General features: G+C 39.9%; 44 protein-coding genes, 3 rRNA genes and 2 pseudogenes (1 of these 49 running past the window's edge). 27 read left to right on the forward strand and 22 right to left on the reverse strand.

Features of this window, described 5'->3' with window-relative positions:
• Positions 1-145: 145 nt before the first annotated feature.
• From D172_RS17265 to D172_RS17280, 4 genes are all read left to right on the forward strand, one after another.
• Positions 146-1,681, forward strand: a 16S ribosomal RNA gene (locus D172_RS17265).
• Between the two features lie 299 nt (positions 1,682-1,980).
• Positions 1,981-4,871 (forward strand): 23S ribosomal RNA (locus D172_RS17270).
• A gap of 211 nt (positions 4,872-5,082) precedes the next feature.
• Positions 5,083-5,197, forward strand: a 5S ribosomal RNA gene (gene rrf, locus D172_RS17275).
• Together the 16S, 23S and 5S rRNA genes form the textbook arrangement of a ribosomal RNA operon.
• Positions 5,198-5,683: 486 nt before the next feature.
• Complete coding sequence (locus D172_RS17280) at positions 5,684-6,319, forward strand: methyltransferase family protein (RefSeq protein ID WP_007379046.1); 636 nt, start codon at positions 5,684-5,686, stop codon at positions 6,317-6,319.
• Positions 6,320-6,355: 36 nt separating this feature from the next.
• Here D172_RS17280 and D172_RS17285 read toward each other — a convergent pair whose 3' ends face one another.
• From D172_RS17285 to D172_RS17295, 3 genes are all read right to left on the reverse strand, one after another.
• On the reverse strand, positions 6,356-8,374 hold the full coding sequence (locus D172_RS17285; protein WP_007379047.1) for an EAL domain-containing protein: 2,019 nt from the start codon (positions 8,372-8,374) through the stop codon (positions 6,356-6,358).
• Positions 8,375-8,378: 4 nt separating this feature from the next.
• The gene (locus D172_RS17290) at positions 8,379-8,819 is read right to left on the reverse strand and encodes a YfiR family protein (protein WP_007379048.1); all 441 of its coding nucleotides are present in this window, start codon (positions 8,817-8,819) and stop codon (positions 8,379-8,381) included.
• Positions 8,820-8,918: 99 nt separating this feature from the next.
• A complete protein-coding gene (locus tag D172_RS17295; protein WP_007379049.1) occupies positions 8,919-10,979 on the reverse strand; it encodes a TonB-dependent receptor plug domain-containing protein in 2,061 nt (686 codons plus the stop codon).
• A gap of 175 nt (positions 10,980-11,154) precedes the next feature.
• Here D172_RS17295 and D172_RS17300 point away from each other — a divergent pair, with 175 nt between their 5' ends.
• Positions 11,155-12,123: an IS30 family transposase gene (locus D172_RS17300; RefSeq protein WP_007377509.1), complete on the forward strand. Its 969-nt coding sequence runs from the start codon at positions 11,155-11,157 to the stop codon at positions 12,121-12,123.
• Positions 12,124-12,551: 428 nt separating this feature from the next.
• A complete protein-coding gene (locus tag D172_RS17305) occupies positions 12,552-13,418 on the forward strand; it encodes a diguanylate cyclase domain-containing protein (RefSeq protein ID WP_007379045.1) in 867 nt (288 codons plus the stop codon).
• A 21-nt stretch (positions 13,419-13,439) separates the two neighbouring features.
• On the opposite strand, the gene D172_RS17310 is transcribed toward D172_RS17305, so the two are convergent.
• A complete protein-coding gene (locus D172_RS17310; protein ID WP_007379044.1) occupies positions 13,440-14,339 on the reverse strand; it encodes a LysR family transcriptional regulator in 900 nt (299 codons plus the stop codon).
• Positions 14,340-14,440: 101 nt separating this feature from the next.
• On the opposite strand from D172_RS17310, the gene D172_RS17315 reads away from it, so the two are divergent.
• The 4 genes from D172_RS17315 (at position 14,441) to D172_RS17330 (ending at position 17,861) form a co-directional block, all read left to right on the forward strand.
• Positions 14,441-15,073 (forward strand): NAD(P)-dependent oxidoreductase, encoded by a 633-nt coding sequence (locus D172_RS17315; RefSeq protein WP_007379043.1) that lies wholly within the window; start codon positions 14,441-14,443, stop codon positions 15,071-15,073.
• A 106-nt stretch (positions 15,074-15,179) separates the two neighbouring features.
• Positions 15,180-16,196, forward strand: coding sequence for a Kelch repeat-containing protein (locus D172_RS17320; protein ID WP_007379042.1), 1,017 nt, complete (start codon positions 15,180-15,182; stop codon positions 16,194-16,196).
• Positions 16,193-16,909, forward strand: a complete 717-nt coding sequence (locus D172_RS17325; RefSeq protein WP_007379041.1) for an SIR2 family NAD-dependent protein deacylase — start codon at positions 16,193-16,195, stop codon at positions 16,907-16,909. The genes D172_RS17320 and D172_RS17325 overlap by 4 nt, the downstream gene beginning before the upstream one ends.
• Before the next feature lie 154 nt (positions 16,910-17,063).
• Positions 17,064-17,861, forward strand: coding sequence for a response regulator (locus D172_RS17330; protein WP_007379040.1), 798 nt, complete (start codon positions 17,064-17,066; stop codon positions 17,859-17,861).
• An 87-nt stretch (positions 17,862-17,948) separates the two neighbouring features.
• On the opposite strand, the gene D172_RS17335 is transcribed toward D172_RS17330, so the two are convergent.
• The 3 genes from D172_RS17335 to D172_RS17350 all read right to left on the reverse strand — a co-directional run bounded on the left by D172_RS17335 (position 17,949) and on the right by D172_RS17350 (position 19,818).
• Positions 17,949-18,293: a LysE/ArgO family amino acid transporter gene (locus tag D172_RS17335; RefSeq protein ID WP_007379039.1), complete on the reverse strand. Its 345-nt coding sequence runs from the start codon at positions 18,291-18,293 to the stop codon at positions 17,949-17,951.
• 39 nt (positions 18,294-18,332) lie between these two features.
• A protein-coding gene (locus D172_RS17340) for an IS3 family transposase (protein WP_420713787.1) occupies positions 18,333-19,501 on the reverse strand; the annotation gives its coding sequence in 2 pieces (ribosomal slippage) (positions 18,333-19,255 and positions 19,255-19,501; 1,170 coding nt in all).
• A gap of 29 nt (positions 19,502-19,530) precedes the next feature.
• Positions 19,531-19,818 carry a LysE family transporter gene (locus D172_RS17350; RefSeq protein WP_237113706.1) on the reverse strand — a complete coding sequence of 96 codons (288 nt, stop codon included), beginning with the start codon at positions 19,816-19,818 and terminating at the stop codon, positions 19,531-19,533.
• A gap of 95 nt (positions 19,819-19,913) precedes the next feature.
• Between D172_RS17350 and D172_RS17355 the strand changes: the two genes are divergently transcribed.
• Complete coding sequence (locus tag D172_RS17355) at positions 19,914-20,807, forward strand: LysR family transcriptional regulator ArgP (RefSeq protein ID WP_007379089.1); 894 nt, start codon at positions 19,914-19,916, stop codon at positions 20,805-20,807.
• Between the two features lie 6 nt (positions 20,808-20,813).
• Here the strand turns inward: D172_RS17355 and D172_RS17360 are convergent, their stop codons facing one another.
• Positions 20,814-22,127, reverse strand: a complete 1,314-nt coding sequence (locus tag D172_RS17360; protein WP_007379088.1) for a M20/M25/M40 family metallo-hydrolase — start codon at positions 22,125-22,127, stop codon at positions 20,814-20,816.
• Positions 22,128-22,501: 374 nt separating this feature from the next.
• On the opposite strand from D172_RS17360, the gene D172_RS17365 reads away from it, so the two are divergent.
• Both D172_RS17365 and D172_RS17375 read left to right on the forward strand, forming a co-directional pair.
• Positions 22,502-23,347 (forward strand): hypothetical protein, encoded by an 846-nt coding sequence (locus D172_RS17365; protein WP_007379087.1) that lies wholly within the window; start codon positions 22,502-22,504, stop codon positions 23,345-23,347.
• 327 nt (positions 23,348-23,674) lie between these two features.
• Positions 23,675-24,855, forward strand: a protein-coding gene (locus D172_RS17375; protein ID WP_150115549.1) for an IS3 family transposase whose coding sequence is annotated in 2 segments (ribosomal slippage) — positions 23,675-23,933 and positions 23,933-24,855 — 1,182 coding nt in all. Because the reading frame shifts where the segments join, the coding sequence is not laid out codon by codon here.
• A gap of 258 nt (positions 24,856-25,113) precedes the next feature.
• Here the strand turns inward: D172_RS17375 and D172_RS17380 are convergent.
• Complete coding sequence (locus tag D172_RS17380; protein WP_033023924.1) at positions 25,114-26,157, reverse strand: IS110 family transposase; 1,044 nt, start codon at positions 26,155-26,157, stop codon at positions 25,114-25,116.
• A 194-nt stretch (positions 26,158-26,351) separates the two neighbouring features.
• Here D172_RS17380 and D172_RS17385 point away from each other — a divergent pair, with 194 nt between their 5' ends.
• Positions 26,352-27,539, forward strand: coding sequence for a hypothetical protein (locus D172_RS17385; RefSeq protein ID WP_007379091.1), 1,188 nt, complete (start codon positions 26,352-26,354; stop codon positions 27,537-27,539).
• A gap of 28 nt (positions 27,540-27,567) precedes the next feature.
• Here the strand turns inward: D172_RS17385 and D172_RS17390 are convergent, their stop codons facing one another.
• The 3 genes from D172_RS17390 to D172_RS17405 all read right to left on the reverse strand — a co-directional run bounded on the left by D172_RS17390 (position 27,568) and on the right by D172_RS17405 (position 30,040).
• Entirely contained in the window at positions 27,568-28,500 is a 933-nt protein-coding gene (locus tag D172_RS17390) for a transposase (RefSeq protein ID WP_324293018.1), read from the reverse strand.
• Between the two features lie 30 nt (positions 28,501-28,530).
• Positions 28,531-29,645 (reverse strand): IS3 family transposase gene (locus D172_RS17395; protein WP_150115561.1). Its coding sequence is split into 2 segments (ribosomal slippage): positions 28,531-29,393 and positions 29,393-29,645, totalling 1,116 coding nucleotides; the frame shifts between segments, so codons are not numbered across the junction.
• A 134-nt stretch (positions 29,646-29,779) separates the two neighbouring features.
• Positions 29,780-30,040 carry a hypothetical protein gene (locus D172_RS17405; RefSeq protein ID WP_007379119.1) on the reverse strand — a complete coding sequence of 87 codons (261 nt, stop codon included), beginning with the start codon at positions 30,038-30,040 and terminating at the stop codon, positions 29,780-29,782.
• 608 nt (positions 30,041-30,648) lie between these two features.
• Between D172_RS17405 and tnpA the strand changes: the two genes are divergently transcribed.
• Both tnpA and tnpB read left to right on the forward strand, forming a co-directional pair.
• Positions 30,649-30,948, forward strand: coding sequence for an IS66 family insertion sequence element accessory protein TnpA (tnpA, locus tag D172_RS17410; RefSeq protein WP_007379118.1), 300 nt, complete (start codon positions 30,649-30,651; stop codon positions 30,946-30,948).
• Positions 30,945-31,160 carry an IS66 family insertion sequence element accessory protein TnpB gene (gene tnpB, locus D172_RS17415; RefSeq protein ID WP_033041226.1) on the forward strand — a complete coding sequence of 72 codons (216 nt, stop codon included), beginning with the start codon at positions 30,945-30,947 and terminating at the stop codon, positions 31,158-31,160. Before tnpA ends, tnpB begins: the two co-directional genes overlap by 4 nt.
• Here the strand turns inward: tnpB and D172_RS17420 are convergent.
• Positions 31,153-32,064 (reverse strand): annotated as a pseudogene (locus tag D172_RS17420) (IS3 family transposase); the annotation flags it as partial. The gene tnpB and the pseudogene D172_RS17420 sit on opposite strands and share 8 nt — an antisense overlap.
• A 54-nt stretch (positions 32,065-32,118) precedes the next feature.
• Between D172_RS17420 and D172_RS17425 the strand changes: the two are divergent.
• Entirely contained in the window at positions 32,119-33,276 is a 1,158-nt protein-coding gene (locus D172_RS17425; RefSeq protein WP_007377124.1) for an IS30 family transposase, read from the forward strand.
• Positions 33,277-33,288: 12 nt separating this feature from the next.
• Here D172_RS17425 and D172_RS17430 read toward each other — a convergent pair.
• A pseudogene (locus D172_RS17430) lies at positions 33,289-33,555 on the reverse strand (transposase); the annotation flags it as partial.
• Between the two features lie 163 nt (positions 33,556-33,718).
• On the opposite strand from D172_RS17430, the gene D172_RS17435 reads away from it, so the two are divergent.
• Together D172_RS17435 and D172_RS17440 are read left to right on the forward strand one after the other, a co-directional pair.
• The gene (locus D172_RS17435; protein ID WP_007377122.1) at positions 33,719-34,099 is read left to right on the forward strand and encodes a VOC family protein; all 381 of its coding nucleotides are present in this window, start codon (positions 33,719-33,721) and stop codon (positions 34,097-34,099) included.
• 520 nt (positions 34,100-34,619) lie between these two features.
• Positions 34,620-34,958, forward strand: coding sequence for a hypothetical protein (locus tag D172_RS17440; protein WP_007377121.1), 339 nt, complete (start codon positions 34,620-34,622; stop codon positions 34,956-34,958).
• A 129-nt stretch (positions 34,959-35,087) separates the two neighbouring features.
• Here the strand turns inward: D172_RS17440 and D172_RS17445 are convergent, their stop codons facing one another.
• Positions 35,088-35,768 (reverse strand): SDR family oxidoreductase, encoded by a 681-nt coding sequence (locus D172_RS17445; RefSeq protein ID WP_007377120.1) that lies wholly within the window; start codon positions 35,766-35,768, stop codon positions 35,088-35,090.
• A gap of 276 nt (positions 35,769-36,044) precedes the next feature.
• Here D172_RS17445 and D172_RS17450 point away from each other — a divergent pair, with 276 nt between their 5' ends.
• Positions 36,045-36,902 (forward strand): mechanosensitive ion channel family protein, encoded by an 858-nt coding sequence (locus D172_RS17450; protein ID WP_007377119.1) that lies wholly within the window; start codon positions 36,045-36,047, stop codon positions 36,900-36,902.
• Between the two features lie 471 nt (positions 36,903-37,373).
• Here D172_RS17450 and D172_RS17455 read toward each other — a convergent pair whose 3' ends face one another.
• The 5 genes from D172_RS17455 to D172_RS17475 all read right to left on the reverse strand — a co-directional run bounded on the left by D172_RS17455 (position 37,374) and on the right by D172_RS17475 (position 49,907).
• On the reverse strand, positions 37,374-38,708 hold the full coding sequence (locus D172_RS17455) for a DUF1552 domain-containing protein (RefSeq protein WP_007377118.1): 1,335 nt from the start codon (positions 38,706-38,708) through the stop codon (positions 37,374-37,376).
• 16 nt (positions 38,709-38,724) lie between these two features.
• On the reverse strand, positions 38,725-45,198 hold the full coding sequence (locus tag D172_RS17460; protein ID WP_237113707.1) for a starch-binding protein: 6,474 nt from the start codon (positions 45,196-45,198) through the stop codon (positions 38,725-38,727).
• A gap of 1,138 nt (positions 45,199-46,336) precedes the next feature.
• Positions 46,337-47,683 carry an N-succinylarginine dihydrolase gene (gene astB, locus D172_RS17465; protein ID WP_004334492.1) on the reverse strand — a complete coding sequence of 449 codons (1,347 nt, stop codon included), beginning with the start codon at positions 47,681-47,683 and terminating at the stop codon, positions 46,337-46,339.
• Positions 47,684-48,320: 637 nt separating this feature from the next.
• A complete protein-coding gene (locus D172_RS17470) occupies positions 48,321-49,427 on the reverse strand; it encodes an L-dopachrome tautomerase-related protein (RefSeq protein ID WP_007377115.1) in 1,107 nt (368 codons plus the stop codon).
• A 45-nt stretch (positions 49,428-49,472) separates the two neighbouring features.
• Complete coding sequence (locus D172_RS17475; protein ID WP_007377114.1) at positions 49,473-49,907, reverse strand: MarR family winged helix-turn-helix transcriptional regulator; 435 nt, start codon at positions 49,905-49,907, stop codon at positions 49,473-49,475.
• A 123-nt stretch (positions 49,908-50,030) separates the two neighbouring features.
• On the opposite strand from D172_RS17475, the gene D172_RS17480 reads away from it, so the two are divergent.
• From D172_RS17480 to D172_RS17500, 5 genes are all read left to right on the forward strand, one after another.
• Positions 50,031-50,459, forward strand: coding sequence for an organic hydroperoxide resistance protein (locus tag D172_RS17480; RefSeq protein WP_007377113.1), 429 nt, complete (start codon positions 50,031-50,033; stop codon positions 50,457-50,459).
• 164 nt (positions 50,460-50,623) lie between these two features.
• Complete coding sequence (locus D172_RS17485; protein ID WP_007377112.1) at positions 50,624-50,980, forward strand: metalloregulator ArsR/SmtB family transcription factor; 357 nt, start codon at positions 50,624-50,626, stop codon at positions 50,978-50,980.
• Positions 50,981-51,012: 32 nt separating this feature from the next.
• A complete protein-coding gene (locus D172_RS17490) occupies positions 51,013-52,023 on the forward strand; it encodes an ArsJ-associated glyceraldehyde-3-phosphate dehydrogenase (RefSeq protein ID WP_007377111.1) in 1,011 nt (336 codons plus the stop codon).
• A 24-nt stretch (positions 52,024-52,047) separates the two neighbouring features.
• Positions 52,048-53,265 carry an organoarsenical effux MFS transporter ArsJ gene (gene arsJ, locus D172_RS17495; RefSeq protein WP_007377110.1) on the forward strand — a complete coding sequence of 406 codons (1,218 nt, stop codon included), beginning with the start codon at positions 52,048-52,050 and terminating at the stop codon, positions 53,263-53,265.
• Positions 53,266-53,370: 105 nt separating this feature from the next.
• Entirely contained in the window at positions 53,371-55,491 is a 2,121-nt protein-coding gene (locus D172_RS17500) for a methyl-accepting chemotaxis protein (protein ID WP_007377109.1), read from the forward strand.
• Positions 55,492-55,557: 66 nt separating this feature from the next.
• Here D172_RS17500 and D172_RS17505 read toward each other — a convergent pair whose 3' ends face one another.
• Positions 55,558-56,145 (reverse strand): TetR/AcrR family transcriptional regulator, encoded by a 588-nt coding sequence (locus D172_RS17505; protein ID WP_007377108.1) that lies wholly within the window; start codon positions 56,143-56,145, stop codon positions 55,558-55,560.
• Between the two features lie 111 nt (positions 56,146-56,256).
• Here D172_RS17505 and D172_RS17510 point away from each other — a divergent pair, with 111 nt between their 5' ends.
• Positions 56,257-56,799, forward strand: a complete 543-nt coding sequence (locus D172_RS17510) for a carboxymuconolactone decarboxylase family protein (protein ID WP_007377107.1) — start codon at positions 56,257-56,259, stop codon at positions 56,797-56,799.
• A 62-nt stretch (positions 56,800-56,861) separates the two neighbouring features.
• On the opposite strand, the gene D172_RS17515 is transcribed toward D172_RS17510, so the two are convergent.
• Positions 56,862-57,395: a hypothetical protein gene (locus D172_RS17515; protein WP_007377106.1), complete on the reverse strand. Its 534-nt coding sequence runs from the start codon at positions 57,393-57,395 to the stop codon at positions 56,862-56,864.
• A 51-nt stretch (positions 57,396-57,446) separates the two neighbouring features.
• Between D172_RS17515 and D172_RS17520 the strand changes: the two genes are divergently transcribed.
• Positions 57,447-57,671 carry the 5' portion of a DUF1294 domain-containing protein gene (locus D172_RS17520; RefSeq protein ID WP_007377105.1) on the forward strand. Its footprint extends 147 nt past the window's final position, so only the first 225 of its 372 coding nucleotides appear in the window; its start codon is at positions 57,447-57,449; its stop codon lies off the right edge, out of view.

Consider the following 57,671-nt stretch of genomic DNA (forward strand, 5'->3'; position numbering starts at 1 on the left):
CGAGGCAAACAAATTAGAGTCTCAATTGAAAACTGAGTGACCAACAGAATAGTTATTTCGGTAATTATTCGGCACAGTCAATTCAATATCGAAAGATATTAAAAAATTCAGAATTCATTGAGCTGTCGAAAGACATAAAACTTTTTAATTGAAGAGTTTGATCATGGCTCAGATTGAACGCTGGCGGCAGGCCTAACACATGCAAGTCGAGCGGTAACAGAGAGTAGCTTGCTACTTTGCTGACGAGCGGCGGACGGGTGAGTAATGCTTGGGAACATGCCTTGAGGTGGGGGACAACAGTTGGAAACGACTGCTAATACCGCATAATGTCTACGGACCAAAGGGGGCTTCGGCTCTCGCCTTTAGATTGGCCCAAGTGGGATTAGCTAGTTGGTGAGGTAATGGCTCACCAAGGCGACGATCCCTAGCTGGTTTGAGAGGATGATCAGCCACACTGGGACTGAGACACGGCCCAGACTCCTACGGGAGGCAGCAGTGGGGAATATTGCACAATGGGCGCAAGCCTGATGCAGCCATGCCGCGTGTGTGAAGAAGGCCTTCGGGTTGTAAAGCACTTTCAGTCAGGAGGAAAGGTTAGTAGTTAATACCTGCTAGCTGTGACGTTACTGACAGAAGAAGCACCGGCTAACTCCGTGCCAGCAGCCGCGGTAATACGGAGGGTGCGAGCGTTAATCGGAATTACTGGGCGTAAAGCGTACGCAGGCGGTTTGTTAAGCGAGATGTGAAAGCCCCGGGCTCAACCTGGGAACTGCATTTCGAACTGGCAAACTAGAGTGTGATAGAGGGTGGTAGAATTTCAGGTGTAGCGGTGAAATGCGTAGAGATCTGAAGGAATACCGATGGCGAAGGCAGCCACCTGGGTCAACACTGACGCTCATGTACGAAAGCGTGGGGAGCAAACGGGATTAGATACCCCGGTAGTCCACGCCGTAAACGATGTCTACTAGAAGCTCGGAGCCTCGGTTCTGTTTTTCAAAGCTAACGCATTAAGTAGACCGCCTGGGGAGTACGGCCGCAAGGTTAAAACTCAAATGAATTGACGGGGGCCCGCACAAGCGGTGGAGCATGTGGTTTAATTCGATGCAACGCGAAGAACCTTACCTACACTTGACATACAGAGAACTTACCAGAGATGGTTTGGTGCCTTCGGGAACTCTGATACAGGTGCTGCATGGCTGTCGTCAGCTCGTGTTGTGAGATGTTGGGTTAAGTCCCGCAACGAGCGCAACCCCTATCCTTAGTTGCTAGCAGGTAATGCTGAGAACTCTAAGGAGACTGCCGGTGATAAACCGGAGGAAGGTGGGGACGACGTCAAGTCATCATGGCCCTTACGTGTAGGGCTACACACGTGCTACAATGGCGCATACAGAGTGCTGCGAACCTGCGAAGGTAAGCGAATCACTTAAAGTGCGTCGTAGTCCGGATTGGAGTCTGCAACTCGACTCCATGAAGTCGGAATCGCTAGTAATCGCGTATCAGAATGACGCGGTGAATACGTTCCCGGGCCTTGTACACACCGCCCGTCACACCATGGGAGTGGGTTGCTCCAGAAGTAGATAGTCTAACCCTCGGGAGGACGTTTACCACGGAGTGATTCATGACTGGGGTGAAGTCGTAACAAGGTAGCCCTAGGGGAACCTGGGGCTGGATCACCTCCTTATACGATTTAGAACTTATTTGTTCGTAGTGTCCACACAGATGATTGTTAATTAGTGCTTGTCCCTTTGGGATAACTAATTAATATGCTCTTTAAAAATTTGGAAAAGCTGATAATAAAATTCTGATGAATACATTGTATTTATCAAGAGTTTTCAAAAGTAAAAAAACAATGGTAGCAGTACCATTGAGTGCCATTTAGTTAACTCTTATGAGTTAATTGATTGGTATCTACTTTAGTATTCAATATTGACTTCTGGCGAAGTTAAACTGTCACAAAACAAAGACCCGTTTGGGTTGTATGGTTAAGTGACTAAGCGTACACGGTGGATGCCTTGGCAGTTGGAGGCGATGAAGGACGTATTAACTTGCGATAAGCCTAGTCAAGCTAGTAAAAAGCGCTTGAGACTAGGATTTCCGAATGGGGAAACCCACCTGCTTGCAGGTATCGTTAACTGAATACATAGGTTAACGAGGCGAACGCGGAGAACTGAAACATCTAAGTACCCGTAGGAAAAGAAATCAACCGAGATTCCGAAAGTAGCGGCGAGCGAAATCGGAACAGCCCTTAAGCTTATTATGTGTTAATGGAAGGCTGCTGGAAAGCGCCACGATACAGGGTGATAGTCCCGTACATGAAAAGACATTTTAAGTGAAATCGAGTAGGTCGGAGCACGTGAAACTTTGACTGAATATAGGTGGACCATCATCTAAGGCTAAATACTCCCAACTGACCGATAGTGAACCAGTACCGTGAGGGAAAGGCGAAAAGAACCCCTGTGAGGGGAGTGAAATAGAACCTGAAACCGTGTACGTACAAGCAGTAGGAGCCCACTTGTTGGGTGACTGCGTACCTTTTGTATAATGGGTCAGCGACTTATATTTTGTAGCGAGGTTAACCGAATAGGGTAGCCGTAGGGAAACCGAGTCTTAACTGGGCGAATAGTTGCAAGGTATAGACCCGAAACCCGGTGATCTAGCCATGGGCAGGTTGAAGGTTGAGTAACATCAACTGGAGGACCGAACCCACTAACGTTGAAAAGTTAGGGGATGACCTGTGGCTAGGAGTGAAAGGCTAATCAAACCGGGAGATAGCTGGTTCTCCCCGAAATCTATTTAGGTAGAGCCTCGGACGAATACTTACGGGGGTAGAGCACTGTTAAGGCTAGGGGGTCATCCCGACTTACCAACCCTTTGCAAACTCCGAATACCGTAAAGTAATATCCGGGAGACACACGGCGGGTGCTAACGTCCGTCGTGAAGAGGGAAACAACCCAGACCGCCAGCTAAGGTCCCAAAGTCATAGTTAAGTGGGAAACGATGTGGAAAGGCCCAGACAGCCAGGAGGTTGGCTTAGAAGCAGCCATCCTTTAAAGAAAGCGTAATAGCTCACTGGTCGAGTCGGTCTGCGCGGAAGATGTAACGGGGCTAAACTATGCACCGAAGCTGCGGATTCAGAATTTATTCTGAGTGGTAGGGGAGCGTTCTGTAAGCGGTTGAAGGTGTACCGGGAGGTATGCTGGACGTATCAGAAGTGCGAATGCTGACATGAGTAACGATAATGGGAGTGAAAAACTCCCACGCCGGAAGACCAAGGGTTCCTATCCCATGTTAATCAGGGTAGGGTAAGTCGACCCCTAAGGCGAGGCCGAAAGGCGTAGTCGATGGGAAACAGATTAATATTTCTGTACTCGATATAATTGCGATGGGGGGACGGAGCAGGCTAAGCAAGCATAGCGTTGGTAGTCTATGTGAAAGTGAGTAGGGCGTTTGTTTAGGTAAATCCGGACGAACATTAAACCTGAGACACGAGACGAGTCACTACGGTGATGAAGTTGCTGATGCCATACTTCCAGGAAAAGCCTCTAAGCTTCAGATTATATGGAATCGTACCCCAAACCGACACAGGTGGTCAGGTAGAGAATACTAAGGCGCTTGAGAGAACTCGGGTGAAGGAACTAGGCAAAATCGTACCGTAACTTCGGGAGAAGGTACGCTCCTATCTGTGATGAGACTTGCTCTCTAAGCGGACGGGAGCCGCAGTGACCAGGTGGCTGGGACTGTTTATTAAAAACACAGCACTGTGCAAAATCGCAAGATGACGTATACGGTGTGACACCTGCCCGGTGCCGGAAGGTTAATTGATGGGGTTATCCTTAGGGAGAAGCTCTTGATCGAAGCCCCGGTAAACGGCGGCCGTAACTATAACGGTCCTAAGGTAGCGAAATTCCTTGTCGGGTAAGTTCCGACCTGCACGAATGGTGTAACCATGGCCACGCTGTCTCCACCCGAGACTCAGTGAAATTGAAATCGCAGTGAAGATGCTGTGTACCCGCGGCTAGACGGAAAGACCCCGTGAACCTTTACTACAGCTTGGCACTGAACATTGAACCTACATGTGTAGGATAGGTGGGAGACTTTGAAGATGAGACGCTAGTTTTGTTGGAGTCAACCTTGAAATACCACCCTTGTAGTTTTGATGTTCTAACGTTGGCCCCTGAATCGGGGTTACGGACAGTGCCTGGTGGGTAGTTTGACTGGGGCGGTCTCCTCCTAAAGAGTAACGGAGGAGCACGAAGGTTGGCTAAGTACGGTCGGACATCGTACGGTTAGTGTAATGGTAGAAGCCAGCTTAACTGCGAGACAGACACGTCGAGCAGGTACGAAAGTAGGTCATAGTGATCCGGTGGTTCTGAATGGAAGGGCCATCGCTCAACGGATAAAAGGTACTCCGGGGATAACAGGCTGATACCGCCCAAGAGTTCATATCGACGGCGGTGTTTGGCACCTCGATGTCGGCTCATCACATCCTGGGGCTGAAGTCGGTCCCAAGGGTATGGCTGTTCGCCATTTAAAGTGGTACGCGAGCTGGGTTTAGAACGTCGTGAGACAGTTCGGTCCCTATCTGCCGTGGGCGTTTGAGAATTGAGAGGGGTTGCTCCTAGTACGAGAGGACCGGAGTGAACGAACCGCTGGTGTTCGGGTTGTCATGCCAATGGCATTGCCCGGTAGCTACGTTCGGAACTGATAAGCGCTGAAAGCATCTAAGCGCGAAGCAGGCCTCGAGATGAGTTCTCACTAGACTTTTAAAGTCTCTGAAGGGCCGTTGAAGACTACAACGTTGATAGGCAAGATGTGGAAGTGGTGTGAGCCATTAAGCTAACTTGTACTAATTACCCGTGAGGCTTAACCATACAACGCCAAACGCGTTTTATGTGATAGTGAAACACGCGAAGAAGTTAATATGACTAAAGTAGATATTACTTAGAAAGACTTAAAAAATATTATCAGATATTTTCCAAATTCAAGAGGTGACTCTTAGCGCGTAGCGTTAAATTTGAGGCACCTTGCGCAAAGAAAATGGTAGCACTACGTGCTTGTCATTAATTCTTTGCACCATATTTGCTTGGTGACAATAGCGTTTTGGACCCACCTGATTCCATGCCGAACTCAGTAGTGAAACGAAACAGCGCCGATGATAGTGTAGCATTTGCTATGTGAAAGTAGGACATTACCAGGCTTCAAATTAAAGAAACCCGTTACAGCAATGTGACGGTTTTTTTGCTTTTTGGGATTTAACAAATAGCCAAGAGCTCATGCCGAACTCAGTAGTGAAACAAAACAGCTCGAAGGCGAGCCCCGGCCAACGATAGTGTAGCATTTGCTATCTGGGATTTAATAAATAGCCAGAGCCCATACCGAACTCAGTAGTGAAACCAAAGCTTCGACCGATAATAGTGTAGTATTTCACTGTGGCTCTCCACCGCTGTGGGCAGCACGACATTCTACTGCGTAGCGCACCGACTTAACATTGTAGAAAGCCCGAATTTAACGATTCGGGCTTTTTTACTTCTGCAGAAAAGTGGATGGATAATACATGGTATCATTGGTAAACTTATTCTAATCTTTTATGCCCATTTAGCTGACTTTGCTTGTTAATTAACAGTATGAACACTAAAATTAATTTATAGTATTAGCTAAAAAATAATGTGTGTGAGCTCCCTCAATGAACTATCAACCCTTTATAGATGACTCAGTATCCCTAATAGAGTTTACACGTATTTACCTCGCTATTTTCTATACATTTGTGGCGGGATTTTATACTTATAGAATTATTTATAAGAATCGAACCACACCCTCTGGCGTTATTTTTCCTGGTCAGCAGTATTGCTCTAGTTGGTGGAACCATATGGCGTTTAAATTTTTCAGGGCTGCTATTTGGTTTGTGTGTGTTGTGAGAGTTTTTATTCCTGAATTAGATAATTACTTAGTATTATTTGAACCTTTAAACGGTTGGCCTGGGGTCATGTTTGGCAATGTATTACTGAGTGCTGGGTTTATATTAAGTATGTTTGTACATTTTGATATGGCATCACTTTGGCGCTCAGGAATAGATCCTAATGGGCCAAAGGAGCTAAAAACCACTGGACTCTATGACTATTCTCGTAACCCTATGTATTTAGGTGTTGCAGCGGCTCAAATTGGTTTCTTTTTAGCATTGCCGTGTGTATTTAGTCTGATATGTTTGATTGTAGGGGTTACCGCTTTATATAGACAAACTTTAGTAGAAGAAGAGCATCTATCGCAATCTTTTTCAGAGCAGTATCAGTATTATAAACAACGCGTACCTCGCTGGTTGTAATAAAGACACTACCCACATACAAGCTGGTATTTAATTTTAAAGTAAGACTTTAGACTTAACGTACTTTTCAATAAAGCTTTGTTTAGTGATTGGTTTTGAAAATACATAACCTTGAATATAATCACATGCTAACTGCTTTAATAGTAAGTATTGATGTTGGGTTTCTACCCCTTCAGCGACAACTTTTACACCTAAATTATGTGCCATTGTTATTATTGCCTTTATAAGCGCTATGCTGTTTTCATTGGTTTCTATATCTCTAATAAAAGAGTGATCAATTTTTAGGATATCGATATCTAAGCGTTGAAGATAGGCAAGTGATGAATAACCGACACCAAAATCATCTATTGCTATATCAATATTTTTTGCGTTAAGTCGCTTTAATTGACTCTGTATTAAAGAATCAGGATCCATTAGCGTGTTCTCTGTAACTTCTATGAGAATAGTATGGGCGGGGAGTTTGTATTGCTCACTTGCTTCTAGCCATTCATTTACCCAATTACCAGCACGATCAATCTCAAGTGGTGACGTATTTACGCTAATTTGTATAGGTGTTTCGCAAAGTAGATTAAATTGAACAGTATCTTTAATTGCTTGTAGTTTTACCCACTGGCCAATATCGCTTATTAAGCCATTCTTTTCAGCGATTGGTATAAATTCATTTGGGCTAATTAGACCTCGCTCAGGGTGATTCCAGCGTATTAACGCTTCGGCTTTGGGTACTGATGTACCATTAATAGAAAAAATGGGTTGATAATAAAGCTCAAATTGATTTTTTTTAAGGGCAGTATGTATTTGTTCTATTAAACGGCGCTTTTCGATTGCTTGTTCTTCCATAGCATAAGTGAAAAATTCGTAGCGGTTTCTACCTTTATGTTTAGATAAATACATTGCTTGATCAGCTCGCTTTACTAAGTCTTCTACTGTTACCCCATCCGTTGGATAAAAAGTTAAACCTAAACTTGCAGTCACATACACCTTTTCTTTTTTTAGATGAATACACTGCATTAAGCTACTTTTTACTGCATTTGCAACCTTACTTGCGCTCGCTTGATTGTCTACTCCTTCTAGAATAAGAGTAAATTCATCACCGCCTAGTCTTGCTACAGTATCGTTAGCTGTTATGCAGTTTTGTAACCTAACTGCGACTTGATGTAACAGTAAATCGCCATAGTCATGTCCGAGACTGTCGTTTATTTCTTTGAAGCCATCTAAATCAATAAAAATAAGGGCAAAAGTTATATTTTTTTTGCTAATTAAACTTTGTAGTTTTTCGTAAAAGTAACGTCTGTTAGGTAGGTCTGTAAGGCCATCTTCATATGCATATTGGTGTAATTGTAAATTTGCATTTTCAAGTTCTTTAGTACGAAGCCGAACTTGATTTTCAAGTGAACTTTCTCGCTGTTCAATCGTGTGTAACATATCGTTGAAACAGGAAGTAAGTTCGCCTACCTCATCTTGCGAGAGCTGTTTTGCACGTAAGCTATAGTCATTCGATTTTGTTATTTGGTTAGCTGTTTGTGCCAAATATAATATAGGGTTTAAAAACCGACGTCTGAGTAATAAGGATAATAGTAAGCTCACAATAAATGTAAATATCACCAAAATAATAAGAAACTTACTATAAAATGCCACTCTATCATTAATGTAGCTATCATTAGCCCTAATTTTGAGCTCACCATAGCAATGAGAATCTAGCTCTAAAACGGTACTTATTTCTATACTATGTTGTGCTGTTTTAGAAAGAGAATTGGCGATAGCAAGTGGTTTACCATCTGAATTACTCACAATCACAGATACTATATCTGAGCGAATAAGCAGTGGGTTAATAAGTTCTTGTATTGCTTCTGCATCGTCAAACATAAGCGCTGTCGTTATATTAGGGGACAACATTTTAGAAAGAGATACTAAACTTTTTACTTGCTCTTCTTTCGCGCTACTTATTTCATAGGCACTAAATACGGTTGTGACAGTTGCGGTTGATACGAGGGCGACACACATTAAAATGACTAAAAGTTTTTTGCTCATTGTGTTTAATAAAAATAGTTTTTTCATTGCATTACCTATCAACAACGCGAGCAAGGCGTAATACTTTTGAACTCATCGTAATACCTACTTCTTTAAGCTTTTTAGGCGCTATTTCGAAACGAATTTTACCACTTGAAAGAAAAAACCTAATGTGTCCGCCATTTTTAATAAAACCTTCAGTTTCACCTATAACCATAATATTGTCATAAGGAAAAAACTTTAGGTTTTCCCAATTAGCGATTGTATTGACGGTTATAAAAAGCATATCACACGATACGTTTGATATATCGTTGAGAGCAATATGTTTATTCTTTAAAGGTAATCCTTTTACTATTCGTTCTTTTAAAACAATGTTTGCTAACTCAATAAAGTGTTTATCAGGGCTGCATAGAGTAAAAAAATTGTCTTTTTGAGGAAGCGAGTGCCATTGAGAAAATCTGGCAAAATTATATAAGAAGCCCGCTTTAAGCATGTATTCCTTTTCCATTGCATTACAATTCGCACTAAATAAAAATACAAATATAATTAAGGTACGATGGATTAAACTTTTTGACTTGAGCATGTTATAAACTTAAAACGTAGTCATAATTGTGAATGTAAAAGATTCATCAATATAATTGGGTATAGTATAGGTTTCGTTTGTATTACCATATTCGATGTGAGAACTTGCTAATAAATTTTTACCTGAAAGCGCAGTTGACCACTGTTGGTTTATCTGCCAATTCCAAGTCAAATCTAATGCTGCGTAGTTATCTGTGTTATACGCATTAGAATTTTCTACTCGTAATGTAGAAAATAGAGAATGGCCGTTAAATAGAGTGTAATTTGCTTTTGCAAATACCTGCCTATTTGTTGAATCAAACCCAACCACAGGGCTTGTGTCATAAGGTAAGCTATATTTAAAGTCTGTATAACTGTACCCAAGCTCTGTGCTGAGAGTATCCATAGGTTGCCAAGATAAAACGACATCAAAACCTTTTGTTGTTGTTTTTCCAACAGAGATTAAATCAAGGTTGATTTGAGTTGTTGTAAGCGCTTGAGCTGCTTGTGGGATCTCTCCCGAACGAAACAGAGCGAGAGCAGGCAAAAATTGTTCAAAATGGGTGTTTAAGTTAATAACTGCTACGTTTTTACCACGCGTGTTATAAGCGGAAAAGTCCATTGACCAATCGTTATCGGAAAATCGGTAACCTAGTTCGTGAGAAATATAATTCTCAGATTTCACTTTATCGTTACCATTTAAAAAAGTGGCGATTCGATATTCATCTATAGCTACCAGCCCTGTACTTGTGCCAAGTACATCAAGAACTTTGGTTCCATTAAGTTTAAAATTGTCGTTAAACTCAATAAGCGTGGGGATTCGTACACTTCTGGATATAGCGCTCCAAACAAGATGATTCTCGATTGGTTTGTAAACTAACCTTGCTGAAGGTTGGTTTTCCCACCCTGTTAGATCATTATGATCTAATTTAGTGCCAATTATAAAATCGAGAGTATCAGGGGTAAAGTTATATTGAGCCTGAATAAGCCCACCATACTGCTGAAGGTCATCCAAATCTTTATCACTATCTAAAAAGACACTTTGTGCAAATGAAATGGTGTTATAGCGGTAGTTTAATCCCCAATCAAACTGTAGTGACTGGTAAATAAAATTCATTTGGTAGTCAATATCTATCGATTCGAAATGCTCTTTTATGTAGGCTTGAGATCCATTTTGTTTGAGCCATGATACCTGTAACATCTGATTGGCATTGCCTGATATTCTGTGTTCTAAACGGGCCATCATACGTGAGTCGATACGTTTTAAATCATCAGAAAATGCAATGTTTTCATTTGTAGCATCAACTACACCTCGGTAGTTTTGGCCTAATTTTGAATGCGTAACATCGCCTTGAAATAAACCCGACAATTCATCATTAGGTGTATAGTCGGCACGTATACCAAAAGAATATTGTTTCGTAGTATCATTTGGTTTGAGTCTAGATCCTTTTTTAGATGCATTTGCATGTTTTGCATGGCCATAAATTCGATAACTGCCTTTATTACCAATATCGTTTCCATAACGAAAATTTGTATCGACATTTATTTGATTGCCGGTGGTTGCTGTTGCTAATGTGTCACGAGTATCAATACTATTTTTAGTAATAATATTGATAACACCATTATTTGCGTTACTTCCCCATAAAAGCCCACCTTGCCCTCGAATGACTTCTATGCGTTCAATATCGTACAAAGGAACATTGAGTGTTTCCCAATAAACAGCCGCAAATTTTGGTGTATATAAACTTTGGCCATCGATCATGACTAATAACTTGCTAGAAAAGCGAGAAGCAACGCCTCTCGAAGAGATAGCCCACTGGTTATTATCGAGTTGTCTAACAATAAGCCCAGGAACCATTTTTAGTGCTTCAGGTACAGACATAGCACCAGAGTTAGTAATTTGCTCTTTACTTAAAACATAAATAGAGGAGGCTGTATCAAATGCTGATTGAGTTCTTTTCATTGCTGAAGTGACTTGAACATCCATTCCCATTAGGGCATCAAGGTCAAGGTTTTCGTAATCAAATTGCTCAGCCATTAGTAAGGGAGAAATAAAGGTTAATGGCCATAAAAAGCGTTGTGATATTTTCAATGAGGTGTCTCCTACACAATCCAAATTCAAAAACAATCGTTGTTTTTGTAAAGCATCTGTTATCACATGATATTAACACCTAGATTCAAATTGTAAGTGCATAACTTGTTTTGACTAGATTAAGTGGTCAGTTGCTCATAAGCTAACTGCTTTTTCTCCGGCAAGAGATTTTACAATGAGACATTACAAACAACTGACCTATGAGCAAAGATGCCAGATCGCTGTTCTAAAGAAAAGCGGTTTTACGCAACAAAGTATTGCTGAGCTAACTAATTTATCGCAATCTACGATTTCAAGAGAGCTTGCTAGAAATACAGGCAAGCGAGGTTACAGATACAAACAAGCTCATGAGCGGGCTTTGTCTCGCCGAAGAAGTGCAAGAAAACCACTTAAGATGACACTTGAAATGATGGCTTTAATTACCCAGAAGCTTAATGAGAAGTGGAGTCCTGAACAAATAACGGGATGGTTGCGCAAGGAAAATAAACAATCTGTCAGTCATGAATGCATTTATCTATATATCTGGGAAGATAAAAAAGCAGGTGGTGAGTTATACCTACATCTGCGCCGACACGGTAAGAAATATCACAAGCGCAGTCATGGTAAGACAAACCGAGGGCAAATAAAAAATCGCGTTAGCATTGAAGAACGTCCACAAATAGTTGATGAGAAAGGCCGTATCGGAGATTGGGAAATAGATACCGTCATAGGTAAAGGTCATCGAGGCGCCCTTGTTACCATTGTAGAGCGGGTCACCCAATTCACTGTATCAACTCAGGTGGCAGGCAAAACAGCACAAGCCGTCACTGCGGCGACGATAGAACTATTAAGACCATATAGGTCAGCGCTTCATACCATCACGGCTGACAATGGAAAAGAGTTCGCTTATCATGAGCAAATCACAAAGGCATTAAGTGTTCCTGTTTATTTTGCTCATCCTTATCACTCATGGGAGCGCGGATTGAATGAAAACACGAATGGATTACTACGCCAGTATTGGCCGAAGAGCACAGATTTTAAGGCGGTAACACCAGCGCAAGTTATACCAGTACTTGAGCAACTTAATAATCGTCCGAGAAAGACACTTGGATTTGAAACGCCTGCAAAATTGATGCAAGATCATTTGGCGGCTAAAGCCGCCTAAACGTTATGCACTTCAGATTTGAATCCGCGACATAAATTAATGATGTGAAAGCACTTTATATTATTAATAAAATTGATTTTGGAATTTTTTTAGTTCGCTCAAAATAATAAACGTCTTGGGCCAGTTGACCTCTCAGAATTAAAATTCATTCTATCTCGGGGCTATTTTATCTGGTTACTAAATTGGAAAAAGCAAAATACAGATCCTATATTTTAACTCTGTTTCATAGGTAATCATCAAGTATAAGTAGTTTTGAGCCGTCATGGTTTAGCAATGCGTTATAGGCTTAATTATTACTCGCTATTTATATAGATGGCGCATTATTAAAATGTGAGTGAATATATCGTTTCTTTAAAGCTATTTTTTGCTTTTGTTGTAGGAGTGTCGAATACTGGATTTAGCTTCATTAAACCTAGAGGCAAGCAGGTATGATAAAAAGTGGGTTAGTGGATTTACAAGAAGTACTTGATTTAATGCTTGATGCTGTTTGTGTTGTAGATAAGCAAGGTACATTTGTTTTTGTTAGCGCCGCGTTTGAGCGAATTTTTGGTTATCCAGCCAATGAAGTTGTTGGTAAAAAAATGATTAATTATGTCTATTCTGGAGATCATCAAAAAACGCACAATGCAATTGCTTCGCTTTTATCAGGAGAGTTAATAAACCCTCGTTTTGAAAATCGTTGGCTCAGAAAAGATGGACAATTAGTCCACATACTATGGTCTGTTCGCTGGTCTGAAGAACATCAAGTAAGAATTGCAGTGGCTCACGATATTACCGAGCGAAAAGAGATGGAAGAGCAGCTTTATTACATGGCAGGGCATGATGCATTAACGGGTTTACCAAACCGTTCGTTATTAATGGATCGATTGCAAAAAGTAATTGTAAAAGCTCACCGAGATAATTTATTTTTTTCACTACTGTTTATTGATATAAATGGCTTTAAAGCTGTAAATGATACTTATGGTCATAACGTTGGTGATAAGTTGTTGCATAGCATTGCACAGAGGCTGTCGAATGTAATGAGGGAATATGACACTGTAGGGCGTTTAGGTGGGGATGAGTTTTTAATTATTTTAGATAATTTAAAGTCACCAACCGAAAGTGTTGTTATTAGGCGTAAAATTTTAGCTCAATTTAAGGCTGAATTTCAATTGGATGAATTAAGTCTCAATATCTATCCTAGTATTGGTATTGCCAATTACCCTAATGATGGACAAACTGATCATCAACTCATTAAGTATGCCGATCAAGCTATGTACAAAATTAAAGGCGCAAATGTTGCTAAAGTTATGTAGTCATTTTTATTAATTTAATGTCTATGCTGAACTACTTTTTATAATATCTTGTTGCCAATTGAGTGCTAAAAAATCAATAAATGTACGTACTAACATTTGCTGATAACTTCGTGATAGGTACACCGCCCATAGGCTATGGCCAGGTGAATAATAATGCGGCAAGACTTCTACTAGCTCGCCATTTTTTAAGTGTTTATTTGCTAAATCGCAAGGAATATTAGCAATTCCCATCCCCCTAATTGCCGCTTTAACTAAAACGCCCATTTCGTTTGATTGCAAATTCCCCTTAATTGCAACTTTTTGATCATTTGTTGCCGATATTATTCGCCATTTTGTCGCACTACTGTGCACTAGGCAATTATGATTTAGTAAGTCCTGAGGTTTAATTAAGGGGGGCGACTCAGCTAAGTAGTTTGCCGAGGCACATAACACACCATCAATATGCATTAGTTTACGGGCAATATGTTGATCTTCAGGTTGTTCAATATAGCGCAGTGCCACATCAACACGTTCGTCTACCAACTGTGATAAGTTATCCGAAAGTACAAGCTGAACATTTGTTTTGGGGTGTAGTTGTAAAAATTGCTCCACTCTTTCAAATAATAAATTTTGACCCAGCCCAATAGGCGATGCAATTCTGATTGTACCAACTAGTTCATTATTATGGCTATGAGCACGACTTTTTAAATCAGAGACTGTACTGAGTATTTGTTGGCAGTAAATTAATGCTTCTTCACCTTGAATAGTTAAACTTACTTTACGTGTTGTGCGATGAAATAATCTCAACGATAACCACTGTTCTATTTCTTGTACGTGACGAGTAACTTGTAAGCGGCTTAGATTTAAGTGCTCAGCAGATTTAGTAAAGCTGCCACAGCGGGCAACTTCTACAAAGCTTGTAATTGCAGTAATTTTATCCATTAGTAACTTATTATGAACTAATATGTATCGTAACAGTGTGTTTATCACTTAAAAGTGTGCAAGTAAACTAACTTCATTAACTCAATAATAGGATACAGATAATGAAAGTAGCAGTTTTAGGCGCAACAGGCTGGATTGGCAGCACAATCGTACAACAAGCAACTAAGCGCGGTTTAGAAGTGGTCAGCATTGTACGTGACGCAGCGAAAATAACAGATAATACAACTGCCGTTCGCGTATTTGATTTACAAAGCCAAGATAATATTGCTTCAGTACTTAAAGGTATAGATGTACTTATTGCTTCAGTGGGCGGACGTGCAGTAGGTAATCATGAATTAGTTGCACAAACCGCAGAGCGTTTATTAACAGCTTTAAATGGAACAAGCACGCGTTTGATTTGGGTAGGTGGTGCGGGTAGCTTAGAGGTTGCACCAGGGGTAACACTTGTATCAACACCTGAATTCCCTGCAGATTACAAAGATGAAGCACTCGCACAAGGTGAAGCATTAAATGTATTTAAAACGACCACTAGTTCTGCTTCGTGGACTTTTGTAAGCCCTGCTGCAGTAATTTATCCTGGTGAAAGTGAAGGTCCTTATCGTATTGGCGGAGATCAGTTTTTTACAAATGAAGCTGGTGAAAGCAAAGTATCAGTCACTGATTATGCAATAGCATTAGTTGACGAAGCACAAAAAGCTGCACACTTAAACCAACGTATCAGTGTTGCTTATTAACTTATATTAAGTTTAAAGCATTTGATTATTTAGATGCTAAGCGCTGGCTCCTAAGGGCAAAATAATTTAATCTGAGAGTATTAATCCTTATTAAATTATTTGTCTTATGAGCCTTCTTTTTTCGCTTGCGTTAGCAAGTCTTCCTGCTTTACCTGAGCCTGTTGCAAATAATGCTGTGGCTAAAGTTATTATTAAAAATCAGCCTTATTTTTTAAGTTTTATGGGATTAGGCCGCGATAAACAGTACTCGTCAGTGCATAACAAAGTGTGGGCGCTTAAAGTTGGCGATTCACAGTGGCAATCTAAAACTGGTGTGCCTTCAAGCTTGCCATTAAAAGGGCGCTTAGCAAGTACCGCAGTCGGTTTAGGTGAATACGCCTATGTGTTTGGCGGCTATACAGTTGCAGAGGATCATACTGAAGTTTCAAGCCCCGACGTATATAGGTACGACGTAATAAAAGATACCTATACTCCTTTAGCCAATATGCCAGTGCCTGTAGATGATAGCGTAGCGCTGAGCTACAAAGCGCGTTACATTTACTTAATTAGCGGTTGGCATAACGACGGTAACGTAAATTTAGTACAAGTATACGACACGCAAAATAATACATGGCAACAGGCCTCGCCATTTTTAGGTGATCCCGTATTTGGTCAAGCGGCAGCAATTAGCGGCAATACAATTGTTGTGTGTGATGGCGTTAAAACACAAGCCAATCCTGATTCGCGTCGCTCGTTTGCAGGCGTAGCACAGTGCTTAAAAGGTACAATAGATTCAACTAATCCACAAAAAATAGATTGGCGCACATTGCCACATCCAACAGGTTCCGCCCACTATCGAATGGCAGCCACCAGCTATAATGGCAATATTTATATGCTGGCAGGTTCTAACAATCCATATAATTACAGCGCAATAGGCTACGACGGTAAACCTGCACCAGCAAGTGATCATGTTTGGCGCTTTAATATCGAAAAAAATGGATGGCAGGTTTTATCACCGGTTGAGGTAAAGAGTATGGATCACCGTGGTTTACTTGAACACAATGGGGTTTTATATCGAATTGGCGGTATTGACAATAAACAGCAAGTAAGTACTAACGTACTGGGTTACGAGGCTGAAAAGTGAACACTCTTTACATCACAGGAGCTGGAGTAAGCGCAGCCAGCGGTATTCCAACCTTTAGAGGGGAGGATGGTTACTGGACCATCGGCAGTAAAAATTATACACCTATGGAAATGGCAACGCGCGCAATGTATAAAAACGCACCGAAAGAGTTTTTAGCGTGGTATTACAATCGGTTTGCAACGTATCGCAACCATGGTCCAAACGACGTACACCATTGGCTGAGTGATAAAAACCTAATTACTCAAAATATAGATGGGCTTGATGGCAAAGCCGGTAATAAAAATTACATTGCTATTCATGGCAGGCTCGATCAAATGACGCTATTTCACCATCAAGGCGATGATGTAACCCCGTTTGCCGCTCCGTGGGAAAAGGTAGATGAAAGCTGCCTGTACGACTCCTTATTTGAAGTGTTTAATATTAAAAACCGATCACCTGAGCTTAATTATTCTTTTAAACCCTTTGTTTTATTGTTTGATGAGTACTACACCGAGCTTTATAGAATTAGCGAAGCGCAAAAACGCATGAGTAATGCCGATAAAATTGTATTTATGGGGACTTCGTTTAGCGTTAATATTACGCAAATGGCGATAGAAATAGCGCGTGATTACAATATTCCCATTGAAGTTGTAGACCCCGAACCGGCTCATATTTTACACCCCAATGTGAGTTATAAAAAAATGACTGCGCTTGAGTATATTCAAAATAACTAAATTAAGTTGGTGATTATGTGTGATAAATACGCTATTTATATTTATTTTACAATTTTATAAAGTATTTCTCCTTCGCTTGTACATTGTTGATCTATAATCTTAACTTATACATTAATCGTCATACTGTAAACATAACAACACTGAAGAGATGTAAATGAGTGATTTAACAGCAATAGCAAACTTATCAATATTATTAGTAGAGCCTTCAGATGTTCAACAAAAGCTTATTATAAAATCACTGACTCAGTGTGGTGTAAAGCAGGTTGAAAAAGCAACATCGCAAGAACAAGCGCTCACAATGCTTAATAGTTACCAGCCTGATTTAGTTATTAGTAGTATGTACTTTTCAGACGGTACCGCTGATTCCTTACTACAAAAAATCAGATCAAATCCACTAACAGAAAACCAAGCATTTATGTTGGTGTCGAGTGAGCGTAATAAAAAGTACTTAGAGCAGTTAAGGCAGTCGGGTGTATTAGCTATTTTGCCTAAACCATTTAGTGCTGAAGCTATAACGCGCGCACTTAAAGCTACTTTAGATATTATTAGTGAAGAAGAAGTTGAGCTTGAACACTTTGACATTACTTTATTACGTGTACTTGTAGTTGATGACAGTCGCTTTGCGCGTAAACACATTATTCGCGTACTTGCGGGGATGGGGATCCCAGCACCAGTAGAAGCTGAAGATGGCAAACAGGCCATCGAACAATTAAATACACAGTCATTCGATTTGATTGTTACTGATTATAATATGCCTGAAATGGATGGCAAAGAGCTAACCGAAACCGTCAGAGGGTCAAACACTTACTCACATATCCCTATTTTAATGGTGAGTTCAGAAGCAAACGACACTCACTTAGCCAATATTGCTCAAGCTGGCGTTGATGCCATTTGTGATAAACCATTTGAGCCTGCAACAGTTAGAGATTTATTGTTTAAAATAATGTCTTAACTTATAAACTTAAGGCTAGCAGTAAAAATGCATTAGCCTGAGCAGATAAAATTAAAGCAGCGCTTGTTAAAAGTCGCTGCTTTTTTATTATTGGCTAGGTACGTTATAAAGCCCAAACGCCACAAAACATAATATAACTGCAATTGTGGTATCAAATATTCGCCATCTTAATGATGAGCTTAATATGCTTTTAAGTTTAGGAGTAAAAAGCACTAAAGTGCTGAACCAAATTAGTGACCCAACACAAGCGCCAAGTGCAAAATGCATTGGGTTTGGTTGTAAAGCGCCAATATTGCCAAGTAACAACACGGTATCTAAATACACATGTGGATTTAGCAAACTGATTGCAAAGGCCGACAGGGCAGTACTCCACCAGCTTACTTTTTCTACTTGGCTTATTTTTAAACCCGAAGTCCCTTTAATCGCTCGCATTGCAGATCTGACGTGGTCAACTAAATTCAGTCACCCTAGTTAAGAAACCATATCTAATGTTTCGATTCGTTCTTCAAAGTCATTTGGGCTTTGATAATTTAAGTACGAATGTAAGCGACGACTGTTGTACCACATACAGATGTAATTCATTACATCCTGTTGAGCCTCATAACGCGTTGGGTAGTTTTTCCAATGCACGCGCTCTTGCTTCAAACTACCGAAGAAGCTTTCTGCAACAGCATTATCCCAGCAACAGCCTTTCTTACTCATGCTACCAATGAAGTCATTTGACTTGAGCAATTTACGATATTGGTGGCTTGCATATTGAACCCCTTGATCTGAATGGATAATTAACCCTGTTTTGGGCTGGCGTTGCCACATCGCCATAGTCAGTGCGTCACAGACAAGCTGCGCTTTCATTCGTGAGCCCATGCTCCAACCAACGACTTTGCGCGAATATAAATCAATCACTACCGCCAGATACAACCAACCTTCTGCAGTCCAAACATAAGTGATATCTTGTACCCAGGCTTGATCAGCTGCTTCAACGTTGAAGTTTTGCTCAAGTACATTGGGATAAATAGGCTTATTATGCTCACTATTCGTTGTCACTTTGTATCTCTTTTTATAACGCACCCAGACATTTGCCTCTTTCATTAGCTGTGCTGTTTTGTAACGACTCACCGGAAAACCGAGTGCATTTAAGACTTTCTGAATACGCCTTTCACCGTAAGTATTATCACTGAAGTGCGCTATGTCCTTGACACAATCAATCATTTCTTGATGTGTTGGATCCTCTGATTTAGTTGAGAATCGCTTTTGATAACTATAGTAATTGTTACTTTTTACACCCAGTATTCGGCACATTGTCGCCACAGGCCAGGTCTTCTTGTATTGGGTTATGAACGAATATTTCACTTCGTTTCTTTGGCAAAGAAGACCGTCGCTTTTTTTAATATTTCACGCTCCATTTCTAGGCGTTTCACTTGCGCTTTTAGCTCTCTGATCTCTTCTTGCTCAGGGGTTAAATTACCGTTCCCTCTAAAAGCATGCCCATCATCATTTTCAGCTTCTTTTATCCAGCGACCAAGCATGTTGGGATTTACCCCTAAATTTCTAGAGGCTTCTGCTTGTGAGTAGTTTTGCTCAACAACTAATGCGATAGCATCAAGTTTAAATTCTTTGGAATACTTTTTACGTTTTGTCATTATCGATCTCCAGTTAAGTTGATTATCTCTTAACTGGGGTAGTCGAATCCATTAAACCACGTCAATCCATACGCTAAGTATAATAGCATCGCAATACCGCCCCATGTTAACCAAGGCAGTAATCCTGGTAATAACTGCTGTAATTCATTTGCTGCAAATACACCTATTAAAATAAGAGTCGCGTCGCAAATAATGCATACCGTGGCTAAAACAAACCGATTAGCGCCAGCCATGCATTGGCTTAAAATCCAAATATTTTGCGCGCCAATGGCAATAATTAAACTTAGCCCCAGCATCACACCCGATAAAAACGACATACTATAAATCTACTCAACTATTCAATGCCTTGCAGGGTATTGGTAATTCTGTTACAAATCCAATGAATATATTTAGGGTTATATGCGTAAAACTCATGATTGATTATCAACTACTCAATGCATTGTCGGCGGTTATTAGTGAAGGCGGGTTTGAAAAAGCCTCTAAAAAGCTATTTATTACGCAATCGGCAGTAAGTCGGCGTATTCATCAACTTGAAGCCAAACTTGGAGAGCCTGTAATAATTAGGACGCAGCCACCGCGCCCAACCGCTCTTGGCAAGCGTTTACTTAATCATTTACAACAAGTCCTGCAGTTAGAAGTTGCTTTAAACGTAGATGCACTTAACGAGCACTCCAGTTTAAACACACCTCTTAGTGTAAAGTTGGCTGCCAATGCTGATTCACTAGCCACATGGTTGCCAGAAGCGCTAGCCGTGCTAGATACAGAATCTGATTGTAAATTTAGATTTGAAGTGATCTCAGAGGATCAATCTATCGCCCATAAAAGAATGAAAGACGGCGAGGTAATGGTATGTATTAGCTCATCTTCTGAGCCTGTAAATGGCGGGTTAGCGAGCCCATTAGGCGCTATACGTTACAAGGCAATTGCGAGTCCTGACTTTATTAAACAGCATAACCTCACTTCGCTTACGCAATTGGCGCAGGTACCTTGTTTAGTTTTTAGTGAATATGACAAGCTACAGCACCAGTTTTTAGCCGATATTAACGGCTCAACGCCAGAGTATATACATATATATCCCTCATCAGAAGGATTTAAACAAGCCATGATTGCAGGCCTAGGCTATGGTTTATTGCCGACTTTGCAGCTTGGTGATTCCCTGCAAAAAGGGGAGTTAGTTGACTTATTTCCAGAGTATTATATTGATACGCCCTTGTATTGGCATTATTGGCAAAGTGAAAGCCCGCAACTTAAAGCACTGCGAAAGTTTGCAATGCAAGTTGCGGCTAACCGATTAGAACCAATTTAAAGGTGTTTATAACTGCCCTAATCTATAAATGAGTAATGCCGTTTTTTTAATGTTTTTATCAAGGCTGGTTAAATCGGCTGTTTCGTTTTTAGTGTGCGCACCGCTGCCCATCAAGCCTAAACCATCAAGTGCCATATCAACATGGTTTGCCGCAAACGAAATATCAGCCGCACCTGCATTACGTGGATTGGCGGCTACTACTTTGTTGAAGCCTAAGTCGTGGCTTGCGTCGCTGTATAATTCTAATAGCTTTTTATTGCCATCAGTTAATGCCATTGGCGGGTAACCGTCTTCAAAAATAAGCTCTGCTTTACTGCCATCTAAGTTTTTAGCCACAATTTGTAACATAACCCTTTTAGCGCTTTCTACCTGCTTTGGCGAAAGTGCGCGTAAATCACCTGCAACATGCACGGTTTGTGCTATTACATTACTTTTACCAAATGCCGTTGCTGACGAATTAGCACTGTCGTAGTCGGCATTTGTACCGCCCACAATAAGCCCCGGGTTAAACGTTAAATTAGGTTGCGTGGCAAGTTGCTCTCTAAAATCATTTAAAATGCGTGATGCTTCGTAAATAGCGCCATAACCAACGCTTTCGCTAAATATTTGTGACGAATGCGCTGCATTTGCCGTTACGTTTAGCGTCCAGCCGGTATAACCACGGCGCGCCGCCATAGCTGTTTTTATATTGTTATCGCCATTTTCATAGCCAAGCGCTACGTCAGCCCAAATTGCCGCATCAACAATAGCTTGTTTAGATAAGCTAAGCGGGCGACCGCTGCTTTCTTCATCGCCAGTCAATAACACTTTTATGCTTACATTTTCGAGTAAATTAAGGGCTTGTAAGCTTTTAAGTGCGGTAATTATTATCGTGTTACCGCCTTTCATATCGGCAACGCCTGGGCCACTGGCTGTATCGGCATCAAGTTGTTTGTAGGTAGTAAAGTTATCGTTTTTGGCAAATACTGTATCTAGATGGCCGATCATCAGTATTTTTATTGCATCGGGATCATTACTCTCATGGGTTGCTAATACATGCCCTGCGCGGTTAAACGCACTGCCATCCAGCCATTCTACTTTAAAACCAATGGCTTTTAGTTGCTCGCTCGCAATAGCGCCCACCTTTTTTACACCTTCAATATTAAGCGAACCGCTATTAATATTTACGGTTTGCTCTATTTCTTTAAGTGCTTGGGGAATATTTTTATCGACCTGTTTTACTATTTCACGCTCACTTTTATCAAGCGCCGCATGGCTTGTAAGCGATAGGGTACTCGCAAGGGTAAAAATAAGTGCTTGGCTAAATTTTAAAAATGACATAACAGTATAATAAGTAAAAAATAAGAATATTTAATATGAAGTAAAATTAATAAGGATTCAATAGAAGTAGATTGTGATTTTTAACTAATTTTATAAGCAATAACGAGTTACGAGTTTAAGGGTGAACGCGTTATTAGTTTAAACACAGGTATTTAAAATATAACCTGTTAATTAATAATCAACGGGTATAACTAAACAACGATTTGTCTGATATTACTGATCTCCACCATTTTGGGGTTTTGTTACATTTAGAAAAGGTAAGGCGAAGCTAACTAACTGTTTACAGGTGTTTATTTTATAGCTAGGATAAAATCATTGTAATATAACAATATTTGTTATGTGCTTATGAGTTATGACTATATCGTGGATTAAAAATGGAATTATGTAAATACTGTAAAAAAAATGAAGCGATTGAAAACTCTCATATTATACCTTCATTTATTTTCAAGTGGTTAAAGAAAACATCTCCAACAGGTTTTATTCGGGCTACAAATGAACCAAATAAACGCGAACAAGATGGGCCAAAATCCCCTCTACTTTGTAATGATTGTGAAGTTGAATTTTCTGAAGTTGAAAACTGTTTCAAAAAAGAAACATTCTCAAAACTTGCGAACTACAGAGAACCTTGCCCTCAAAAGCTAGATATATCTGAATCTTCAAGAAAATGTATATATGTAATTGCATGGAGGGTATTAGCAGATACTTATTACTTTCCAAAGGATAATCAATATACGGAATGCGAATTTAATCGTTTTCCAGAATTCCTTGATGATATTAAGAGGTTGATTGAAGGTGATAAATCTAAAAAATTTCGTACTCACCTGATACCGTGTACCCGTGAAGTCCTGACCAAACTAGATCTTCCAAAGGTTGATTGGTTTTACTATGAAAGATCTGTTGGTGCCGAACCAAGAATTTGGGACAACTGGGAACGATTTTTAGTCTATATAAAAGTTCCATTTGCAATAATATGTTTTGAAATAGTTCCTAACAACAAAGATGTCTGGTGTGGAACGAAAATTGATGAAGTTGACTGTATTAACCTAAGTGAAATAACAGATTGTCCAGATTATGTATCTGGACAAATTGAACATTTTTTTGGCGCTTTTTTAAAAAGTAAGGAGCTTGTCACAGGGAAACAATTAGAGAAAATGTCAAGTGATATGAAGAAGGCAAACCCAGACTGTGGTTCATTTCAATCTATGAATAAGAAGTGGTAAAGTTTAACGCACATAACACATATGAGCCTTAACTTTGTCAATAGGCATTAGTGTTCTTTTTGACCGTTTTTATCAATTGACGGTCAATTCTAAATCAATAAACAAATTCGTTTACTTCGTCTGTCGATGCGGCTGTTAAGCAAGTTGCTTACGGCAAACACATATAGAGGCTCTCTTATTGCGATCTCATCGCAGCCAGGGTTTTCCCATATCCTTTTGGGGTTGCTGGGGCACTAGACATTCATCGGTTTGTAGTGGTACAGTGATTTTGGCCACCCATTAAGAAAGAAATGTTATGCTAATAAGCATACAAATTTGGGTGAAAAAATGACGAAATTAAAACGCGCAACATATTCAGCGGCAATTAAATTAGAAACGGCTCAGCTTGTAGTAGACCAAGGTTATACGCAAGAAGACGCAGCAAAAGCGATGGGGGTGGGTAAATCAACCGTAAGTAAATGGGTTACTCAATTAAAGCTAGAACGCAATGGTCAGTCACCATCAGCGTCACCAATGACGCCCGAACAAATTGAAATCCGCGAACTTAAAAAGCAAATCCAACGCATTGAATTAGAAAAGGATATATTAAAAAAGGCTACCGCTCTCTTGATGTCCGACTCCCTGAACAATTCTCGTTAATCGAGAAGTTAAATCAACGAGAGCGTTATCCAATTAATGTGCTATGTCGCGTATTCAATGTGCATCGCAGCAGCTATAAGTACTGGGCCATACGGGATACAACGCCGACACCTGAGCAAGTAAGGTTAGAGGCTGAAGTAAAAGCAATACATGCGATGAGTGGTGGTTCAGCAGGGGCACGGACAATCGCAGCGATAGCAACGAACAATGATTTTGAATTGAGCCGTTATCGTGCAGCTAAGCTAATGGTTAAATTAAAGCTCGAAAGCTGCCAAGTACCTCAACATTCATATAAACGTGGTGGTAATGAACACCTTGAAATCCCAAACCTGCTTGATAGACAGTTTGATGTTGTTGAGCCGGATACCGTGTGGTGCGGTGATGTGACGTATATTTGGACAGGCAATCGCTGGGCTTATTTAGCCGTGGTTATTGATTTATTTGCACGCAAAGTGGTTGGCTGGGCAATGTCGTTGTCACCAGATACTAATTTAACGCTAAAAGCGCTTGAACTCGCATATGAAAGCAGAGGGAAACCGACAGGACTCATGTTCCATTCAGACCAAGGTAGCCATTATACAAGTTTAAAATATCGCCAACGTTTATGGCGCTATAAAATCACACAAAGTATGAGTAGACGTGGAAATTGTTGGGATAATGCGCCAATGGAGCGATTTTTTAGAAGCTTTAAGACGGAATGGATGCCAAAGATTGGATATGGAAACTTTATAGACGCTAAATATAGCGTAAGTGATTACATAAATGGATATTACAACAATGTTAGGCCGCATCATTATAATGCCGGTTTAGCACCAAATGAATCTGAGGTTAGATATCAAGGTTCTAAAACTGTGGCCAAAATTAGTTGACCACTACAGTTAACCTAATCATGGCACTATACAAGGCAGCTGGCTTCATCATTGTGATCCAGTTAGTTTCAGGCTCAAGTCAGGTGTAAGCGACTTTGTTTATTGTATTAATGCACGCGTACTGAGCGTCTAATCAAGACAAGTGACTTAGGTCTGTAGGCATATAATCAGGTTAAACTTTGTTGGTTATTAACTCACCCAATTGATTGATGCTCAGCCTTATATCCAGTTAGATGTTCAGCTCACTCAGTACCGTGACTAACTCTTTAAGAATTTTGCTTCATCGAATACCGTCTCTTTTTTAAGCATATAATAAACACAGCGACCAAGCTTATGCGCAAGCGCTGACAGTGCTTTGGCTTTGCTCATTCGTTTTTGTAGTTTTTCAAGGTATTTATTGGCGTTGTGATTGTGACGCAGCAGTAATACGGCAGCTTCCGAGAAAGCCCATTTGAGATGTGCATTGCCAATTTTATTACCTTGGGTGCCATAGGTTTTGCCGGCAGACTCTGCTTTGCATTTGACTAACCGACTATATGAAGCGAACTTTTGTACACTTGAAAAGCGATTGATGTCACCAATTTCGTAAATTATAGTGAGTGCTAGAATGCGGCCTATACCATTAATTGTTTGCAAGATATTAAGGTGCACAGGATTATGCTGCTTAGCCATTTTTTCAATGTAATGCTCTAAAGGCTTAAGCTCCTTATGATAGCAATCGAGTATAGCGATGTTTAAATTAATAGAGCGCTGTACAACGGGATCAGGAAAGTAATAGCGCATCTTTTCTCTGTCGCAGACGTTCTTTAAATTGACATTATGCGCAGGTAAATTGTACTGACTGGCAGTATTATCAACATGGGCTTTTAAATCAGCACCATGACGAACAATTTTGGTTCTACGGCGTAATAAGTCGCGCGTAGCACGCATATCTTTGTCATAGACATAAGCAAGTGGAAAGTTACCACCACGAATAAGTTTGGCAATTTTATGTGAATCAATTTTATCGTTTTTAGCTTTACCGCCATGAATCGCTTTCATATACAAAGCATGCCCAAGGATAAAGTCGATAGTGTGTTCTTTGCAAAAGTCAGCGACCCAATACCAACAGTGCATGCATTCTACGCCAACCACAATGTCACCGACATACGGTTTAAGTAGTTTTAGAAGTGCGTCAGGGTCATCTTTAATTTTCTTGTGAACAAGGATAAGTCCTGTATTATCAATGATACAGACGTAAAGTAAACGCGCGTGTAAATCGATTCCACAATAATATGGATGCATGTTATTGTAAAAGTTCATTGAGCTTTCTCCTGTAAGGTTGGTTGCCTTTTCAGCGTAGCGAATAATCGCGATGCTGGGGAGGCTCAATGAGTATCAAGAACCTGAAATCCGACAGCTAACACTGTCGCATTTTTTGCAAAAAAAAAAGACGCAAAAACCTGCACCAGCACGCTGCGGTTTAGGTTGGCGTTAGCTATCTAGGGAGTTTAATCATGTCTGTTAGTCAGCTTCAAACCTTATCTGAATTCACTAGTTCTTTAGCCGCTATTTTCAAAACTTATCCCATACTAAGTCTTCTATTAAGTATTTTGTATTTTATTTTTAGTTATACTTTTGGTGTTCATATTAAAGAATGGGTAAAAGAAAGAAGAAAGAAGTCCATAGAGCAAAAGGAAAAGATCAAGCTTTTAGCTAATGCCAAAAAGTTGCGAAAAAATCAAAGTGGAAAAAAGTTTTCTTTTGGGAAAGTTAGTACTAGCGTACACGTTTTAGATTATAACCAACAAGGATACTCAAAAGGTTTTTTGATCTCAGAATTAGTAAATATAAATGAAATAATACCCGCTGAATACCAAGAACAATTCAATCGTAAGTTTAAAATTTGGGAGTCAAAGAAAAATAATGGTGAAATTTTTGAAGGGGCAAAGAAAGTATCTGTTAAAAAGATTCAAATAGATCGCTCTCCTATAGGTGAAGAAAAAAGATTCAGGGTAGAGTTAGATAATTCAAAAGGTTATGTACATCAAAGAGCTGCGACTTCTGTATTTTTGGATTTAGATGATAATATGCGAAGCAATATCATTTCAGAACCTCATAGCACGATGGAACCATTTTTTAGTAATAGTTTTGGAATTTTAATAGGGATTATAACGGGAGATGATCAGTTAGTATTTGTCAAAAGGGGCTCTTCTACTGCCGTTAACGAAAATAAAATTATATGTGGTGCAGTTGAGGGAATGATAGATAAAGATATCGTTAATGGCAAGCTCAATCCAATAGTTGCAGCCAGCCGAGCCTTATCGGAGGAATTTGGAATTAACCTGGATAACGAGGAATTAAGCAGTATTAAGATTGTATCCTGTATATTCAATTGTGATTATCACGAATGGAACTTAGTTGGATATGTTGATTTAAGGAGGTTCGGTAAGAAATATATATCCTCAGTGATATTTGATTACAACTCCACTGCAAAAGCACATGATTCATGGGAAGTAAATGAATTGATGTTTTTAGACTTCGAGCCTAAGGTCATTGCCGGTTATTTGTTATCTCATGAAAATGAAGTAGTTAATTATTCCAAAGTCACCGCGATTTTTACTCTATTATCTGCATATGAAAATAGAACCGAAGTAGCTAAAGCTTTTGATGCTGATATAGATCTAACTATATCAGATAGCTAACAACACGCCCTGAGGTGGACAGCAAGCGCTAAAGCCCACTTTCCACCGCAAATTTTAACAGCGGTGATCCCTTACTTTTCAATGCAGTTAAGTAAGTTGATTCATCGTAGGGCGTATGTGTTTTCCAGCACCTAAATAGAATTCGTATCCACTTAAATGCCAATGATCTGATGATGGTATTATGGGGTTTTCCTTTGGCTTCTTGCTGCCGATAATATGCTTTTGCCCAAAATGAATAGCGCACAGATAATCCTGCCCATTCCACAAATGTTTGCCTTAAAAACTTAGTGCATGAGTACCGCCAGTGTATCCATTCTTTCTTGCCACTGCGTTCGGTTACTGGAGCAATGCCTGCGTATTTTTGTACGTCAGCGGCGCACTTATAGCGGTCACGATTTGATCCCATAGCGGCTAATAATCGAGGTGCTAATTGTGGGCCTGCTCCTGGTAAACTATCAAAGATAGCGCGATCTGTATGTTGCTTATAAAGTGTTTTAATTTCGTCATAGAATCGTGTTATTGCCAACATCAGCTGTTTAAGTTGCGGAACGAGGCATTCAATAAGCAATAAATTTGGCGTGATCACCGCCATATCTTCGGTGAGAATTTCTGCATCTTTTATTTCTTTTATCCGCTTTTCATTAACGAGTGGGTAGCGGGAATTATGTTGATTAAAGAAGTCGAGTAGTGTTTGTTTCCTCGCTTTTTTAGCGTGAGCAAGAGAAGGCCAGCGCAGTAAGAAGTCACAGAATATTTGAGTGTCTTTTTCTTTAAACCAATCAATCACGTGGGGATAATAATTTTTTAGCGTTGTGGCTATTTTATTGGTTAAATTAACACGATCTTGTACTAGTTTACGTCTGTATTCGACAAGCTGCGCAAGACACCTAACGTCCTCTGAATCCGGCCTAATAACCGTTAATTTATCCATGTGAAGTTGTAAGATTTTAACTTGAATAATTGCATCAGTAGGACGGTAATCCCCCCATTTTTAATGGAGGTTATCTGTAGAATTTCCGTTGTTTAACTTTTCCAGTTTTTGTATGGGTGTTATGCCACCTATACCCATGTTAGGGCGTTCATTATTATAAGTCCATAACCAATCGGTTGCTTTATCTTGTAACTCACTAATATCACTGTAAATATAATGACTTAGCCAGTCATACCTAACCGTGCGATTAAACCGCTCTACATAAGCATTTTGTTGCGGGTTACCTGGTTGAATAAATCGTAATTCAATATTATTATTTAACGCCCACTCTGCTAATTTATGGCTAATATATTCAGGCCCATTGTCACACCTGATAGCTTTTGGCTTACCACGCCATTCTATAATTTGATTGAGTGAGCGGATAACACGCTCAGCGGGGAGTGATAAGTCAGCATCTATTGTGAGTCCTTCGCGATTGAAATCATCAATCACATTGAACAAGCGACACCCTCTGCCATCCGATAATTGGTCGTGCATAAAATCCATTGACCAACATTCGTTAATGGCCTCAGGGACAGCCAATGGTTCAGGCTTCTTCCTTGTTAGACGTTTTCTAGGCTTTATTCGCAGATTCAACTCAAGCTCACGGTAAATACGATAAACGCGCTTATGATTCCATGTGTAGCCTTTAACATTGCGTAAATATAAAAAACATAAACCGAATCCCCAATTACGCTGACATTGGCTTAAATCCAATAGCAACGCTGCAATTTTCTCATTTTCATCAGACAGTTTTGGCGTATAGCGATAGCATGTTTCACTTATCATGAAAGTACGACAGGCTAAGGCAATACTCATTTTATTTGTGCTAACGACTTCATGAGCCAAGACTTTGCGCTCAGAAGCCTTTACCACTTTTTTGCCATTGCCTCCTGAATGACCTCAGATTTTAGCCGCTCTTCAGCATACATTTTCTTTAAACGGCGATTTTCATCTTCAAGCTCTTTCATTCGTGTCATTAAAGACGCATCCATGCCGCCGTATTTAGCGCGCCATTTATAAAAGGTTGAGTTGCCCATACCATGTTCACGGCATAGCTCAGGAATAGGCACGCCGCTTTCTGCTTGTTTTAAAATGGCGAGGATTTGACTGTCTGTAAAATGTGCTTTTTTCATAATTTTCTCCTGTGTTTACAATAAGAGAAAATTCTACGTTTGGCATCTATTATTTTTCGGGGGGATTACCGGACCATCTTTAGCCCCGCTTTGCGTAAATGCAGCACGGTATTTAGCAACACTTGATGGGTTAATCACAAATAATACAATGTGCTTAAATTTACTGAGTGCATATTAAGTGGGCCTTTTTTTAGCTCACACGCGACAGCAACAGATCTGCCGTTGTAGCGTTGTTTTAACTCAAGCGCCCATGCATTAATTGACTTAGGTTCAGAGGAAATCACACTTAAATGTTGTGTATTTGTGTCACGATTTATTTCACAAATATCGTGTTTACGGTCAGCCCAATCGATCCCGATAAGGGCTGCAAAATCTGAGACGTTAAAGGCTTCCATTTTGGGTCTCCTAGGGGTAAAGTGAAAGAATAAATAGAGGCTAATAGTGTTTCTCGCAGGTCTTATAGATAGTCGGCATTACGACAATCCCTGAGTATGCGTATTGAAACAAATAACTCCTGTTGATCCGAAAGTCTTGTTACAAACATTGATTGTTTCCGCTCAAATATTCGTGATCAACAGAAGCATATTCCATGTATTAATGAGATAGGTAAATACATTAATTAATGGAACGGAGTAACTATAAGCAAATCAAGTGGGACTAATTACAGCTGGCAGCCTCACTTCGTTCGTTATTTTGCCAGCAATAATTAGCCCCTTATTTGGGCGTTGTGACTGTAGAATTACTCTTTTTAGGAACGTATTCTACTATTTCTAATTGATTTTTTTCAACCTTAAATCCATTCATTCGCTGTGATCTAATAGATATTATTCACCCACGGTAAACTGTTATGGCTAACTACAAGCCTGACTTATCCTGCCAAAATAAATTCATTCCTATCCACTTTGCAAAACGTATTAAATTTCGTAAGCGTCTAGCAAAGTGCACCTGCCAGTCACTCGTCAAAACTAGTAAGCTATTTCCGAATTTCAATGAGGAGATAGTCATGAGAAAAACACGCAGCCTTGAACAGTGGCGCTGTATTATCGAAGAACAACAAGTCAGTAATTTAACTATCACTGACTATTGCCAGCAAAATACTTTATCAAAAACAACTTTTTATGCCGCACGAAATAAGCTTAATGAATCATCAGGCAGCTTTGTTCGCGCTAAAGTGACTAAACACGTTGACGTTATCGAACAGCAACAGTCAATCACCCTCACTATCGGCAAAGTAAACGTCAGCTTGCCACCCACAATGCCTGCCTCTTATCTGAGTCAACTGTTACGCGAGCTTGCCTTATGAAAATGTTTGTCGAACCAAAAAGTATTTACTTACACCGCGAGGCCGTGGATTTTCGAAAATCCATTGATGGTCTAATCGCAATCGTTGAAGGCGAACTTGAGCGTGATGCTTATACTGGCGCATTATTCTTATTCTGCAATAGAGCGAAAGATAAACTCAAGCTCGTTTACTGGGATAAAACAGGGTTTGCTTTATGTGTAGTGGTCAACTAATTTTGGCCACAGTTTTAGAATCTTGATATCTAACCTCAGATTCATTTGGCGCTAAACCGGCATTATAATGATGCGGCCTAACATTGTTGTAATATCCATTTATGTAATCACTTACGCTATATTTAGCGTCTATAAAGTTTCCATATCCAATCTTTGGCATCCATTCCGTCTTAAAGCTTCTAAAAAATCGCTCCATTGGCGCATTATCCCAACAATTTCCACGTCTACTCATACTTTGTGTGATTTTATAGCGCCATAAACGTTGGCGATATTTTAAACTTGTATAATGGCTACCTTGGTCTGAATGGAACATGAGTCCTGTCGGTTTCCCTCTGCTTTCATATGCGAGTTCAAGCGCTTTTAGCGTTAAATTAGTATCTGGTGACAACGACATTGCCCAGCCAACCACTTTGCGTGCAAATAAATCAATAACCACGGCTAAATAAGCCCAGCGATTGCCTGTCCAAATATACGTCACATCACCGCACCACACGGTATCCGGCTCAACAACATCAAACTGTCTATCAAGCAGGTTTGGGATTTCAAGGTGTTCATTACCACCACGTTTATATGAATGTTGAGGTACTTGGCAGCTTTCGAGCTTTAATTTAACCATTAGCTTAGCTGCACGATAACGGCTCAATTCAAAATCATTGTTCGTTGCTATCGCTGCGATTGTCCGTGCCCCTGCTGAACCACCACTCATCGCATGTATTGCTTTTACTTCAGCCTCTAACCTTACTTGCTCAGGTGTCGGCGTTGTATCCCGTATGGCCCAGTACTTATAGCTGCTGCGATGCACATTGAATACGCGACATAGCACATTAATTGGATAACGCTCTCGTTGATTTAACTTCTCGATTAACGAGAATTGTTCAGGGAGTCGGACATCAAGAGAGCGGTGGTGATATCAAGTGGTCAGTGCAACACCTTATAATTGATTATTAATTAGGTGGTTATGACTGACTTATTAAAACGTGGTTTAAGTGATATTGAAAAGCTGAAAGCATGGTTCTTATGGCGTGAAGGTAAAACGCTTAGCGAAATAGGTTTGACGCTTGATAGACATGCTGGTTCTATATTCGGAGTACTTAAACTAAAAGGTGGAATATCGCCAGTGCAACGAAAGCGTCGATTATCGTTTCTTTCTTTAGAAGAGCGAGAAAATATATCAAGAGGTTTAGCTTCAGGCTTATCTATCAGGGCAATAGCTCGTAATGTAGAAAAGGCAGCGTCAACGGTAAGCCGTGAAATCAAACGCAATGGTGGTATTGCCAAATACCGTGCCGTTACGGCTGATAAAAATGCGCTAGAGCGAGCATTAAGGCCAAAGCAATGCAAATTACAAAAAGGTAATCCACTTAGCGATTTGGTTGAGTCTAAGCTACTAGACGACTGGTCACCAGAGCAAATTTCTGGCTGGTTAAAAATAAAACACCCAGCATCATCTGAAATGCATATTTCACATGAGACTATTTATAAAACGTTATTTATCCCATCACGCTATATTTTCGAAAAAGCAGTCCTTAGCCATCTTCGCTCAAAACGTAAGTTGAGGCATGGTAAACGCTCAACAAATAAGGGAATTTATAAAGGTATTATTGATGCTAAAACAATTCATGAAAGGCCCCATGAAATTGAAACACGAGCAACTCTAGGTCACTGGGAGGGCGATTTAATATCAGGAAGTAGCAACTCACATATAGCAACATTGGTTGATCGAAAAACACGGTATACAGCTTTGGTACAAGTTGATGGTAAGGATACTAAAAATGTAGTAAATGCACTTATTCTGAAATTTAATGGTTTACCAAAGGCACTTAAAAACACACTAACGTGGGATCGGGGAATGGAATTAGCAGACCATAAAAGATTTACTAAAAATACGAATACAGATGTTTACTTTTGTGACCCGAGTAGTCCGTGGCAAAGGGGAACAAATGAAAATACAAATCGCCTATTATGGCAGTACTTCCCCAAAAAGACAAGTCTACATGGCTTTGACCAAAGTTATTTAGATAAAATCGCTAATAAACTAAATAATCGACCAAGAAGGATATTAAACTATTTAACTCCTAATGATATGATTAAAAACCATGTTGCACTGACCACTTGATATCACCGTAGCCTTTTTTAATATATCCTTTTCTAATTCAATGCGTTGGATTTGCTTTTTAAGTTCGCGGATTTCAATTTGTTCGGGCGTCATTGGTGACGCTGATGGTGACTGACCATTGCGTTCTAGCTTTAATTGAGTAACCCATTTACTTACGGTTGATTTACCCACCCCCATCGCTTTTGCTGCGTCTTCTTGCGTATAACCTTGGTCTACTACAAGCTGAGCCGTTTCTAATTTAATTGCCGCTGAATATGTTGCGCGTTTTAATTTCGTCATTTTTTCACCCAAATTTGTATGCTTATTAGCATAACATTTCTTTCTTAATGGGTGGCCAAAATCACTGTACCACTACAGTGTACCGAATGATTGAAACTACAATCGATAAAAATAAATTAAAACGAGTTATTCTACAGTCTCGTTAAGCACACATGGAGGTTTCGTGAATCTTAATCAAGTTACATTGCCAGTTAAACACATGAATAAAGCGACTGAGTTTTATTTAAAACTAGGTTTTACCCAAATTGTCGATACTCCCCATTATGCCCGTTTCGAATGTCCTGACGGAAACTCAACCTTTTCACTTTTATTAGAAACTGGTAGTTTTTTAAATGGCGTAGTAATCTATTTTGAGCATGAAAAACTTGATCAGTGGGTATCTGATTTAAAATCTATTGGCATCGAGTTTTATCAAGAGCCAACAGATCAAAGTTATCTGTGGCGTGAAGCAATATTGCACGATCCATCAGGTAATAAAATCAAACTGTATTGGGCGGGAGAAAACAGGCTTAATCCACCATGGCGAGTAGATAAACGTGCCTAGCAAGCACTTCAAAAGCAATAAAAAAACAGTTGGTTAAGTTCCGTGCATCTTCATATTTTAACCAACTATTTTTGTCCGATCATGTGGACGTTAAGGCTGTGGAATTACTCTTTTTTAAGAAAAACAGCCTGTTTATGGGTTCCAAATAATACCTAATGCTTTAATAGCGCTTAGAGTTAATTACAGGATCTCGTTTTTAATTGAATTTGGCTGTTGGAGTTATTTTACAGTCTCGTTATGAGCCTAGGGTCTGTTGATCTTTCAAGGTTAAATTTGCAGCAGTCTGTTTGGTATTTAGGCAAGGCAGAGCCTATGTAGTGTGGCTATTCCCCATAAATGGGCGATAACGCAGCATTAATGCCAAACAGGCGCTGCCCAAAGGGTTCTTCCTAGGGGCTATTTACTCCTTGTTGCTCGGTTCTTACTTAGCCCACTAGGTTACAAACCTCGCGCCGCGATTAAATAGCCCCTAATTTGAACAAATTTTAATCCGTAAAGATCAACAGACCCTAGGATAATAATGAGAACATTTCAGCTTTTAGGTTTTATACTTGCGATTGTTGGGTTTATTTTAGGCTACGTGATGCTAGCCCCAATTGATGGTGAAGCATCCGACGCTTCAGCAGGAGGAACAGGCATAGGCATTATGTTTATGGTGTTACCTATACTTGGTTGGTCTGCGTTAATATTAGTGCCCTCTTCAGTAGCATTGTTCAACCATAAAGTAAGAGAACGCAGTTATTTCAGAGGCAATTTTTGGCTAAACCTTTGGAAAGTAAACCTAGTTATTTCTTTTGGATATATTGCCGTTGTTCTATATTTTGCTTACATATGGTTTAAGGGCAGCATTGGCAATTAATAAGACTTTAAATGCCTAATACCTTTAATTCATTCTTACCTACTAACATCTAACCCAAACTAAGGACTAATAACCATCAGGTTTAACACCATTAGCATTAAACCTGACAGTCAAACTCCCCAGCCAACGTTAATTAGTCGGCATTAAATAAATCTCGCGCACGCTGTTGCGCTGGTTTGCTTCAATAGCAAACAGTACGGCGTCGGCTACATCTTGCGGGTCGAGTTTGTCGGGTTTAGCGTCATCAAAAAACGGGGTGTTTACCATGCCTGGTGCTATGGTTGTGCAGCGGCCGTTCCACTCGCTCATTTCCTCAGCTAAGTTTTGTCCAAAGCCATAAGCAAACCATTTAGTTGCACCGTAAATAGAGCCGCCAATTGGCTTACGGCCAGCGGCAGAGCTGGTTAATATAAAGTGACCTTTGTTTTGGCGTAAATGCGGCAGTGTTAGTTTTGCAGTCCACAGCAGCGCTTTAATGTTTATGTCGATCATCGCTGACCATTCATCTGGGTCACCTTTTTCGGTGCCTGCGGTTGAAACGCCCATGCCTGCGTTAGCAAAGGCTACATCTAATCGGCCAAACTTTTCAATGCCTTTGGCAACTACGTTTTCAAGTGCGGTAAAGTCTGTAGCATCTGCGGCTACGCCCAGCGCATTATTTGAGCCTAACGACTTTACTAACTTAGTTAACTTATCTTCGCGTCTAGCGGTAAGTATTACTTTATGACCATTATTTACAAGGGTTTTTGCGGTTGCTTCACCAATGCCACTTGAAGCGCCGGTTATGAGTACTATTTTTTCTTTTGCCATAGATAACCTCTTTAATGAACGTTAAAAACTTAAAGTCACCATACCAATAAACGATTAACCTACATTGAATAGTCGCTATAAATTAGCCATAAATGGCGGTGTTTTATATTCTAATAACCATGGTTTTTAGGCCGTTTATTAAAATTGAAATAAGTGATTAAAAAAGATAGGTTTAAATTTTTTATTCTATATACTCGCGCCACTTCTTTTGAAGTCGATTTTTATTAGATTTAACCATTATTTTGCTGAGTGTCAGCAACATTTATCGGAACAAACATGAAAGATAAACTTTTAGCGTTTTGGCAAAGCCATTCAGAAACAATCATCACTTTAGGGTACAAAGTGATTTTAGCGTTGGTGATTTTAATTGCGAGTGCCTTAATTGCACGCTCGGTTAAAAAAGCGATTAAAAACGCTAAATCGCCATTAAAAAAAGTGGATAGTACGCTGCTTCCTCTTTTATCGAGTATTGCTGGTTATTTAGTTTATATAATTGGCGGGCTATTTATTTTAGATATTTTTGGCGTAAACACGGCCAGTTTAATTGCGCTAATGGGTGCTGCTGGTTTAGCGATTGGTTTAGCCCTTAAAAATACGCTGAGCAATATTGCTGCGGGTATTATGCTGCTAATACTCAGACCTTTTAAAATAGGCGACTTTGTTGATGCCAGTGGCACGCTTGGTACTGTGAGTGAAATAAACCTATTTACCACTATTTTTAAAACCACCGACGGCCTTTATATTGCATCCCCTAACGGCAAAGTATGGGGTGGAAATATTAAAAACTTTACCCGTAATGGCAAAAGACGAATGGATATAGTGGTGGGTATTTCGTATGCCGACTCTATTGACGTTGGCTTAAATGTACTTAAAGAATTAGCCGCATCAGAGAGCCGATTACTCGCAGAGCCTGCCCCTAAAGTAATGGTGACATCAATAGGCGAAAGCGCAGTAAACATTCAATTACGTGCGTGGGCTGTTAATGGTGATTATTGGCAAACCGTGTGGGATTTAAATAAGCGCGTTAAAGAAGCTATTGAAAGTGCTGGGCTGAGTATTCCATTTCCGCAGCGTACGCTGCATATATCTGAGTCGATGGCCTCAGCAATAACGGTAAGTAATACCAATCCGTAATAATGCTTAATCAATTTGAGGAATTAAATCTGACGCTAACTGCGTTAAAAATTTCTAATATACGACTGCATGGATGCAGAAAGTAGAGCAATGCAGGAGCAATTAGTAATGACAACTAAATAACGAAATTTTTCCTTGTTATCAACATGATTGCCTTACCTCAAAATAGACCACTTAATTAAGCGAATTGGTATAAGGACGCTTAAATTTTATATTAAGTTTGGTGGTAAATTAGTATGACGTTTATTTTAATTGCTACAGATAGGTCAGGAAATCTACTTTTTTAAGATAAAGCAATATTACGGCTAATAAAGGCATAAAAAGTTAACCCTATATGGGTAAACGAAAGTGAATTTATACACTTTATTATATGACGAGTTTGGTGATATTAACGATTCAATAATACATGAATCGTATTGCATTTAAATCACATAGCTTTATTTATAAATGTTTTTATTCAATGGTATAGAGTTAAACTAGCAGGCCATTGATACCACCAAAACTATTACCGTATCGGTTCCAACCTAGGCCGAATGCGTTTGCTATGTCTAAATATACATTCGACATTCCTGCGTTATTCGCATTAATTGCAATACCTCTATTAATTGCATTACCCGCACCGCCTGCTAGGTATACTCCGGGGTTTTCTTGCTGGTGATTTCCGCCGCCCACCTCTGACATGACTAGTATTAAAGTGTTGTCGAGTAAGGTTCCACCATAAGCGGTATCGGGTCGAGCAGCGAGTTGATCCATTAAGTAACTGACCATTATATTATACCAGCGCGTTTGAGCATTAAATAAATTGGACTCGTTGTGCGAACTAACATGCGAGCGGGTTTCATTCCAGTAAAGTCGTGCACCACTGCCAAATTCGCCCATATAAGGGCGAATACTTGGAAAGTTAATTTGCAAAGATTCATCTTGTGCGCCCATAAATTGAAAACCTGCAGTACGTGTTACATTGGCTTGAAATGCCATTGCGATATTACGCATTTGTGCTCGAGCAACGGCTTCAGCTTCCTCATTTATACCGCTCATACCTACGTTAGGGCGGCTAAAACCAGTGCCATCGCCAATGTCGAGTGAACTATTTAATACATTTTTATAGTAGTCAAGAGATGCTTCGTGTGTGAGTAGCTTACCTTGCTGTTTTATATTTAAAGTGTTGTTTTTTAATAGATCAAGGTTTTCGTGAAGCGACTCTATTACTCTTTGACGACGTAGGTCGACAGGTGATAAGCCGTCTTGATTATCACTGTTAACAACATCAGCGAGTAGATTGTCATAGATCATTTGTGGATTATCGGGCACGTCAATTTTGTTGCGATTAATATTGGTAAACGGCATGTATTCGGAGCCTTTAGCCTTACTTGACCAACAGCCAACGTGTAGATTGTTGGTTAAGTTACCGCCCAGTGCATTACCTATTTCACTGTCAAATGAAGGGGCACCATCTACACCACCAGAAAAAATACCACGACACGCTTCTGGGTGGCCTGAGCTACCACCTTGGCCTGCATAGGTTAGATTTTTGATGGGAACTAAGTTGTTTATATGCTTGTTTAATGAACTCAGTGGGCTGGTGTCTAAACTGCTGGCACTTAATCCTCCAATATCATATGAATGCCATTTATCACGGACACACCCATTAGGGTAAAATACCATAATAAAGCGTCTAGCTTCACCGGCAGCAGCAAAGACTTTAGGTGCGAACGCAAATTGGCTAGCAAAGGCTGTGGTAAGCCCCGCTTTGGCTAGTATGCGGAGAAAATCACGACGTTGCATTTTATTTTTTAAAAACTTCATTTTGATGCCCGCTCCATTATTTGCGTAAGGTGTAGTTTTTGGTTTGAGTAAACTGGATCATCAGATCGAGTAACGTTGCGTTTGGGTCATCTTTAAATAGCTGGCCTAATACTTGTACTGTGCAGGTGTCCTCGCCGGTTTCGCGTTGACCACGTGTATAGCGATACCACTGACGTGCGTAACACGATTTACCGTGCGCGCTGTCCGCGATTAATTCAGCAAGTTCATCAATGCCTTGATAGGGAACTACAGGTTCGCTGGCTGATAGGAAAGTTTCAGCTGAGAATAAACTGCCAATGTAACCTGATGAGTCAATAAATTTAACTTGCCCATCGCCAGTGGTTTCGGTTGTGGTATAAACTCCGATCTCGTTGTAGTTTTCAAATCCGAACCCTATCCCGTCAATGTATTGGTGGCACGACTGACAATCATTTTGTAAATGAGCGGTTTCAAATCGTTCTCGTACCGTTAAACTTGGGTCGTCTTGTGGCTTTAATACTGCCCCAATAGGTGGCGGTGGGAAGTCTTGACACATGAGATTACGGCGAACAAATAGTCCTCGTTTCACTGGATGCGTTTTTTCTGATGCAGATTGCAAAGTTAAAATCCCAGCATGGCCTAATATGCCTCGACGTTCACTGTTACCTGCATCTACCTCGTTACTTTCGCCAGTGCCATCGTTGTAATTGACTTGCTGCCATTGGTCGCCACCAGGCCACTGCAAGCCATAATGTTCTGCTAATTGCTGGGTCATAAAGCTATAATCTGCTGTGAGTAATTCGCGATATTGCCCTCCACCAAATACAGTACGACGCACAAATTCAATGGTCTCTTGTTTCATATCTGCTTTTAAGCTGTCGCTAAGTGTCGACGTTTTAATATCCTTGTCTAGGTCTAGCCAGCCTGTAATAAAACGTTCGAAAGCTGTTTCTGCACGAGCATCTTGTAGCATGTTGCCAAGTGTTGCGGCAATTTGCGTAGGGGTACTGAGTTCGCCTGCATCAGCCTTTGCCATTAGTTCGGGGCTTGGTGTTGTTGCCCAGTATGTATACGATAGCAAGGTGGCGATTTCGTAATCAGTTAGTTCAAAATAACCAGCGCCATTGCTCTCGCCTACTTCTGAGCGATATAACATTGCTGGGGCTGATAGTATTGCTGACAACACGCCTATATTGCCATGCTCATTATAAACCGAGGTCAAGTCGGTTAATTCCGTTGGCGTTAACGGACGACGAAATGCGCGTTTTCCAAAGTCATTAATAAAACAGCTGATATCGTTACAATTTAAAGTCAAACTATAAATATTATCGACCATCATAGCGGCTGTTTCTGCTGCAACAACGTAGCCTTTTGCGTAATCATTGGTAAATAAAGTATTGGCACTGGTTTTGAAACCGTTTACTGGAATATCCGCAGGGATACGACCAGAGGTAACATCTACGTTGTTTTCCAAGGCGAATAAATCACGAATTGAATTGTTGTATTCTAAAGTCGATAGCAAACGATAGCTGCGATTTTGAGGAATTAAGTCATCTAAGTCAGTTGAATTACATATGTTAGTTGGGGCCGTGTAAGCTTCGGCTAAAATTAAGCTCGCGGTAGATGTGGCACAGTCACCAGTACAAGCTGCTGCATTACCGAATGGCATATTGTTTTCGATATAAGCCGTTAAGCTGTTTAAGTCATAACGATTAATAGCATTAAGTAAGGACTTTCCTCCGATATTTTGAGCGCCATCACTGCCGTGACAACCTGCGCACCCTTGATTATTATAAAACGTACGTCCCGTTAGATAAGGGTCGCTTACGCTATTAAATACAGCTAACAAGGTGTATGACAATGCATCACCCACTACTAATTGTGTATTCTCTTGACTTGGGTTGACTAAGTAAGCGACACCAGAACCTTCCCAGCCAGAAAATTCAAGCCCAGTGGCTGCGGCGTCTGCATTGATATTGACGACTGTACCGGTGGCAAAGAGCTTACCTGATAAATTGGCACTGTTATTTAAAGTAACCGTGCCATTACCGACCTGAACTTGGCTCCCTGTTTCAACTCCATTACTGGTAGGTGCGGCGGTTAACCATGTATCGTCGTACCACATTGGGCTGGCAATATTAGCCGTTAAATCAGCTGTTTGATTTACTCCGTTATTGCTGAATATTATATTAATATTCCCATTACTGTTTGCCCATGTGGCTGGGAGTGTTAAGCGCAGCCATGTATCACCAAATAAGTTGGCAGACGTATTTAACTCGTTTCCCGGCCAATCTGCTGATCGAGTTGTTAATGTCGCATTTTCATTAGACCAAATATAAGCACTTGGTGTATCCCAATTACTTGGCACATTAAAGTAAACATATTGCCCAGCACCTTGGTTAACAACTGTTACGCTCGCTGTTTGTGTTTGATAGGTTGCAGTAACAATGGCAGTACCTGCCGTATTACCCGCAGTCATTAGCCCTGTTGAGCTGACACTGACAATAGATTCGTCACTGGTTAACCAGTTTGCGGCTAAGGTGATGCCTTCATTTTCGCCATTCGTGTAAGCTACAGCTGCTAATTGCTGGCTTTCACCCGCAATTAGGTTTGGAAGGGGTGTACTTATAATCGAAATTTGATCTATTGGATCGGCGTTTTTTGTGGTTGTATTCGTGGTCACCGCGATACTATCAGTATTCGTGCCACTGGCAATTAGCTGATAATAATAGGTTGTGTTGCTCGTTAGGCCGTTATCAAAAAATTCATTGCTGTTTTGGCTTAATGTTATTATTGGGCTAAAGGGGCCTGCGTTATTAATTGAGCGACTAAGGATGTAGCTTTGTTCGTCATCTGCTACATCATTCCACGTTAAGATGATTGAGTTTGACCCAGTTGAAGTGGCACTAAAATTGGTGGGTTGATTTGGCGCACCAAGCACCGTTATATCAATGCTTCCTATTTGTCCCATATAGTCAGCCCAAACAGTTGTATTACCTGCGTTACCGGCCGTTGAGGTGACAATTGGTTCACTCCCTAAAGGGTTAAGTATCTCAGTATTACTTGATGACCATGTAACAGGGTTGGTTGGTATGCTTTCAAATCCATTATCGTACATTGCATATGTGGAGAGTGTGACGCGGCTGTTTGGTACAATAGCAGTTTCGTCAATGGGCTCATCCAGTGCTACGATTAAGCCTGTTTGTGTTGCACTTTGTCCGTCTATCCAATCTGCAATTAGTTGGGCTGCAAGTGGATTCGTTAATGTGCTTCCTTTAGGCATGCGGTTGGCATCGTCTGTTTGATAGATATGTAATAAACTAGCGCTATGGTTAAAAGGTAACATGCGATAAACATCGGAACGTTTAACATTCATAATATCCATTTTGTTAACTGGCGTATCGTAATTTAAATCCATTAGGCTGCCATCATGACAGTGAGCACAGTTGGTATCTAAATAAGCACGCGCTCTTTTGTCTAAGTTAGCACTCGTATTTTGTGGATCTGGGTACGCAGTAAAGCTGTCTGCGCTAGCAATAGGGGGACCAAACAAGGCGAGTTGATTAAAAAGATTGATTTGATTAGCAACCACGCCTTGATAATTAAAATCACGATTTAATTGCGCAGTGCTTATTGCAAGCGGTTCTTTACTGCCAGTACCTAAATGGCATGAGGTACATTCAGCGCCTGATCTTACTTGGCGTATTATGTTACGCAGTGAGCCATTATAAAATTGCTCAACCGTTTCGTTAAACGCTTGTGTGACTAAATTGGCATCAGTACCTTGTGCGTTCCAGCGGTAATTTGCCGATGCCCAGTTGCCTGCATTTTGCTTAAATAAAACAGAGGTTTCAAAGGGGGTCGATCTTGTCGTACTGTCTTCAGTTGATTCTATCTGGGTCGGCAAAGATAGGTGTTTAACCAATACGCTGCCAATGGGTAAATTCCAAATATCATCAGGGTTAAATTCGACCACACTCTCATTAGGAATAGCAACAAAATGACGGGCTATTAAGCCGTCGAACCAACCGTCAGAGTTTACATCGTATTCTATCACGCCATGGACCGGGTATTGATGAATTAAATCGGCAAATAATCCCGTTTTTGATAGTTTATTAGGAATAACAGCTGCTTGCGCATCGCTGTCAACCATTCGGTAAATAATTGATAATCCGCCGTACTCTGCGCCATGCGAAGTGACAAATATAGCCTCGCCACTCATATCGGTGCCAAAAGATGAAATATTACCCGCAAAGGCATCGCTCACTAGCTGGTTTGTGTCGCCTTGAACAGCAGACCAAATCTTTTTACTGACATAATCACCGTATATGAAACGCCCATTTAGCGCGGGGAATGCAGTGCCACGGTAAACGAATCCGCCAATAATAGAGACTGATCCTGTATCATGTGCATAACCACCAACAGGTGCAATTAAATCATTACTGCATGTTCGTGTGTTATTTGGATCTCCCCCATCACTCCCTCTGTGATTAAGCCCTTCACAAATAGGCCAGCCATAGTTACCACCCGCTTCAATAATATTGATTTCTTCAAATCCAGCTTGCCCAACCTCGGTTTGCCACAGTAAGTAAGGTGCTTCACTGTCAAAGCTAAATCGCCAAGGGTTGCGGTGACCATATGACCAGATTTCGTCACGCACATTAGCATCATCTATAAATGGATTGTCGGATGGGATATCGTAATACAATCCTTTGATGTTAGGTGTTTCGCGCATAATAAGGCGAATAAAGCTGCCACGTAAATTAGTGGTTTGTTGTGAGCTATTATTGGTTCTTGGATCGGGTTGAGTAGGTGTAATGGCTGTATCACCGTATGCACCATCGCCAATACTCATATAAAATTCACCTGTTACGGGGTGAAATTGCATCATACTGCCTTTATGATCAGGACCAGGCTGCGGTATGCGTAATACCTCAACACGAGCACTTACTTGTGTTGGATTACTAGCATCATTTAAAGTAATTCGCTCTAGTACGCCATCACCAAAGGCGCCGTTATCACTTTCTGTATCGCTATTACCTTCTATATAATAAATATAAGCAAAACGATTACTTGCAAAATTAGGGTGAAATGCAATCGCAAGTAAACCTTGTTCGTGATAATCGCGGACCTCACTACTAATGTCGATGAGTGTATTTACTTGCGCGCTAGTCACGTTTGAATTGTTAGGGAAAACAAATACCTTACCTGACTTATCGACCACATAAATTAAGTCATTTAGACCGTCATTGGTCACCATAACCGGCGAGCTAAAGGCGTCATTTAGTGCAGGAAAAGCGAATTCGTACTTATAATTACCAGACGATACATTTCCTATAAGTGGGAAATTTAGGGGAGCTGAGAGTTTAGGCCTTTCTGGCATACCTTGCGTGACATTTACGACTGTTAGGTTAAATGAATCTTGATTACCATTAGCCAAGGTAACAGTCACATTGAATGTCCCTGTTGTACTTAGTGTTGGCGTAATGACACTTGCCCCTGTTAAAGTGCCAGTCCACGCTGTACTTTGCCAGCTTGCGTTATCAATATTACCCAATGAATCAGCACTTTCAGCAACTGTTAACGCTATTTTTGTATTCACATTGACGCTGCGATCGCCGCCCGCATGGACGTTTGAAGTGATCAACATGCCACATGAGGCTAAGCTCATCCATTCATTATTTTTATAACAGGCATTGGGCGTAATCATGGCTAAATCGTTAGTTTGGCCATTACCAATGCCATTATTAAAAATAACGTTCATTGAAGTTAATTCAACCATTGGATCGTAGCAGACATAGTCGCCGACTTGTGTCATTGCTTCACCTGGCCAGTTAAAATTATCCAGTGTGTCAGCAGGTGTCGAGTCCCACATGTAAATAGTGGGGGTTTGATAATTAGCCGTATTATCGTAGCAAATACTCGTTGCGGTGACCGTTTGTGTATTTTTGGGAATAACGGTGACCACTATTGTATCACTGCTGGTTGCGCCTTGATTATCAGTTATGGTTAAAGTAATCGTATAACTTCCCGGCGTGTTGTAAACAACTAAAGGAGATATTCCCGTTAACTGATTACTCCAATTGTAGTTTGTAATATTACCATCGGGATCAAATGATGCACTGGCACTAAGTGTGAATGTAATGCCTTCAATTACTTCAATATCTTCTCCTGCATTGGCAGTCGGAGCAATGTTAGGGAGTGGACTCGAGACCGCTAGTGCACAATCAGCGAGCGATTTCCAAGTCCCACTTTGCCAACAATTATTAGGGCTATTCATTAATAAATCAGGCGTTTGTGGATTACCGTCATTACTAAAAATGAGGTTAATACCGTCTATAGGAACCCCTGGGTCATAACAATAAAAACTGCCCTCAATAAACATCTCGTGGCCTGGCCAATTGGTATTGTTAACGGAACCAGTCGGTATTGAGTTCCATAAATGAAGCGTTGGGTTGTTGTATTTATTTGGATTATCAAAACAAATTGCGGTGGGGTTAACTGCGGCCAAAAGTGGTTTCGAAACGAAAAGAATACATAGAGATAATAGGAAAAAAAGTGTATTTAAGGCCAAAAAATAATTAAAAGAGGTAAAGCAACGACATCGCTCAACCTGACGACAGCTCTCACTAATATTATTTGTAGACATTATTACCACCTGCTTAAGACTATTAACTTTCGATAGTTAACAATATCACAACATATTTATTTACAAAAATGAGCGCTCAAAGCAAAAGCAGATAAAAGTAATGAAGAGTTATTCAATTTAATTTGAGTTATATTTGTTTTAAAACATGGTGTTAATTATTATTTTTACGTTATTGATATGCTTTTTATTGCTCGAGAATTAACTTTTTATGCGTAATCTTAAAGCAAATTGAGGTAAGGTATATTCTTTATTAAAACGTTGAAAACAATCGCCTTTTGTTTTTCTTGAGCCGTAATATATTTTATGCATACGTATTCACTTGGTTAACATTAAATATTCATTAAATTAACGTGGCAGGATCGTGGCTACTTCGGTGCTATTTTATGTTGGGAGTCTTAACTTGTTAAACTTTAGAAGTGTTATCTCATTTCCTTCACTGTTTCATAAAATGAATAAAGAGCCGTTATTATCTGAGTTGAAGTAACTGTGAAACTAAATTGCTTTGTGATTTTATTCTATATCGACAGAGTATGTTTATTTTTAGAGTTAAAATTGATTCAATGTAGGGACGCTCTAATTGCGGCGAAAGGTCTGTAATTTAGTGAACTTTATGATACCAATTTTATTACAAATATGGTCATTTTAACGTGTTAGACAACTCATTAAATACTTTAAATCATTCATATATAACAATCAACTACCAGAGTTTAGGTCATTGTTAATACGCTGTTTTATAGCGCTATAATGGGCCGCTAATTTCATAAAGTTAGCATAACTGATCTTGCGTTATTCCATCTCACAAGGGATTAAGTGAAAATCGGGTAATAAAGAGCTAATCGCCCCTAGAACGAACCCAAAGGCACCGCATGTTTGGCATTTATACTGCGTTATTACCTCTTTATGAGGAATAACTACTCGAAATAGGCGTGGCCTACTAAACACCAAACACGTTACTGCAATTTAATTTCGAAAGAGCTTTCTCAGTTTAAATTACGATTGATTAACCTTCTAATTGAAAGTCGTACACTGAGCCTAAATTAAGTAGTTGGGTAAGCTCATCAAGTGCTTGGTAGCTTTCGGTGAGTAGGGCTGAGTCTGCAAAGTCACTTGCGCCTAATTTATCGCGGTAGTTACGTTTTGCCCAGTCACACAGTTGTGTATATTTAGTATCAGTTAAAATAACCTCAGGGTTTACTGCAGCAAGTTCTTGCTCGTTAAGGGCTACACGTAAACGCAAGCAAGCTGGGCCGCCGCCATTTTGCATACTTTGGCGTAAATCAAAAAACTGTACTTGGTTTACTGGGTTATCAGCCATGATCATTTCTTCAATGTAGGCGTTAACCGCGCTGTTGCGTTTACATTCTTGTGGTGCCACTAACAGCATTGAGCCATCTTCAAGGCTCACAAGCTGGCTATTAAATAAGTAGCTACTTACAGCATCGGTAATGCTTACTTTATCGGTTGGTACTTCAATAATATAAAATTCTTTATTGCCTACATACGCTTCGCGAATATCTTGCAATGCCAAAGCTTGGTTTAAAAATGCTTGCTGGTGGCACAGTAATACATTGGCGTTACCTACTGCAATTACATCGTTATGAAACACGCCTTGGTCTATTACGTCTGGATTTTGCTGTAGTAGAATTTGGCTTGAATCTTTTAAGTTATGTAAACGGCAAATTGCTTCTGAGGCTTCGAGTGTTTGCCTTGCAGGAAATTTAGCTGGTTTTGGTAATTGGCTGTTAAACGCGCTGGCACCAAATACAAACATTTCAAGGCCTTGCTCGCCGTGGCTGTCACAAAAACGAGTATGGTTTGCTGCACCTTCGTCGCCAAAAAAGCCTTGGTCTGGTAAATGGGTATGGTGCGCAAAGTATTTGTCGTTATTAAACATCGCTTTTAATAAGCGCGTAGTGGTTGCAGGCTCTAATGAACGATGAAACTTATTATTTAAATTAGCTGAAGTAAAATGTACTTTGCCGTCGGTTGTATCAGGAGATGGCGATACCGTAGCGGCATTGGCTGTCCACATTGCAGACGCTGAATAACACGCGCGTAATAAAATAGGATCTGCTTTAAATGCTTTATGAATTACTTGTGCATCGTTACCGGTAAAGCCTAAGCGGCGCAGTACGTTTAAGTCGGGGCGCGCATGAGGGGCAAATACACCTTGAGTTAGGCCTTTGTCGTGCATGGCTTTCATTTTTTCAAGGCCTTGAAGCACAGCCTCTTGAGGATTTGAAAAGCTTGCTGCGTTATTTAACGAGGCAACATTACCATACGATAAACCAGCGTAGTTGTGAGTAGGGCCAACTAAGCCATCAAAATTAACTTCCAAAGCGTGCATACACGTTCCAACTAAAATTTTTCAATAGGGTGCAACAATACAACGCAATAGGGTTGCTTGCAAAGTTATAAACGCAGTGTTTTTACTAATTTTTTCGATGTTTTTAAATGTGGAGTTTATTACAAGGGGATTGTTTTTATATTGAACGATTAATTTGAAGTTTAATTAAAATGTACACATAAATTGCATAGTGTGCAAAAGCTTAGCCTAAAGTAGGTTTTTACATTTAAGCTTTATGCCAAGCCTTTACACAATACGATGTTACTTAACATAGACGCGCTCTTTGTCAGCGGTGGTATGGGTATTTGTTGGATCATTAACTTGCCAAACGCTAATGTCTAAACGCCATAAAAGGTAAAGGGTATGGTATAAGTTGAACATGGTTTTTCCTTGGTATTTTCACTGAACACATCAGTTTATAGGAAGAAGTATGCCAACATTAACTTGAATATTTTATGAATAGAAATCAGGTATTTAGTATTTAAGTGTAAATACGTACTAAAGCATTAGCACCAAAGCGGTGATGTATTTTTAAAATGTGCACCAGTGTGGTGTGTTTTTAACAAAAAGCCCTGCAACTATTGGGTCACTTAAATGTGCAAGGCTTTTTAAAAAATGTAGTCACTTAATAAGTAAATTAGCGGCCTACTTTTCCTTTTACTAAAGGCTCGAACGACATTACTTTAAACTTACCGTGGCTTTGATTTTTGCCATTATTAAGTACAGGCGAATTATGTAAATCGTCAACGGTAAAGTATATTTTATGATCGGCTCCGTAACTAAAACCATCAGGCCAGCTCAAACGTTCGTCTTTAAATAATACTTCGTAGTTGCCAGTGGGTTTAACTACGCCAATTGCGCCATTGGTTATGTCGGTTACATATACGTTACCGCCGCCATCAACAATAATACCATCTGAAATTGGCTTAGTGCCGTAACGCGTAACTTTGTCTTCAAGTGCTTTACCCGAAAGGCTCTCGTTATTTATATCGCTGGTGGCAATGCGGTAAACCGACGTGCCCGACATTGAGCCAAAGTAAAGCCAGTCTTCGTTAGGGTCAAGCGTAATAGGGTTAACACCTAAACGGGCAGGTTGGCCGCCAAGGCTCATTGTGCGCCCATCAATAACCATATCGATATTTTCGGCTGTGGTGTAATGGCTATTTTGTAACACTCTGCGTGCTACACCTGTTTTAAGGTTTACCGTAATAATAGCGGCTTGGCTGCCTTGGGCTGTGTCGGCAATGTATACAACGCCATGTTTATTATCGATGACTAAATCGTTTAAAAACGAGGTGTCGGTAATGGTCGGTTTAGCCAGATAAATAATTTTATGTAGTTGCTCTTTGTTTGTATCCCAACCTACTAAGCGCCCAGCGTGATCGGGCCCTGAAGTATCAAGCATCCATAAAACGCCATCGCTTGATACGTTTATACCAAGTACGTCGTAAAAACCTTTACCGTTTTTGTACGCGTATGCCCACTCTTCATTAGGGTAGGGCTTAGTTGTACCATCGCTTAAAAGCTCCATAATTTTTTGCTTTTGGCCAAAAAAGCCATGCACAGATAAAAACTTTCTGCCCGATGGGGTAATAGCAATGTTGCCCGGTGGGTGCTGCGCATCAAATGTGGCTACTGTTTTTAAATCAGTATTTTGGCCAGCGGTGTTAGCAGTTACGGCGCTGCTACCTAAAAGTGCCGTGCTACACGCCGCTGCTAATAGTAATTTTTTAATATGAGTCATTTTTAAAACCTTTTAAAACACGTTTATTGTTTAAAAATTAAGAGCCTAATCGGCTAAGTCGTTTACTACTAAATCGAGCAGCTGCATTAACTGCTTCGCTTGTGTTGCATCTACACTATCAAATTTACATAAAATATTTTTAGGAATATCGGCTGCTTTTAACTTAAGTGATTGGCCATGCTGGGTTAGCTGAACTAGGCGTTTGCGTTTGTCGTGCTCATCTTTAATAACAGCCAGTAATGATTTGTCGCTCATTTTTTTGAGTATTTGAGTCATTGCACCACCATCTATCGCGGTTTTATCTACTAGCTCTGCAATTGTTATTTCGTCTTGCTCCCACAGCGCCATCATTACTACATATTGCGGGTAAGTTAAATTTAGCTCGTTTAAAGGCTCGCGATACGCACGCGCAATGCTGTTAGATGCCATGTATAACCGATGGCATAACTGATTTTTTAACTTTAATTGCTCAAACGGCATAACGTTATCCTTTATTTCGATACATGCCATTTTAATTTGCATGCAAAGTATTTGCAATCTCTAATTACTTGTTCTATTATTTTGCACACAAACTAAATTAATTATTAAACTTTGGAGTTCATTATGAATGTATTACAAAACGTAGCCTACACAGCAAAAGCAACTGCAACTGGCGGCCGCGAAGGCGTAGCTAAATCTGATGATGGTCGTTTAGATGTAAATTTATCAACACCTAAAGGTTTAGGCGGAGACGACGGACAAGGCACTAACCCAGAGCAATTATTTGCCGCAGGCTATGCAGCATGTTTTATTGGTGCACTTAAATTTGTAGCAGGTAGCGAAAAAATAGATTTACCAAGCGACACGCATATTAATTCACAAGTGTCTATTGGTGCTATTGAAAGCGGTTTTGGTATTGCGGTAAAACTCGCTGTATCACTAGGTGATATGGATAAAGCTGCAGCGCAAACGCTTGTAGATAAAGCACACCAAGTATGCCCATATTCAAACGCAACACGTGGCAATATTGAAGTAGAGCTTTCAGTTATTTAATAACTAAATAAAGAAAAGTTATAAAAGCACACAACGACAATTAGTCGTTGTGTGCTTTTTTGCGTTTAAGGCATAAAAAATAAATATACGATAAATCGTATATTCACTATTCCATATGTTGTTATTTTGTTTTATTGTGGATGCATAAGCACAGTGAGGACAGTATGGAACAATTCAACCCACTTCAATTTTATAAATGCCTAGCGGACGATACACGTTTAAAAGCAATGCTGCTAATTAGCCACGAAGAAGAGCTGTGTGTATGCGAACTGGTTGCTGCACTTGAGCTAAGCCAGCCTAAAGTGTCTCGCCATTTAGCGCAGTTAAGGCAATGCGGATTATTGTGCGACCGTAAACAAAATCAATGGGTTTATTACAGTATTAATAAAGCCCTGCCAGAGTGGGCTAAAAATGTATTAACGCAAACGCTTACTGCTAACCCTTCATTTTATGAAAATGATTTAACGCGCTTAAACGCTATGGGTAATCGCCCTGAACGTATTACTTGCTGCTGTAACTAACTAATAAATTAACTTATTAAAGGTATTTAATTATGACTATTAAAGTAGGTATTAACGGTTTTGGCCGTATGGGGCGTTTAACTCTGCGTGCAGCAGTTGATTGGCCAGAAATAGAGTTTATTAAAGTAAATGATGTAGCGGGTGATGCTAAAACCCACGCACATTTAATTGAGTTTGACTCAGTACATGGGCGCTTAGCACAACTGGTTTCTAGTGATGATAATAGCTTTAGCGTGGGTAAGCACACGATTGCAGTTACCAACAACAAAACCATAAACGAAACTGATTGGTCTGATTGCGATGTAGTAATAGAGGCCAGCGGTAAAATGAAAACCACCGAGCTGTTAAATCAATATTTAGCACAAGGTGTTAAGCGTGTTGTGGTAACAGCACCTGTAAAAGAAGATGGTATTTTAAATGTAGTAATGGGTGTAAACGATGATCTTTATAACCCAAGTGAGCATAAAATTGTTACAGCCGCCTCGTGTACTACTAACTGTTTAGCGCCAATAGTAAAAGTACTGCAAGAAAAAGTGGGCATTAAGCACGGCTCAATGACTACTATTCACGACATTACTAATACTCAAACAATTATTGATGCCCCTCATAAAGATTTACGCCGTGCGCGTTCGTGCGGTACAAGCTTAATACCTACTACAACCGGTAGTGCAACGGCTATTACGCATATTTTCCCTGAGCTAAAAGGTAAATTAAACGGCCACGCCGTGCGCGTACCTCTTACTAACGCATCAATTACCGATTGTGTTTTTGAGCTCGAGCGAGGTGTTACACAAGATGAAGTAAACACGTGGTTTAAAAACGCTGCAAATAACGAGCTAAAAGACATTTTAGGCTACGAAGAAAAGCCGCTTGTATCTATAGATTACAAAACAGATCCGCGCAGCTGCACTATTGATGCGCTTTCAACCATGGTAATTAACAACACTCAACTTAAATTATACGCTTGGTACGATAACGAATGGGGCTATGCAAACCGTACTGCTGAGCTAATGCTTAAAGTTGCACAAAGTGATTTGGCTTAATCTCGTTTAAAAAGGTTTAACGCTATGCTTGCGCAGTTGGCTAATTTACCAAGTTCTATAAAGCAATATTTAATAATTACCGGTAACTATTGGGCATTTACTTTAACTGATGGTGCGCTACGCATGTTGGTGGTGCTGTATTTTCATCAGTTGGGTTATGGTGCATTTGCGATAGCCATGTTGTTTTTGTTTTATGAAATATTTGGGGTGATCACCAATTTAGTAGGTGGTTGGCTTGGCGCGCATTTAGGGTTGAACAAAACCATGAATGTAGGGCTTGGGCTACAACTTGTCGCTTTAGGCATGCTTTGTGTGCCAGGGGATTGGCTAACCGTTGCCTATGTTATGGCAGCGCAAGCACTGAGTGGCATAGCTAAAGACTTAAATAAAATGAGTGCAAAGAGCGCCATTAAGTATTTAGTACCGCAAGACGATGCAGGGCAAAGCCAATTATATAAATGGATTGCCATACTTACCGGCTCTAAAAATGCTTTAAAAGGGGTGGGCTTTTTTTTAGGCGGCTTATTACTAACTGTATTTGGTTTTGTGGGAGCATTAATAAGTCTAATTATTTTACTTAGTGTTGCGTGGGTTATTAGTTTAATTTTTTTAAAAGGCGATATTGGTAAAGCTAAAAACAAACCTAAGTTTAAAGAATTATTTTCTAAATCGCGGGCAATTAACTTACTTAGCGCAGCGCGTTTATGCTTGTTTGCAGCGCGCGATGTATGGTTTGTAGTTGCACTACCTGTTTACTTAGCCGCTCAGTTTAACTGGGATCATTGGTGGGTCAGCGGCTTTATGGCTTTGTGGGTAATTGCTTATGGGCTGGTGCAATCGCAAGCACCGCGAATAACTGGGCAAGGTGATTCAACTTCACATTCGGTCAAAAAAGCATACTGGTGGGTTGCTTTATTAAGTGGTGTAACTGGCATTTTGGCGTTGTTGATGCAATTGGATATAGCGGTACATTTTACGCTTGTAATAGGCTTACTTATTTTTGGTGGAGTATTTGCTGTAAATTCATCGCTGCACAGTTACTTAATAGTAAGTTTTGCTAAAAATGATGGGGTGTCACTCGACGTAGGCTTTTATTATATGGCCAATGCGATAGGGCGTTTGCTTGGTACGGTGCTTTCTGGTTGGGTTTTTCAAGTATATGGGCTTAGTGCGTGTTTATGGGTAAGTGTTTGTTTGTTAATAATGGCGACAATTACGACGGCATACCTGAAAAAGCAGTAAAAACCCAATTAATTGTATTAAATTCAAATTGTTTGATGATATTCATAGCTTCATTTTTTAAAACTACTAAACTATAGCTGTAGATTTAATCAAAAGGTGTATGGAATGCGGGAAATATCGTTAGCAAAAAAGTTACTCTGGCTTACCGTCGGGAGTATATTTATTACAGTATTGGTACTTTCTAGTGTTTTATGGTGGGAATTATCATCAAGCAATGAGCAGTTAGCGAGCAAATCTGAAGAGTATATCGTTGCTGAGGTTGAAGAAAAACTTAATGCTAATGCTGCAGTATATGGTGAACGAATTGCTGGCTTTGTTAACGAGGCTTACCGAGTTCCGTATTCATTAGCCGCATTACTTGGTGATGCTGCAAAACAAAATACGCTAAGTAGAGATACAGTTGTAAGCATAAACCGCTCTATTTTAGAAAATAATACACTTTTATCTTCTATTTATTCTCAGTTCGAAGCTAATGCTTTTGATGGACAAGATGCTCAATTCCAGCGGGGCTTTAAGCATTCTGTTGATGGTGATGGCACGCTCGAAGTCTATATTACTCGGGACGAGAATGGTACGGTAGAACAGCAAAAAGTGGCTAATGCAGCTGACAAATATATAACAAATTTGAACGAATTTGGACTTCGCGAAGCTGAATGGTACTTATGTGCAAAGGATACGCTCACACCATGTATTATGGAGCCTTACCTTTACGAAATTCCGTCTGGTGATTCGGTAATGTTAACGTCATTAACAGTGCCAATTTTAAAATCTGGGCAGTTTATTGGTTTAGCTGGCGTAGACTTAACACTTCCTACTTTTCAAGTGATGACTGAACAGCTTTCTAAACAACTCTATAACGGTAAAGCAAAAGTAACATTATTGAGTGACATAGGCTTAATTGTTGGCAGTAGCCATTATAAAACTAAACTAGGGCGTCCACTAAAAGAAGCGATTAGCTCATCGTTGTACAACGATATTGAAAAGTCAAAAGGACAAAGCGGTATTTTTAAGGTTAATAACGAGTACCTTGTTAATTACCCTATCAATATTAAACTTGCCAATAAGCAGTGGTCTTTAATTATTGAAGTACCAACAGAGCTTGCGCTCGCAGGTCCTGAAGCGTTGGCTGAAAACATGCAAAAAACTGCAGCATCGTTAGGGTCTATTATTTTAGTAACCGGTTTAGCTATAGCTGCAATTGCATTTGTTATAATGAAATTAGTGGTTGGCGGCATCGTTGCACCGCTTCGACAAATTCAACAACGTGTTGATAACCTTGCAAGCTCTGAGGGTGATTTAACGCATACATTGCATGTTGATAGCCACGCTGAACTTATTGCATTAGCTGGTGGGTTTAATCGATTTTTAGCAAAACTACGTGATTTAATTTCTGAACTAAAAGCGGTGTCTGAGCAAACCAAACAGCAAGGCGAGATAGCGCAACACATTGCCATAGATACAAAGCAAAATGTGCAATCGCAATTTCAAGAAATTGAAAGTGTGGTAACGGCTATGAACGAAATGAGCGCAACAGCACTCGAAGTTGCCAGAGCATCAGAACAGTCAGCGCAGCAGGCAGATGAAATTAATGGCTTAGTGGTTAGTAGTGAGTCGAGTTTGTCGTCAGCGATGAGCCAAGTTAAAACTATGTCTGAAGAAATTAAAGAAGCTAACCAAGCGGTTGAAAAAGTAGCATCGCGTAGTAAAGATATTACGCAAATTTTGGATGTGATCCGTACCATTTCAGAACAAACTAACTTATTGGCACTTAATGCGGCAATTGAAGCTGCGCGTGCTGGTGAACATGGCCGAGGCTTTGCGGTAGTTGCTGATGAGGTAAGAGCGCTTGCGTCTAAAACGCGTTCATCGACTGACGATATCAGTAAATTGATCGATAGTTTGTTACACGAAGTTGGCAATGCCTCAACTGTAATAGAAAAAGGCGTAGTGCGCGCACAAAGTGCTGTTGATGAAACCTCAATTGCATTTGATGCTCTTCACAGTGTAGTGGTTAAAGTTGATGAAATAACTAATCAAATTACACATATTGCCACGGCAGCTGAAGAGCAAAGTTTAGTAACTGAAGAAATAAATCGTAATTTAACACTTATATCAGATGCAGCTTCGCAGCTATCCGATTTATCGGCACAAGCAGGCGATAGCAGTGAAGTACTCAACAAGCTTGTAACGCAACAAGATTCAGAGCTTAATAAGTTAAAAACGTAATATTGAACGTAAAAAAATAAAAAGGCAGTAATTAAATTACTGCCTTTTTTAATTAAAACAAGCAGTTTATAGGTTTTTCATGAGCGCAAACATTTGATTGATCATAGGTTGGGCCAGTAGTTCAACGCCTGGGCGATTAAAATAACCACGTAACCCTGTAAACTGAATCTGAAAAAAACGTGCGTACTCAATAGCTGTTAATTTATCGCTCAACTCATTTTTTGCTATTGCTTGCTCGAAAAGTACAGTGAGATAACCTTCAAACTTAGCCGCTAAATCTAAACTCAATTCATATAAACTACTGTTTTTATCGGCAAACTCATTGTTAGCTTTTACTAACATACAGATTGCACTCGGGCTACAATCTTTGTTTTTAATTACCACATTTTCTACAAATGCACGTAAGCCACCTAAGGTTGTGTCTGACGAAGATAAAAAACCGTCAATTTGGCTTTTCATTTGCACCGTATAGTCTTTTAGTGACTCACTATATAGCCCCTCTTTTGAACCAAATGCAGAATAAATACTGCCTGGGCGCATATTAACGGCTTCTTGTAAGTCTCGCGTTGAGGTTGCATGAAAGCCTTTTTCCCAAAATAATTGGCTGGCAACACGAACAACATTTTCGCGTTCAAATTTAACCTTATTAACCATTTTATTCTCAATTAATTTGAACAGTTGCTCAATTTTAACTTGAACAGTCGCTCAAAATCAAATAGTATGTGTTTCGAAGTTACATAAACCTAATTATTTTTGGAGCTAAACATGGCAGAATTTACTTTATACACGGCAGAAAATGCACCAGAAGAAGCAAAACCACTTTTAGCTGATTCAGTAGCAGCATTTGGTATGCTTCCTAACTTACATGCAGTAATGGCTGAAGCACCAACATTACTTAAAGGTTACCAAGTACTGCATGACTTGTTTCAAAAAACGTCATTTAATGCAGAAGAGCTAACAGTAGTATGGCAATCAATTAACGTAGAGCACGACTGTCATTACTGTGTTCCTGCTCACAGTGGTATTGCAGCGGCAATGAAGGTTGATCAAGGTATTGTTGACGCACTTGTTAACAAAACACCACTTGAAAACCCTAAGCTAGAAACTCTTCGTGAAACTACACTCGCAATGACACGTGAACGTGGCGTGATCAGCGATGAGCAAATCGAAAAATTCTTTGCCGCAGGTTACGCTAAGCAACAACTACTTGAAATTATTGTAGGCTTGTCTCAAAAAGTAATGAGCAACTACACTAATCACCTTGCTGATACACCAGTAGATGATGCATTTAAAAAATACGTAAAATAAATACGGTTTTATAAATGACAATAGGCAGCTTAGGCTGCCTTTTTTGTGTTTATAAATTGCGATTATTTAAACTTAACGGCTTTTGTACTGCGTGTATAAATACGTTGTTCGGGCTTTGTCCACTCACCCTTTTTTAAATAAGAGATTGATACAATGAATTTATCGTCTTTTAAATCACTTGTAGACTTAACCTTAGTCACTCCCTCTTTACTGCCTGTTACTTCTTCGTAGGCTACAAACTGAGTCGGGCTTAATACTGTTATAGTGCCTTTTGTATAAAAACTTGCTGTTGTGAAGTAATAAAATACGAGTGACTTTTTTTTGCTATCATAAAAAATCGTCGATTCGCCGCCATATTCACCCTCATTAATAGAGTGCATAGTACGAATAGCTTTACCGTTTAGCGTACGTTCCCACCTGCCGACATCCTGAACTGGCTTTGCGCCTGAGACTACCTTAAAGTCGGTTTGCCAAGTGCCTAAGTAAGGCTGAAATATTGCTAGCTCTTTATCGAGGGTTAAGTTGTTTTCGTCCGCGTAACTAAAAGTAAATGAACAGAGGAGCAACGCTAAGAATAACGCTTTAAAATGTGTCATAATTTAACTCTTATTTTTAAATTCTGTGCGTTCAGTATAGGTGATAATTAATTGATAAAAAAAGCCTTAATAACAATATCGAGTCTTTTTATTGCTTTAACTTGGCTAGCTTACATGCTTAGCTACATTGCTCTTTATATGCCAATTTATCTCAGTATTTTGAGTGTGTTAACATTTTTAATGTATGCCAGGGATAAGCGCAAAGCAATACAATCGGCACATAAAAAAGTAAACCGTACGCCTGAGCGCACGTTGCAATTACTTGCTCTGTGTGGT

Source organism: Pseudoalteromonas sp. Bsw20308, from assembly GCF_000310105.2.
GTDB classification, from domain to species: Bacteria; Pseudomonadota; Gammaproteobacteria; order Enterobacterales; family Alteromonadaceae; genus Pseudoalteromonas; species Pseudoalteromonas fuliginea.

Coding starts and splice junctions, on each gene's coding strand:
- D172_RS17280 (WP_007379046.1), top strand. CDS start 5,684: ATGAACTATCAACCCTTTATAGATGACTCAGTATCCCTAATAGAGTTT.
- D172_RS17285 (WP_007379047.1), bottom strand. CDS start 8,374: ATGAAAAAACTATTTTTATTAAACACAATGAGCAAAAAACTTTTAGTC.
- D172_RS17290 (WP_007379048.1), bottom strand. CDS start 8,819: ATGCTTAAAGCGGGCTTCTTATATAATTTTGCCAGATTTTCTCAATGG.
- D172_RS17300 (WP_007377509.1), top strand. CDS start 11,155: ATGAGACATTACAAACAACTGACCTATGAGCAAAGATGCCAGATCGCT.
- D172_RS17305 (WP_007379045.1), top strand. CDS start 12,552: ATGATAAAAAGTGGGTTAGTGGATTTACAAGAAGTACTTGATTTAATG.
- D172_RS17310 (WP_007379044.1), bottom strand. CDS start 14,339: ATGGATAAAATTACTGCAATTACAAGCTTTGTAGAAGTTGCCCGCTGT.
- D172_RS17315 (WP_007379043.1), top strand. CDS start 14,441: ATGAAAGTAGCAGTTTTAGGCGCAACAGGCTGGATTGGCAGCACAATC.
- D172_RS17320 (WP_007379042.1), top strand. CDS start 15,180: ATGAGCCTTCTTTTTTCGCTTGCGTTAGCAAGTCTTCCTGCTTTACCT.
- D172_RS17330 (WP_007379040.1), top strand. CDS start 17,064: ATGAGTGATTTAACAGCAATAGCAAACTTATCAATATTATTAGTAGAG.
- D172_RS17335 (WP_007379039.1), bottom strand. CDS start 18,293: ATGCGAGCGATTAAAGGGACTTCGGGTTTAAAAATAAGCCAAGTAGAA.
- D172_RS17350 (WP_237113706.1), bottom strand. CDS start 19,818: ATGTCGTTTTTATCGGGTGTGATGCTGGGGCTAAGTTTAATTATTGCC.
- D172_RS17355 (WP_007379089.1), top strand. CDS start 19,914: ATGATTGATTATCAACTACTCAATGCATTGTCGGCGGTTATTAGTGAA.
- D172_RS17360 (WP_007379088.1), bottom strand. CDS start 22,127: ATGTCATTTTTAAAATTTAGCCAAGCACTTATTTTTACCCTTGCGAGT.
- D172_RS17365 (WP_007379087.1), top strand. CDS start 22,502: ATGGAATTATGTAAATACTGTAAAAAAAATGAAGCGATTGAAAACTCT.
- D172_RS17380 (WP_033023924.1), bottom strand. CDS start 26,157: ATGAACTTTTACAATAACATGCATCCATATTATTGTGGAATCGATTTA.
- D172_RS17385 (WP_007379091.1), top strand. CDS start 26,352: ATGTCTGTTAGTCAGCTTCAAACCTTATCTGAATTCACTAGTTCTTTA.
- D172_RS17405 (WP_007379119.1), bottom strand. CDS start 30,040: ATGGAAGCCTTTAACGTCTCAGATTTTGCAGCCCTTATCGGGATCGAT.
- tnpA (WP_007379118.1), top strand. CDS start 30,649: ATGAGAAAAACACGCAGCCTTGAACAGTGGCGCTGTATTATCGAAGAA.
- tnpB (WP_033041226.1), top strand. CDS start 30,945: ATGAAAATGTTTGTCGAACCAAAAAGTATTTACTTACACCGCGAGGCC.
- D172_RS17425 (WP_007377124.1), top strand. CDS start 32,119: ATGACTGACTTATTAAAACGTGGTTTAAGTGATATTGAAAAGCTGAAA.
- D172_RS17440 (WP_007377121.1), top strand. CDS start 34,620: ATGAGAACATTTCAGCTTTTAGGTTTTATACTTGCGATTGTTGGGTTT.
- D172_RS17445 (WP_007377120.1), bottom strand. CDS start 35,768: ATGGCAAAAGAAAAAATAGTACTCATAACCGGCGCTTCAAGTGGCATT.
- D172_RS17450 (WP_007377119.1), top strand. CDS start 36,045: ATGAAAGATAAACTTTTAGCGTTTTGGCAAAGCCATTCAGAAACAATC.
- D172_RS17455 (WP_007377118.1), bottom strand. CDS start 38,708: ATGAAGTTTTTAAAAAATAAAATGCAACGTCGTGATTTTCTCCGCATA.
- astB (WP_004334492.1), bottom strand. CDS start 47,683: ATGCACGCTTTGGAAGTTAATTTTGATGGCTTAGTTGGCCCTACTCAC.
- D172_RS17470 (WP_007377115.1), bottom strand. CDS start 49,427: ATGACTCATATTAAAAAATTACTATTAGCAGCGGCGTGTAGCACGGCA.
- D172_RS17475 (WP_007377114.1), bottom strand. CDS start 49,907: ATGCCGTTTGAGCAATTAAAGTTAAAAAATCAGTTATGCCATCGGTTA.
- D172_RS17480 (WP_007377113.1), top strand. CDS start 50,031: ATGAATGTATTACAAAACGTAGCCTACACAGCAAAAGCAACTGCAACT.
- D172_RS17485 (WP_007377112.1), top strand. CDS start 50,624: ATGGAACAATTCAACCCACTTCAATTTTATAAATGCCTAGCGGACGAT.
- D172_RS17490 (WP_007377111.1), top strand. CDS start 51,013: ATGACTATTAAAGTAGGTATTAACGGTTTTGGCCGTATGGGGCGTTTA.
- arsJ (WP_007377110.1), top strand. CDS start 52,048: ATGCTTGCGCAGTTGGCTAATTTACCAAGTTCTATAAAGCAATATTTA.
- D172_RS17500 (WP_007377109.1), top strand. CDS start 53,371: ATGCGGGAAATATCGTTAGCAAAAAAGTTACTCTGGCTTACCGTCGGG.
- D172_RS17505 (WP_007377108.1), bottom strand. CDS start 56,145: ATGGTTAATAAGGTTAAATTTGAACGCGAAAATGTTGTTCGTGTTGCC.
- D172_RS17510 (WP_007377107.1), top strand. CDS start 56,257: ATGGCAGAATTTACTTTATACACGGCAGAAAATGCACCAGAAGAAGCA.
- D172_RS17515 (WP_007377106.1), bottom strand. CDS start 57,395: ATGACACATTTTAAAGCGTTATTCTTAGCGTTGCTCCTCTGTTCATTT.